The sequence below is a fragment of the Rugamonas violacea genome, from assembly GCF_016461825.1.
Taxonomy (GTDB): domain Bacteria; phylum Pseudomonadota; class Gammaproteobacteria; order Burkholderiales; family Burkholderiaceae_D; genus Rugamonas.
The window spans coordinates 77,151-132,291 of record NZ_JAEMNU010000022.1 but is presented as its reverse complement, the minus strand read 5'-3'; the positions used below and the strand labels follow the sequence as shown (position 1 = coordinate 132,291).

The 55,141-nt window shown below is 67.8% G+C and carries 53 protein-coding genes and 1 tRNA gene (1 of these 54 running past the window's edge); 20 read left to right on the top strand and 34 right to left on the bottom strand.

Annotation, left to right across the window (positions count from 1 at the left end; genetic code table 11):
* Positions 1-1,725: the 5' portion of a potassium transporter Kup gene (locus tag H7U20_RS04285; RefSeq protein WP_199518366.1), read on the bottom strand. 156 nt of this gene lie to the left of the window's left edge; 1,725 of the gene's 1,881 nt are visible here — the first part of the coding sequence; it begins with the start codon at positions 1,723-1,725; its stop codon lies off the left edge, out of view.
* Positions 1,726-1,947: 222 nt separating this feature from the next.
* Here H7U20_RS04285 and rarD point away from each other — a divergent pair, with 222 nt between their 5' ends.
* Positions 1,948-2,835: an EamA family transporter RarD gene (gene rarD / locus H7U20_RS04280; RefSeq protein ID WP_199518365.1), complete on the top strand. Its 888-nt coding sequence runs from the start codon at positions 1,948-1,950 to the stop codon at positions 2,833-2,835.
* A 152-nt stretch (positions 2,836-2,987) separates the two neighbouring features.
* Positions 2,988-4,655, top strand: a complete 1,668-nt coding sequence (gene ettA / locus H7U20_RS04275; protein WP_199518364.1) for an energy-dependent translational throttle protein EttA — start codon at positions 2,988-2,990, stop codon at positions 4,653-4,655.
* A 185-nt stretch (positions 4,656-4,840) separates the two neighbouring features.
* Here ettA and H7U20_RS04270 read toward each other — a convergent pair whose 3' ends face one another.
* On the bottom strand, positions 4,841-5,401 hold the full coding sequence (locus tag H7U20_RS04270) for an outer membrane beta-barrel protein (protein WP_199518363.1): 561 nt from the start codon (positions 5,399-5,401) through the stop codon (positions 4,841-4,843).
* A 215-nt stretch (positions 5,402-5,616) separates the two neighbouring features.
* Positions 5,617-6,213: an alpha-ketoglutarate-dependent dioxygenase AlkB family protein gene (locus H7U20_RS04265; protein WP_199518362.1), complete on the bottom strand. Its 597-nt coding sequence runs from the start codon at positions 6,211-6,213 to the stop codon at positions 5,617-5,619.
* Between the two features lie 54 nt (positions 6,214-6,267).
* Here H7U20_RS04265 and H7U20_RS04260 point away from each other — a divergent pair, with 54 nt between their 5' ends.
* On the top strand, positions 6,268-6,855 hold the full coding sequence (locus tag H7U20_RS04260; RefSeq protein WP_199518361.1) for a putative pterin-binding protein: 588 nt from the start codon (positions 6,268-6,270) through the stop codon (positions 6,853-6,855).
* A gap of 25 nt (positions 6,856-6,880) precedes the next feature.
* Here the strand turns inward: H7U20_RS04260 and H7U20_RS04255 are convergent, their stop codons facing one another.
* From H7U20_RS04255 to H7U20_RS04230, 6 genes are all read right to left on the bottom strand, one after another.
* Entirely contained in the window at positions 6,881-7,243 is a 363-nt protein-coding gene (locus tag H7U20_RS04255; RefSeq protein ID WP_199518360.1) for a hypothetical protein, read from the bottom strand.
* Between the two features lie 266 nt (positions 7,244-7,509).
* Positions 7,510-8,334 (bottom strand): Rossmann-like and DUF2520 domain-containing protein, encoded by an 825-nt coding sequence (locus tag H7U20_RS04250; protein WP_199518359.1) that lies wholly within the window; start codon positions 8,332-8,334, stop codon positions 7,510-7,512.
* Positions 8,334-8,921, bottom strand: coding sequence for a DUF924 family protein (locus H7U20_RS04245; RefSeq protein WP_370593072.1), 588 nt, complete (start codon positions 8,919-8,921; stop codon positions 8,334-8,336). Before H7U20_RS04245 ends, H7U20_RS04250 begins: the two co-directional genes overlap by 1 nt.
* Positions 8,922-8,949: 28 nt before the next feature.
* Entirely contained in the window at positions 8,950-9,696 is a 747-nt protein-coding gene (locus tag H7U20_RS04240; RefSeq protein ID WP_199518358.1) for an MgtC/SapB family protein, read from the bottom strand.
* A 68-nt stretch (positions 9,697-9,764) separates the two neighbouring features.
* Entirely contained in the window at positions 9,765-10,025 is a 261-nt protein-coding gene (locus tag H7U20_RS04235; protein WP_199518357.1) for a hypothetical protein, read from the bottom strand.
* Positions 10,022-11,848, bottom strand: coding sequence for an aminopeptidase P family protein (locus tag H7U20_RS04230; protein WP_199518356.1), 1,827 nt, complete (start codon positions 11,846-11,848; stop codon positions 10,022-10,024). Before H7U20_RS04230 ends, H7U20_RS04235 begins: the two co-directional genes overlap by 4 nt.
* 198 nt (positions 11,849-12,046) lie before the next feature.
* Between H7U20_RS04230 and H7U20_RS04225 the strand changes: the two genes are divergently transcribed.
* Together H7U20_RS04225 and H7U20_RS04220 are read left to right on the top strand one after the other, a co-directional pair.
* Positions 12,047-12,334 carry a BrnT family toxin gene (locus H7U20_RS04225; RefSeq protein ID WP_199518355.1) on the top strand — a complete coding sequence of 96 codons (288 nt, stop codon included), beginning with the start codon at positions 12,047-12,049 and terminating at the stop codon, positions 12,332-12,334.
* Positions 12,306-12,575: a hypothetical protein gene (locus tag H7U20_RS04220; RefSeq protein WP_199518354.1), complete on the top strand. Its 270-nt coding sequence runs from the start codon at positions 12,306-12,308 to the stop codon at positions 12,573-12,575. The genes H7U20_RS04225 and H7U20_RS04220 overlap by 29 nt, the downstream gene beginning before the upstream one ends.
* Before the next feature lie 9 nt (positions 12,576-12,584).
* Here H7U20_RS04220 and H7U20_RS04215 read toward each other — a convergent pair whose 3' ends face one another.
* Complete coding sequence (locus tag H7U20_RS04215) at positions 12,585-13,271, bottom strand: Crp/Fnr family transcriptional regulator (RefSeq protein WP_199518353.1); 687 nt, start codon at positions 13,269-13,271, stop codon at positions 12,585-12,587.
* Between the two features lie 142 nt (positions 13,272-13,413).
* Here H7U20_RS04215 and H7U20_RS04210 point away from each other — a divergent pair, with 142 nt between their 5' ends.
* The 8 genes from H7U20_RS04210 (at position 13,414) to H7U20_RS04175 (ending at position 22,670) form a co-directional block, all read left to right on the top strand.
* The gene (locus tag H7U20_RS04210; protein ID WP_199518478.1) at positions 13,414-15,360 is read left to right on the top strand and encodes an AMP-binding protein; all 1,947 of its coding nucleotides are present in this window, start codon (positions 13,414-13,416) and stop codon (positions 15,358-15,360) included.
* Between the two features lie 14 nt (positions 15,361-15,374).
* Positions 15,375-16,190, top strand: a complete 816-nt coding sequence (locus tag H7U20_RS04205) for an ABC transporter ATP-binding protein (RefSeq protein ID WP_233410490.1) — start codon at positions 15,375-15,377, stop codon at positions 16,188-16,190.
* 16 nt (positions 16,191-16,206) lie between these two features.
* The gene (locus H7U20_RS04200; protein WP_199518477.1) at positions 16,207-17,103 is read left to right on the top strand and encodes a branched-chain amino acid ABC transporter permease; all 897 of its coding nucleotides are present in this window, start codon (positions 16,207-16,209) and stop codon (positions 17,101-17,103) included.
* 71 nt (positions 17,104-17,174) lie between these two features.
* Complete coding sequence (locus H7U20_RS04195; RefSeq protein ID WP_199518351.1) at positions 17,175-18,233, top strand: branched-chain amino acid ABC transporter permease; 1,059 nt, start codon at positions 17,175-17,177, stop codon at positions 18,231-18,233.
* A gap of 49 nt (positions 18,234-18,282) precedes the next feature.
* Positions 18,283-19,605 (top strand): ABC transporter substrate-binding protein, encoded by a 1,323-nt coding sequence (locus H7U20_RS04190; protein WP_199518350.1) that lies wholly within the window; start codon positions 18,283-18,285, stop codon positions 19,603-19,605.
* Positions 19,606-19,785: 180 nt separating this feature from the next.
* Positions 19,786-20,640: an ABC transporter ATP-binding protein gene (locus H7U20_RS04185; protein WP_199518349.1), complete on the top strand. Its 855-nt coding sequence runs from the start codon at positions 19,786-19,788 to the stop codon at positions 20,638-20,640.
* A 66-nt stretch (positions 20,641-20,706) separates the two neighbouring features.
* Positions 20,707-21,969 carry a phenylacetate--CoA ligase family protein gene (locus H7U20_RS04180; protein WP_199518348.1) on the top strand — a complete coding sequence of 421 codons (1,263 nt, stop codon included), beginning with the start codon at positions 20,707-20,709 and terminating at the stop codon, positions 21,967-21,969.
* 131 nt (positions 21,970-22,100) lie between these two features.
* Complete coding sequence (locus H7U20_RS04175; RefSeq protein ID WP_199518347.1) at positions 22,101-22,670, top strand: hypoxanthine-guanine phosphoribosyltransferase; 570 nt, start codon at positions 22,101-22,103, stop codon at positions 22,668-22,670.
* Positions 22,671-22,682: 12 nt separating this feature from the next.
* Here H7U20_RS04175 and H7U20_RS04170 read toward each other — a convergent pair whose 3' ends face one another.
* The 7 genes from H7U20_RS04170 to H7U20_RS04140 form a co-directional block, all read right to left on the bottom strand.
* On the bottom strand, positions 22,683-23,162 hold the full coding sequence (locus tag H7U20_RS04170; protein WP_199518346.1) for a hypothetical protein: 480 nt from the start codon (positions 23,160-23,162) through the stop codon (positions 22,683-22,685).
* Positions 23,155-23,556, bottom strand: coding sequence for a hypothetical protein (locus H7U20_RS04165; protein ID WP_199518345.1), 402 nt, complete (start codon positions 23,554-23,556; stop codon positions 23,155-23,157). The genes H7U20_RS04170 and H7U20_RS04165 overlap by 8 nt, the downstream gene beginning before the upstream one ends.
* 230 nt (positions 23,557-23,786) lie before the next feature.
* Positions 23,787-24,740, bottom strand: a complete 954-nt coding sequence (locus H7U20_RS04160; RefSeq protein ID WP_199518344.1) for an NAD(P)H-dependent flavin oxidoreductase — start codon at positions 24,738-24,740, stop codon at positions 23,787-23,789.
* A 116-nt stretch (positions 24,741-24,856) separates the two neighbouring features.
* Positions 24,857-25,768, bottom strand: a complete 912-nt coding sequence (locus H7U20_RS04155; RefSeq protein ID WP_199518343.1) for an MBL fold metallo-hydrolase — start codon at positions 25,766-25,768, stop codon at positions 24,857-24,859.
* Positions 25,765-26,262, bottom strand: coding sequence for a hypothetical protein (locus H7U20_RS04150; RefSeq protein ID WP_199518342.1), 498 nt, complete (start codon positions 26,260-26,262; stop codon positions 25,765-25,767). The genes H7U20_RS04155 and H7U20_RS04150 overlap by 4 nt, the downstream gene beginning before the upstream one ends.
* Positions 26,263-26,328: 66 nt before the next feature.
* Positions 26,329-26,583, bottom strand: coding sequence for a DUF1289 domain-containing protein (locus H7U20_RS04145; RefSeq protein WP_199518341.1), 255 nt, complete (start codon positions 26,581-26,583; stop codon positions 26,329-26,331).
* A 75-nt stretch (positions 26,584-26,658) separates the two neighbouring features.
* Positions 26,659-27,030, bottom strand: coding sequence for a VOC family protein (locus H7U20_RS04140; RefSeq protein WP_199518340.1), 372 nt, complete (start codon positions 27,028-27,030; stop codon positions 26,659-26,661).
* A 166-nt stretch (positions 27,031-27,196) separates the two neighbouring features.
* Between H7U20_RS04140 and H7U20_RS04135 the strand changes: the two genes are divergently transcribed.
* A complete protein-coding gene (locus H7U20_RS04135; RefSeq protein ID WP_093385706.1) occupies positions 27,197-27,610 on the top strand; it encodes a CopG family transcriptional regulator in 414 nt (137 codons plus the stop codon).
* Positions 27,611-27,669: 59 nt separating this feature from the next.
* Complete coding sequence (locus tag H7U20_RS04130) at positions 27,670-29,139, top strand: extracellular catalytic domain type 1 short-chain-length polyhydroxyalkanoate depolymerase (protein ID WP_233410488.1); 1,470 nt, start codon at positions 27,670-27,672, stop codon at positions 29,137-29,139.
* Positions 29,140-29,259: 120 nt separating this feature from the next.
* On the opposite strand, the gene H7U20_RS04125 is transcribed toward H7U20_RS04130, so the two are convergent.
* From H7U20_RS04125 to H7U20_RS04095, 6 genes are all read right to left on the bottom strand, one after another.
* On the bottom strand, positions 29,260-29,544 hold the full coding sequence (locus H7U20_RS04125; RefSeq protein WP_199518339.1) for a SemiSWEET transporter: 285 nt from the start codon (positions 29,542-29,544) through the stop codon (positions 29,260-29,262).
* Complete coding sequence (locus tag H7U20_RS04120; protein ID WP_199518338.1) at positions 29,534-30,697, bottom strand: response regulator; 1,164 nt, start codon at positions 30,695-30,697, stop codon at positions 29,534-29,536. Before H7U20_RS04120 ends, H7U20_RS04125 begins: the two co-directional genes overlap by 11 nt.
* Before the next feature lie 7 nt (positions 30,698-30,704).
* A complete protein-coding gene (locus H7U20_RS04115) occupies positions 30,705-33,779 on the bottom strand; it encodes a response regulator (RefSeq protein WP_199518337.1) in 3,075 nt (1,024 codons plus the stop codon).
* Positions 33,780-33,936: 157 nt separating this feature from the next.
* The gene (locus H7U20_RS04105) at positions 33,937-34,179 is read right to left on the bottom strand and encodes a cysteine-rich CWC family protein (RefSeq protein WP_199518336.1); all 243 of its coding nucleotides are present in this window, start codon (positions 34,177-34,179) and stop codon (positions 33,937-33,939) included.
* Complete coding sequence (locus H7U20_RS04100) at positions 34,176-34,442, bottom strand: zf-HC2 domain-containing protein (protein ID WP_199518335.1); 267 nt, start codon at positions 34,440-34,442, stop codon at positions 34,176-34,178. The genes H7U20_RS04105 and H7U20_RS04100 overlap by 4 nt, the downstream gene beginning before the upstream one ends.
* Positions 34,443-34,464: 22 nt before the next feature.
* Complete coding sequence (locus tag H7U20_RS04095) at positions 34,465-35,052, bottom strand: sigma-70 family RNA polymerase sigma factor (protein ID WP_199518334.1); 588 nt, start codon at positions 35,050-35,052, stop codon at positions 34,465-34,467.
* Between the two features lie 143 nt (positions 35,053-35,195).
* Between H7U20_RS04095 and argB the strand changes: the two genes are divergently transcribed.
* Both argB and H7U20_RS04085 read left to right on the top strand, forming a co-directional pair.
* Positions 35,196-36,089, top strand: a complete 894-nt coding sequence (argB, locus tag H7U20_RS04090) for an acetylglutamate kinase (protein ID WP_093385720.1) — start codon at positions 35,196-35,198, stop codon at positions 36,087-36,089.
* A 52-nt stretch (positions 36,090-36,141) separates the two neighbouring features.
* Positions 36,142-36,216 (top strand) — tRNA-Thr (locus tag H7U20_RS04085).
* A gap of 31 nt (positions 36,217-36,247) precedes the next feature.
* Here H7U20_RS04085 and H7U20_RS04080 read toward each other — a convergent pair.
* Entirely contained in the window at positions 36,248-37,174 is a 927-nt protein-coding gene (locus H7U20_RS04080) for a TraB/GumN family protein (RefSeq protein WP_199518333.1), read from the bottom strand.
* Between the two features lie 39 nt (positions 37,175-37,213).
* On the opposite strand from H7U20_RS04080, the gene H7U20_RS04075 reads away from it, so the two are divergent.
* The 3 genes from H7U20_RS04075 (at position 37,214) to pabB (ending at position 40,525) form a co-directional block, all read left to right on the top strand.
* Positions 37,214-37,933 carry a pyrimidine 5'-nucleotidase gene (locus H7U20_RS04075; protein ID WP_370593078.1) on the top strand — a complete coding sequence of 240 codons (720 nt, stop codon included), beginning with the start codon at positions 37,214-37,216 and terminating at the stop codon, positions 37,931-37,933.
* Between the two features lie 48 nt (positions 37,934-37,981).
* Entirely contained in the window at positions 37,982-38,557 is a 576-nt protein-coding gene (gene slmA, locus H7U20_RS04070) for a nucleoid occlusion factor SlmA (RefSeq protein ID WP_199518331.1), read from the top strand.
* Positions 38,558-38,635: 78 nt separating this feature from the next.
* Positions 38,636-40,525 (top strand): aminodeoxychorismate synthase component I, encoded by a 1,890-nt coding sequence (gene pabB, locus H7U20_RS04065; RefSeq protein WP_199518330.1) that lies wholly within the window; start codon positions 38,636-38,638, stop codon positions 40,523-40,525.
* Between the two features lie 94 nt (positions 40,526-40,619).
* Here pabB and H7U20_RS04060 read toward each other — a convergent pair whose 3' ends face one another.
* The 10 genes from H7U20_RS04060 to H7U20_RS04015 all read right to left on the bottom strand — a co-directional run bounded on the left by H7U20_RS04060 (position 40,620) and on the right by H7U20_RS04015 (position 55,039).
* Positions 40,620-41,234 (bottom strand): glutathione S-transferase family protein, encoded by a 615-nt coding sequence (locus H7U20_RS04060; protein WP_199518329.1) that lies wholly within the window; start codon positions 41,232-41,234, stop codon positions 40,620-40,622.
* Between the two features lie 166 nt (positions 41,235-41,400).
* The gene (locus tag H7U20_RS04055; RefSeq protein WP_199518328.1) at positions 41,401-41,760 is read right to left on the bottom strand and encodes a DUF1428 domain-containing protein; all 360 of its coding nucleotides are present in this window, start codon (positions 41,758-41,760) and stop codon (positions 41,401-41,403) included.
* Between the two features lie 97 nt (positions 41,761-41,857).
* The gene (locus tag H7U20_RS04050) at positions 41,858-43,702 is read right to left on the bottom strand and encodes a ShlB/FhaC/HecB family hemolysin secretion/activation protein (RefSeq protein ID WP_199518327.1); all 1,845 of its coding nucleotides are present in this window, start codon (positions 43,700-43,702) and stop codon (positions 41,858-41,860) included.
* Positions 43,702-52,038, bottom strand: a complete 8,337-nt coding sequence (locus H7U20_RS04045; protein WP_233410487.1) for a YDG domain-containing protein — start codon at positions 52,036-52,038, stop codon at positions 43,702-43,704. Before H7U20_RS04045 ends, H7U20_RS04050 begins: the two co-directional genes overlap by 1 nt.
* A 65-nt stretch (positions 52,039-52,103) precedes the next feature.
* A complete protein-coding gene (locus H7U20_RS04040; RefSeq protein WP_199518325.1) occupies positions 52,104-52,628 on the bottom strand; it encodes a DUF6916 family protein in 525 nt (174 codons plus the stop codon).
* 19 nt (positions 52,629-52,647) lie between these two features.
* A complete protein-coding gene (locus H7U20_RS04035) occupies positions 52,648-53,133 on the bottom strand; it encodes a GNAT family N-acetyltransferase (protein ID WP_199518324.1) in 486 nt (161 codons plus the stop codon).
* A 2-nt stretch (positions 53,134-53,135) separates the two neighbouring features.
* Positions 53,136-53,660 (bottom strand): phage tail protein, encoded by a 525-nt coding sequence (locus H7U20_RS04030; protein WP_199518323.1) that lies wholly within the window; start codon positions 53,658-53,660, stop codon positions 53,136-53,138.
* Positions 53,661-53,684: 24 nt separating this feature from the next.
* Positions 53,685-54,191: a phage tail protein gene (locus H7U20_RS04025; RefSeq protein ID WP_233410486.1), complete on the bottom strand. Its 507-nt coding sequence runs from the start codon at positions 54,189-54,191 to the stop codon at positions 53,685-53,687.
* Positions 54,192-54,204: 13 nt separating this feature from the next.
* Positions 54,205-54,714, bottom strand: coding sequence for a phage tail protein (locus H7U20_RS04020; protein ID WP_199518322.1), 510 nt, complete (start codon positions 54,712-54,714; stop codon positions 54,205-54,207).
* Between the two features lie 37 nt (positions 54,715-54,751).
* Positions 54,752-55,039, bottom strand: coding sequence for a DUF6916 family protein (locus tag H7U20_RS04015; RefSeq protein ID WP_199518321.1), 288 nt, complete (start codon positions 55,037-55,039; stop codon positions 54,752-54,754).
* Positions 55,040-55,141: the final 102 nt, after the last annotated feature.

The following is a 55,141-nucleotide window of genomic DNA, read 5'->3' as shown; positions in this document are numbered from 1 at the left end:
GATGAAGAAGGAGGTCTCCATCATCTCGAACGGCAGCTCGTGCTGGGCGCACAGGGCCAGCACCTTGGGGATGTCCGGCTCGTCCTTGAAGCCGTAGTGCACGTTCAGCTGGTAGCAGTTGTGACCCAGCCCGGTGATGCGCACCTGCTCGTTGTCGGCCACGTAGGGCTCCTCCAGGATGTGCACGGTGAAGAACACCACGCGCTCGTGCAGCACCTTGTTGTGCGACAGGTTGTGCAGCAGGGCGTGCGGCACGCCGTCGCTCTCGCCGCGCAGGAAGATGGCGGTGCCGGGCACCCGCGTCGGCGGCGCCACGAACAGCGACTGCAGGAAGTCCTCCAGCGGAATGGCGTGCTTCTGCAGGTTCTCGAACACCAGCGCGCGGCCGCGCTTCCAGGTCATCATCACGGTGAACAGCACGCCGCCCAGCAGGATCGGGAACCAGCCGCCGTGGAAGAACTTCAGCGTGCTGGCCGAGAACAGCAGGATGTCGATGATGATGAAGAAGCCGGTGGCGCCGAAGCACAGCCACAGCGGCAGGTTCCAGCGGTAGCGGATGACGAAGAAGGTCAGCACCGTGGTGGCCAGCATGGTGGCGGTGACGGCGATGCCGTAGGCGCCGGCCAGCTTGTCCGACGAGCCGAAGCCGACCACGGCGATCAGCACGACGATCAGCTGCAGCCAGTTGACGGCCGGGATGTAGATCTGGCCGATCTCGCTCTCCGAGGTGTGCAGCACGCGCATGCGCGGCAACAGGCCCAGGGCGATGGCCTGCTTGGTCATCGAGAAGGTGCCGGAGATGGTGGCCTGCGAGGCGATCACCGCCGCCATGGTCGACAGCACCACCAGCGGGTAGACGCTCCAGCTGCCAAGCTGCTGGAAGAAGGGGTTGGAGATGGCCTCCGGGTGGGTCAGCAGCAGCGCGCCCTGGCCCAGGTAGTTCAACGCCAGCGCCGGGAAGGTGATCAGGAACCAGGCGGCGCGGATCGGCTTCTTGCCGAAGTGGCCCATGTCGGCGTACAGCGCCTCGGCGCCGGTGAAGGCCAGCACCACCGCGCCGAGCGCGATGAAGGCGATGAAGCGGTTCTCCAGCATGAAGCGGAAGGCGTGCAGCGGGTTGAGCGCGGCCAGCACCTGCGGCGCCTCGGCGATGTTGATCAGGCCCATGACGGCCAGCGCGGCGAACCAGACCAGCATGATCGGGCCGAACCAGCGGCCGATGCCGGCCGTGCCGTGGCGCTGCACGGCGTACAGCGAGACCAGCACGACGATGGTCAGCGGCACCACGTATTGCGCCAGGCCGGGCGCGGCCACTTCCAGCCCCTCGATCGCGCCGAGCACCGAAATGGCCGGGGTGATCACGCTGTCGCCGTAGAACATGGTGGCGCCGAACACGCCCAGCATCATCAGCGGAAAGTGCCAGCGCGAGATCTTGTTGACCGAGTTCAGCGCCAGCGCCATCAGCGCCATGATGCCGCCCTCGCCACGGTTGTCGGCGCGCAGCACCAGGCTGACGTATTTGAGCGAGACGATCATCGTCAGGCCCCAGAAGATCAGCGAGATGATGCCCAGCAGGTTGGGCGTGTTCAGCACCAGGCCGTGCTCGGGGTCGAAGATGGTCTTGAGGGTGTACAGCGGGCTGGTGCCGATGTCGCCGTAGACGATGCCCACGGCGGCCAGGGTCAGCGCGGCAAGCTTGCTTTTGGAGGAGTGTTGCGCGGTCAAGATTGCACCTGTTGTTGTTTTGGTGCGTTGCACAATAGGATAAGTATTTGCAAATAGCAAGAATATTTTGACATGCGTTTCGGCCTCGTCTGTATCACATGCGACAGTGTAACCCGCTCCGGCGGCCCGGCCTATTTGAAAAATGGCCAAGGCGGCACGCCCTGCGTCGGCGTGGCAATTCGGCGATAATGACCGGCCCTGCCGCCGCCCGCCCCGCCCCCTATGAACACCGGTATCCTCTACGCCACCCTGGCCTTCCTCTGCTGGGGCCTGTTCCCGCTGTATTTCCACGCCATCGGCGAGGTGCCGCCGCTGGAGATCCTGGCGCACCGCATGCTCTGGTCGCTGTTGTTCCTCGGCATAGTGCTGAGCGTGCGCGGCCAATGGAAATGGCTGCTGAAGCTGCGCGGCCAGCCGCGCGTGGTGGCCAGCTTCGTCGCCAGCGCCGTGCTGCTCACCGCCAACTGGTTCGTCTACATCTGGGCCGTCAACAACGGCCACGTCATCGACGCCAGCCTGGGCTACTTCATCAATCCGCTGGTCAACGTGCTGCTCGGCCTGCTGGTGCTCAAGGAAAAGCTGCGCCGGCCGCAGTGGCTGGCCATCGGCCTGGCCGCCTGCGGCGTCGCCTGGCTGACCTGGCAGGCCGGCCAGCTGCCCTGGATCGCCCTGGCGCTGGGCCTGAGCTTCGGCGGCTACGGCCTGCTGCGCAAGATGGCGGCGCTGGCCGCGCTCGAGGGCCTGTCCTTCGAGACCATGATCCTGTTCCCGGCGGCGCTGGCCTATGTGGTCTGGCTCAGCCTGCACGGCCAGAACACCTTCGTCAACAGCCCGCACGACGCCACCCGCTGGCTGCTGGCGGCGGCCGGGCCGATCACCGCCATTCCGCTGCTGCTGTTCGCCGCCGGCGCGCGGCGCATCCCGATGTCGGTGCTGGGCATGCTGCAATACATGTCGCCGACCATGCAGATGCTGCTCGGCGTCTGCTTCTTCCACGAGGCCTTCACGGCGCAGCGGCTGGCCGGTTTCGTCGTCATCTGGGGCGCGCTGGGCCTGTATGTGGCCGAGGGCCTGTGGGCCGGCCGGCGGCGCGCCGGCCAAGGCCGCTGAGCCGGCCCGCCGGCGCGCCTGCGGCGGCGTGATACGGCTTGGCGGACGCTGCCGCGCCAGCTGAATTTAGTGTCCGGCGGGGACGATTTATCGTATCCTGTCGTCCTCTTCGGCATTTCCGCCCATTTTCTTTATTTTCACCGAGATTCTCAATGGCAAATTACGTCTACACCATGAACCGCGTGGGCAAAATCGTTCCGCCCAAGCGCCAGATCCTCAAGGATATTTCGCTGTCCTTCTTCCCGGGCGCGAAAATCGGCGTGCTGGGCCTGAACGGCTCCGGCAAGTCGACCCTGCTCAAAATCATGGCCGGCATCGACACCGACATCCAGGGCGAGGCCGTGCCGATGCCCGGCCTGAACATCGGCTACCTGCCGCAGGAACCGGTGCTCGATCCCGAGCAGACCGTGCGCCAGGTGGTCGAGTCCGGCCTGGGCGAAGTGTTCGAGGCGCAAGCCAAGCTGGAGGCCGTCTACGCCGCCTACGCCGAGGAGGACGCCGACTTCGACGCCCTGGCCAACGAACAGGCGCGGCTGGAGGCGATCATCTCGACCTCCGACGGCGGCAACCTGAACCTGCAACTGGAAATGGCCGCCGACGCGCTGCGCCTGCCGCCCTGGGACGCCAAGATCGGCGTGCTGTCGGGCGGCGAGAAGCGCCGCGTCGCGCTGTGCCGCCTGCTGCTGTCGAAGCCCGACATGCTGCTGCTCGACGAGCCGACCAACCACTTGGACGCCGAATCGGTCGACTGGCTGGAGCAGTTCCTGCTGCGCTTCCCCGGCACCGTGGTCGGCATCACCCACGATCGCTACTTCCTCGACAACGCCGCCGAATGGATTCTTGAGCTGGACCGTGGCCACGGCATCCCGTGGAAGGGCAACTACTCGTCCTGGCTGGAACAGAAGGGCAACCGCCTGAAGCAGGAAGAGGCCACCGAGTCGTCGCGCCAGAAGACCATCGCCAAGGAATTGGAATGGGTGCGGCAGAATCCGAAGGGGCGCCAGGCCAAGTCGAAGGCCCGCCTGGCCCGCTTCAACGAGCTGTCCGAGCACGAATACCAGAAGCGCAACGAGACGCAGGAGATCTTCATCCCCGTCGCCGAGCGCCTGGGCAACGAGGTGATCGAGTTCAAGAACGTCAGCAAGGCCTTCGGCGACCGCCTGCTGATCGACAACCTGTCCTTCACCGTGCCGGCCGGCGCCATCGTCGGCATCATCGGCCCGAACGGCGCCGGCAAGTCGACCCTGTTCAAGATGATCACCGGCAAGGAACAGCCGGACAGCGGCGAAGTGGCGATCGGCCAGACCGCGCGCGTCTCCATCGTCGACCAGAACCGCGATTCCCTGAGCGACGGCAAGACCGTCTTCGAGGACGTCTGCGGCGGCGCCGACATGCTGTCGGTCGGCCGCTTCGAGATGCCGTCGCGCGCCTACCTGGGCCGCTTCAACTTCAAGGGCGGCGACCAGCAAAAAATCGTCGGCAACCTGTCCGGCGGCGAACGCGGCCGTCTGCACCTGGCCAAGACCCTGCTGATGGGCGGCAACGTCCTGCTGCTCGATGAACCGTCCAACGATCTGGACGTGGAAACCCTGCGCGCGCTGGAAGACGCCCTGCTCGAATTCGCCGGCAGCGTGATGGTGATCTCGCACGATCGTTGGTTCCTCGACCGTATCGCCACCCACATCCTGGCCTTCGAAGGCGACTCGCAAGTGTCCTTCTTCGACGGCAACTATCAGGAATACGAAGCCGACAAGAAGAAACGTTTGGGTGAGGAAGGCGCCAAGCCGAAACGCATCCGCTACAAACCACTGACGGTGTAAGTCTTTTTACAGCGGCACAACAAAAACGGCACGGTCATCAAGACCGTGCCGTTTTTGTTTGTCGGGGGAGGCGGACACAAGGACATTAGCGGCACCCGGCCGCCGCTGTCGCATCCGGCCTCGAACGGACAAGCCGGGGGGCGCCGCAAGACGCCCCCCGGCCCGGGAAGGAAGGACGCTAACTGTTAGAAGTTGTAGCGCAGACCGCCGGTGATGGCGCCGCTCTTACGGCCCAGGTCGCTTTCGTTCTTGCCGTAGTGTTCATATTCCAGCGACAGCGAAACGTTCTTGTTGATCGCGTATTCGCCGCCGACGGAAGCGTACAAGCCGGTCTTGTCGCCTTTGTTGCCGTTGATTTTATCGCTGTTGCGCGCCACGCCCAGCTTGCCGAAGACGGCGAACTGTTCATTGATCGGCTGGCTGTACTTACCGGCCAGATACAGCGAGTTGGATTTGCTCTCGATCTTGCCGCTCACGCCGTTCTGCGTGTAGTTGTAGGTATTTTTACCGAAATCGGCATAACCACCCTCAACGGCCCAGTTCTTGTCCAGGTTGTAGCCGGCGAACAGCTTGCCCGACACCTTGCTGCCGCTGCGGTCGTCGCTGCTGGTGCTGTTGGGAATGTCGAACTTGTAACGGCTGCCGACCAGGCCGGCGCCGACGTAAGCGGTGCCGGCGTCGGCGGCTTGGGCAACACCTGTCAGGGCGGTCGCGCTTGCAATCAATGCGAACAGAATTTTTTTCATAATATGGATCTTTCAGCAAAATAGTTTATGGACTTGCTTGGGATCGCAGTTCTTTGAATTGCGATGTGTCAAAGATAGCATCCAAGACAAGTCCCATGCGTGCCCAAGTCGTAAGAAGTGTGACGAGATGTAAGTTGGAATTTCACAGTGTCAAAGCGACAATACCATTGTGAATATCTGCATACTGAAGAGTAATAAGGCGGAGTTAGCCCGTCTTAATAGATGTTGCGGAAAGTTAGATTGATACGCGGCCCGCAGGGCCGGCTTTGCTTGTTGATGCCATGGCGCCAGTGCTGCTGCAAGGTTCCCGCCATCAATAACAGGCTGCCCTCGCCCAGCGCCAGCTTGACGGTCAGCGGCAGCCGCTTGTGCTTGAGGATGAAGCTGCGCGGCGCGCCGAAACTGAGCGAGGCGATGGCCGGCTCGGCCCCCAGCTCGGGCTCGTCGTCACTGTGGAAACCCATGCTGTCGCGCTCGTTGCGGTAATAGTTCAGCAGCACGCTGTTGAAGCGCCGCCCGCTGGCCAGCTCGACCGCTTGCTTGAGCTCCAACTGCAGCGCGGTGAACGGCAGCGGCGCCAGCGTCATGCCGGAATAGCGATAGGCCGCCTCGCCGTGCCAGGCCGTCAGGCGCGGCTGGGCGTGGCGCTTGCCCCAGACGGTGATATGTTCGGCGCGCCAGTCCGTCTCGTCGCGCAGCCTGGCCATCACCTCGTCGGCCGTCAGGCGCAGCGGCAAATGCTGCAAAAACGATAATTCACCATCGGCGATGGGAATCGGGCACAGCGTCGTGTCGGCGGAGAACAGGTCCATGCGCGTTATCATAGCGGCAGCGCGCCCGCGCCACCACCACAGGGGAGAGCCACGATGCAAAAACGCCAGTTTCTCGGCCGACTGGGCTTGGCCGGCCTGAGCGGCGCCGCCCTGCCGGCCAGCGCCCTGGCCGCCGCCAAGCCGGCCGGTCCCGCCTTGCTGACGCTGACCGGCGCCATCGGCAAGCCCAACCGGGGCCGCTTCGACCCGCTGCGCGACCAGATGATGCACAAGCAAAAGCTCAGCTTCGAGCGCGCCCACGCCTTCGACTTCGCCACCCTCGCCGCCTTGCCGGCGCTGACCATCGCGCCGACGCTGGAATACGACGGCAAGGTGCACACCTTGCGCGGTCCGCGGCTGCTGGACGTGCTGCAGGCGGCCGGCGTCGCCCCGCGTGACGGCGGCAGGCTGGTGTTGCGGGCGGTGGATGGGTATGCGGTGACGCTGAGCCAGGCGCAAGCGCGGGCTCAGGGTTTCATCGTCGCCACCCATCTGGACGGCCAGACGATGGCGCTGGGCGGACTCGGACCGCTGTGGGCGATCTACGACGCCGACCGGGTGGCGGAAATGGCGGCCAAGGCGCTGCCGGAGCGTTTCGGCTCCTGCCCCTGGGCGCTATACCACATCGACGTGCTGGACTGAGGCGCGCGCGGCGGCGCGCCCGCCGTCAGGCGTAGGCTTCCGCCAGCGACATCACGCGCGGCGCGATCTCGATGCCGATGCCGCTGAACAGGCTGGTGATGGCGGCCATATTGGCTTCGCGTTCATCGTCCTTCCAACCCTTGAACAGGTCGGTGCCGTCCTTCTGGAAATGCAGGTCGAGCACCTTGCCGCGATCCTTGTGGGTGTAGCCGGAGCTGTAGGTGCCCTGGAAGCCCAGCGCGGCCAGCGCGGCCAGCACCTCGGCCGGCGGATTGTCCGGGTCGGTGGCCAAAAAGACGCCGTAGGTCTTGCCGGGCGGCTTGGCCGCGATGTCGACCTCGTAGATGCCGGGTGCTTTGGTGACGGTGGTACTTTTCAGAAATAACATGCTCTTACCCCTATGCAAATGGCCCGGGCCGGGCCCGTTGTCGTATTGACCTGTTTTTCTGATTTCTAGATTCTTGTAGAAAACATTCCAAGAATCAAGCTTATTGCTAATCCTCTTGTTTGTCGACTAATCCCGCCAATTATTTGTGAAACCGTAGCATTAATACGGCAGGCGCAATTAGCAAGCTTCTCTTTAAAATATAGTTTCGGAATGTTAATTTGCAAGAAAATCGACGCGACCGGCCGGAGCGCGGCCGGCAGCCCCGTTCAACCGGTCTTTTTGCGCCGCGCCAAGGCCGCGGTCGGCGCCACCAGATCCTGGTACAACTGGCCGGTGGCGGCGTCCCAGGCCGTCACGGCGCGCTGCTGGCGCGCCACCGTGGCCAGGTCGCCACGGGCGATCGGCCCGCTCAGCGCCGCCGCCGCACCGAGCCGGAACACATTCTCCATCGACTCGCCGGCCAGCGGCCGCGCCAACTCGCGCGCCACCGCCTCCGGGATGCCGGCCGCCTGGTAGGCGCGCAGCGCGGCGTCGAGCACGGTGACCAGATAGTTGCTCGCGAACACGGCGGCGGCGTGGTAGACGGTCTTGGCCGCCGCGTCGATGCGCACCGGCCGCGCGCCGATCGCCAACAGCGCCGGCTCCAGCACGGCCAGCGCCGCCTCGTCGCCCTCGACGCCGCAAAAGGTGCCGGCGAAAGAGCCCGCCACGGCGGCCGGATCGGCGAAGCTGCGGATCGGATGCACGCTGGCCAGCAGCGCGCCGGCGTCGCGCGCCGCCGCCAGTTGGTCCGAGGCCAGCGCGCCGCTGCAGTGGAACAGCACCACGCCGCGCAGCGGCACGGCCGCCGCCAGCGCCGCGCAGGCCGGCCCGATCTGGTCGTCGCCGACCGCCAGCATCAACACCTCGGCCGGACGCAGCTGGTCGGCGCGCGCCACGGCCCGGCCGGCGCCGATGAAGGCCGCCGCCCGCTGCGCCGAGGGCAGCGAGCGGGTCAGCACGTCCTGCACGGCGAAGGCGCCGGCGGCGGCGAACAGGCGCCCCAGCACGCCGCCGACGTGGCCGCCGCCGACCAGGTTCAGGCGCCGCATCAGAAGCCCGCGCCCGGTTGCTGCAGAAAGGCCAGCTCCAGCATCGTCGAGACGCGGCCGAGCACGGCGTTGCGGTGCGGGAAACGGCCGAAGCGCTTGATGACGTCGCGGTGGCGGTGGGCGAAGTCGAGCATGCCGTCGAACTCGGGCGCCGCCTGCGCCAGCCGGGTGAACAGGCCGACCGACTGCACCTGCATCTCGTCGTCCTCGGCGTGCTCGAACGGCAGGTAGATGAAGGCGCGCTGCTGCGGCGGCAGCGCCAGGTCCTCGTCGGCGTCGACCATGTCCTGCGCCGCGCGCAGCGCCAGCGCGTCGCCGGCGAAGGCGCGCGCCGCGCCGCGATACACGTTGCGGGTGAACTGGTCGAGCAGCAGGATGCGCGCCAGCGCCGCCTGCGGCCCCTCGGCGTCCCACTCGCGCAGGCCGCCGGCCAGCGCCTGCTCGATCAGCGCGCCGAAGCGGTCGCCGATCTCGGCGTCGAAGCGCGCGTCCTTCTGGAACCATTCGCGCCGCGCCGCGCCGTGGCCCGGGCTGCCCAGCGGTGGAAACCAGAATTCGAAGACCGCCCTTGCCTGTGGATTCATCATGCCCCGCCCCCTTGAAGTCATGGCCGCCCTAGTTGCGGGCGTGCGACAGCTGGAAGCTGTCGATACCGTCGAACACCGCCAGTTCGGCGGCCACCGCCGCCAGCGAGGAGCCGCTGCGCTTGCTCAGCGCGATGGCGACGAAGCGCCACTCCTGGCGGCCGCCGTCGCTGCCGATCATCAGCGAGCCGCCGGCGATCTCGTAGCCGCGCGCCAGCGCCATGGCGCGCAGCGCCGGCTCCTGCGGCATGTAGTTCTGCCTGAAGCGCATGGTGATGGCCACCGCGTGGCGCGACGGCAGCCAGGCCTCCAGCTTGGACAGGAAGATCATCGACATCGCGCACAGCAGCGCCAGGCCCATCGCCGACAGGTAGAAGCCGACGCCGCACATCACGCCGATCACCGACGAGGCCCAGATCGAGGCGGCGGTGGTCAGGCCGCTGATGTTGAAACCCTCGCGCATGATGACGCCGGCGCCGAGGAAGCCGATGCCGGTGACGATGCCCTGGATGATGCGGGTCGGGTCGGTGCCGGTGGTGATGGCGGTGACGTGGCCGCCGAACCAGAAGCCGGGATAGCCGCCGATCACCGTCAACGCCGCCGAGGCCATGCACACCAGGCCGTAGGTGCGCATGCCGGCGGCGCGGCCGTGGTAGGAGCGCTCGTAGCCGACCAGCAGGCCGAGCAGCAGCGCGCCGATCAGGTTGAGCAGGATGACGCCGTTGGTGGCCAGCTCGCCGGTGGACCAGTACGCGGTAAGGAATTCGATGGTTGGCATTGCGGCCCTGTTGTCAAAGTTGGCGCCGGCTCGGCGCACGCTGCGGGCCAGGCCCGCGCCGCCGTAGCCTAGTCCGGGGCTTTCTTGTTCAACTGCTTTTCAAACGCGACATCGAGCTTGCTGACCCGCCGTGGCGTCTGCGGGCCGTGGCCGTTGACGAAGGCGACGAAGTCGTCCAGCTCCAGCGGCGCGCACAGCGGCGGGCCGCCCGGCGCCTCGGTCAGGAAGAACAGGCCGCCGCCGGTGCGCGACATCGAATATTTGGCATTGCCGCTGCGGACCTTGAGACGGTCGACGGCGGAAGTGGCCCGGGTTGAACGTCCGCTCATACGGCCTCCGTGCGTTGTTCCAGCCAGGCCAACGCGGCGCCCGACAGGTGTGGCCGCAAGCGCTCGCGCACCCGGGCATGGTAATCGTTGAGCCAGGCCCGCTCGTCGCCGCGCAGCAGCGCCAGGTCGAGGCAACGGCTGTCGATGGGGCACAAGGTCAGCGTTTCGAAGCGCAAGAAGGGGCCGAAATCGTCGCCCCACATGCTGGCCTCGGCGGCCACGTTGAGCACCAGGTTCTCGATACGGATGCCCCACTGGCCGGGCCGGTAGATGCCCGGTTCGATGGAGGTGATCATGCCCTCCTCCATCGCCGTCTGCGGCTCCGCCATGGCCGACGGCGAGATCGACTGCGGCCCCTCGTGCACGTTGAGGAAGTAGCCGACGCCGTGGCCGGTGCCGTGGCCGAAGTCGATGCCCTCGGCCCACAGCGGGGCGCGGGCGATGGCGTCGAGCATGGGCGACTTGACGCCGCGCGGGAAGTGCGCCGACGACAGCGCGATCACCCCCTTCAGCACCAGCGTGAAATCGCGCCGCTGCGGCGCCGTGATGGCGCCGACCGGCACCACGCGGGTGACGTCGGTGGTGCCGCCCAGGTATTGGCCGCCGGAGTCGATCAGCAGCAGGCCGTCGCCTTCGATGACGGCGTGCGCCGCCTCGCTGGCGCGGTAGTGCATGACGGCGCCGTTGGCGCGGAAGCCGGCGATGGTGCCGAAGCTGGGGCTGACGAAGCCGGGCCGGCGCGCCCGCGCCGCCGTCAACTCGCGGTCGATGGCCAGCTCGGTCAGCGGCGCGCGCCGCGCATCGGCCAGGGTCTGCTCCAGCCAGCTGAAGAATTCGCACAGCGCGGCGCCGTCCTGCTCCATCGTGGCGCGCACGTGCGCGGCTTCCTGCGCGCTCTTGCGCGACTTGGCGAAGGTGGTCGGGTTGATCGCCTCGACCACCGTGACGGCGGCCGGGACGCACTGGCGCGTGCCGTGGGTCAGGCGGCGCGGGTCGAGCAGCAGGACGGTATCGGCCGGCAGCGCGGCCAGCGCGGCGGCCAGGCCGGCGTAGGGCGCCAGGTCGACGCCGTCCTGTTCCAGCACGGCGCGCAGGGCCGGCGCGATCTTGTCCTCGCCGACGAACAGCGTGGCGCGCTGCGGGCCGATCAGCGCGTGGGCCAGGAAAACCGGATTGAAGTTGACGTCGGCGCCGCGCAGATTGAACAACCAGGCGATGTCGTCCAGGGTCGAGATCAGGTGGCGGCCGGCGCCCAGCGCGGCCATGGCGGCGCGCAGCTCGGTCAGCTTGTCGGCGCGACTCTGCACCGCGTGCGGCGGCAGGTGCTCATAGACCGGCGCGGCCGGCAGCGCCGGACGCTCGTCCCACACCTCGTCGAGCAAATCGAGATCGCTGCGCAACGTGACGCCGGCGGCATCCAATGCCTGCGCCAGCAAGCGCGCCGTGGCCAGGCCCAGCACGGCGCCGTCCACCGCCACCGTCTGCCCGCTGCGCATGCGCGCGGCCAGCCAGCCGATGTACTCGACGCTGGCGCCCGACGGCAGCTTCATCAACTGCACGCCGCTGCCGGCCAGCTCCGTCTCGGCCTGGGTCCAGTAGCGCGCATCGGTCCAGACGCCGGCGAAATCGGCCGTGACGATCAAGGTGCCGACCGAGCCGGTGAAGCCGCTCAACCATTGCCTGCCCTGCCAGCGCGCCGGCAGATATTCCGACAGGTGCGGATCGGCCGACGGCACCATCAACGCGTCGATCTGGTGACGGCCCATGGCCTGGCGCAGCTGCGCGAGGCGCCCGGCGACATCGGTTCTAGCTGGTGTGTGCATGAAGACTGTTCAAATCGTTTATACGGCTCTGCCGGCGGCGGCAGAATGAGACCTATGATACCGCGATTGGGGCCATGGCAGAAGGCGCTTCGCTGCGGAAACGCCCCACCTTCGCCAACACCTGCGCGAACCGACCGCAACCATACAAATAGCCGTACATTTTTATGGCTATTTTTCAGCTTCGTGCTAGCCTGACCTATGACACCGAAGTTCGAATGGGACTACAGCAAGAATGTCATCAACTGCCTGAAGCATGGCGTTTCGTTTGCTTCGGCTCAACTGGCATTTGTAGATCCCAACCGAGTTATCGCCGAGGACACGGCGCATAGCCAGTCCGAGGAACGCTATTTTTGCTTTGGCATGGTCAACGAAGAAGTCCTGTCGGTACGATTCACCTATCGGAACAGCACAATTCGAATTTTCGGCGCTGGCTATTGGAGAAAGGGGAAAGTGATCTATGAACGCGCGAATCAAGTACACCGATGAACCGATAGAGGCCAGGGTGATCGCCGATTTTCTACCGCCTCCCGACCAGCTCATCTTTCGCGAAGAAACGGTCAAGATCACGCTCACCTTGAGTAAAAAGAGCGTGGACTTCTTCAAGTTGGAAGCAACAAAGAACCACAGCCAGTACCAGCGCATGATACGCGCGCTGATCGACCAATACGTGGCGCATTACGACATGCCAACATCCTCGACTCCCAAACGCGCGCTCCCGAAACGCTAGCGGCTCACCTCAAGCCTCGTAGCGCCGCAAGCCGTCCAGATCGAGGATGCGGATGCCGCCGTAGTCGAGCCGCAGCAGGCCGTGCTTCTCCAGCACCTGCAAGGCCTGGTTGGCGCGCTGGCGCGAGGCGCCCGACAGCAGGCCCAGCTCCTCCTGCGAGATCTGCACCAGCTTCTCCAGCCCCGGATACAGATGCGAGTTGAACATCGACGCCAGGCAGCGCGCCACCCGCGTGTTGATGTCGAGCAGGCGCTCGTTCTCCACCATGCCGATGAACTGGCCGAGCCGCTCGTTGAGCTGCATCAGCAAAAACCGCGTGAACGGCAGGCTCGTTTCCAACAACCAATTGAAGGTGCCGACCGGCATGCGCGCGATGCGGCTGTCGCGCAGCGCCATCGCGTCGTACTTGAGCTTCTCGCCCTTCAGCAGGGTGCCCTCGCCGAACCAGCCGCCGGGCGGCACGCCGGTGAAGGTCACGCTCTTGCCCGAGGGCGAGAAGTTGTTCATCTTGACCATGCCGCTGACGATGCCGATCCAGTTTTCCGCGTTGTCGCCCTTGCGGCAAACGTAGCCGCCCTTGGGCACGAAAATCTCGTAGATGTCCGCCTCGACACGCTGCATCTGCTCCGGCGTCAGGGTCGGCGCCCAGACCGCCGCGCGCAGCGCTTCTTTCAACTGGACTGGATCACTGCTCATTGTTGCTACGCACCATGGAAAGTTCGGCAATTGTCCCCGAAATGACAACGCGCCCGGAAAGGTCAGGCTACTATCATCACACAAAACGCTTGCTGAATCAGAAATCAATAATATCGCTCTCACAGAAGAGCAACAGGAGACACTGGTGCAGACAAACTTGGACACCTTTCCCCGCCGGCTATTGGAGCACGGCCGGCTAAGGCCGCAGCATCCCGCCTTCCGCGAAAAACACCTGGGCATCTGGCAGACCTGGAACTGGGGCCAGGTCAACGCCGAGGTGCGCGCCATGGCCTGCGGCCTGGCCGCGCTCGGCTTCACACGCGGCATGAACCTGGCCATCGTCGGCGACAACCGGCCGCGCCTGTACTGGGCCATGCTGGCGGCGCAAAGCCTGGGCGGCGTGCCCGTGCCGCTGTACCAGGACGCGCCGGCGGCCGACATGGCCTATGTGCTGGAGAACGCCGACATCCACTTCGCCATCGTCGAGGACCAGGAACAGGTCGACAAGCTGGTCGAAGTGCAGGCGCTGTACCCGAACGTCCGCCACGTCGCCTACGACGACGAGCGCGGCATGCGCCACTACCGCCAGGCCGGCCTGATCTCCTGCGACAAGCTGGCCGAGATGGGCCGCGTCCACGACATGGCCCATCCCGGCTTCTTCGACGCCGCCGTCGCCGCCGGCAGCGGCGCCGACCACGCCATCATCCTCTACACCTCCGGCACCACCGGCAAGCCGAAGGGCGTGTGCCAGAGCCACGCCGCGCTGATCGCCGCCGGCGGCGGCGGGGTCGGCTTCGACCGGCTCAGCGCCGACGAGGACATCCTCTCCTACCTGCCGATGGCCTGGGTCGGCGACTGCCTGTTCTCGCTGGCGCAGGCGATGGTGGCCGGCTTCACCGTCAACTGCCCGGAGTCGGGCGACACCGTGCTGACCGACCTGCGCGAGATCGGCCCGACCTACTATTTCGCCCCGCCGCGCGTGTTCGAAAACATGCTGACCACGGTGATGATCCGCATGGAGGACGCCAGCGCCGTCAAGCGCCGCCTGTTCGCCTACTTCATGAAGGTGGCCAAGCGCAGCGGCTCGGCCATCCTCGACGGCAAGCCGGTGGCGGCCGGCGAGCGGCTGTTGTACGCGCTCGGCGCGCTGCTGGTGTACGGCCCGCTGAAGAACGTGCTGGGCCTGTCGCGGGTGCGCGTGGCCTACACCGCCGGCGCCGCCATCGGCCCCGACCTGTTCCGCTTCTACCGCTCGATCGGCGTCAACCTGAAACAGTTGTACGGCTCGACCGAAACCTGCGCCTACGTCTGCCTGCAGCCGGACGGTAACATCAAGTTCGACAGCGTCGGCATGCCGGCGCCCGGCGTCGAGGTCAAGCTGGCCGCCAACGGCGAGGTGCTGGTCAAGTCGCCCGCCACCATGGCCGGCTACTACAAGCGGCCCGACGCCACCGCCGAGGTGATCGACGCCGACGGCTACTTCCACACCGGCGACGCCGGCCTGTTCGACGCCGAAGGCCACCTGAAGATCATCGACCGCGCGGCCGATGTCGGCCACCTGACCGGCGGCGCCATCTTCGCCCCCAACTACATCGAGAACAAGCTCAAGTTCTTCCCCTTCATCAAGGAGGCGGTCGCCTTCGGCCACGGCCGCGAGCAGGTCTGCGCCTTCATCAACATCGACATCGAGGCGGTTGGCAACTGGGCCGAGCGGCGCGGCATCGCCTACTCCGGCTACACCGAGCTGGCGGCGCACGCCCAGGTCTACGGCCTGGTGCGGGACTGCATCGAGCAGGTCAACGCCGACCTGGCCGGCGAGGCGCTGATGGACGAGACGCAGATCCACCGCTTCCTGGTGCTGCACAAGGAGCTCGACCCGGACGACGACGAGCTGACCCGCACCCGCAAGGTGCGCCGCAAGTTCATCGCCGAAAAATACGCGGTGCTGATCGCCGCCCTGTACGAGGGCAAGGCCAGCCAGTTCATCACGACCCAGGTCAAGTTCGAGGACGGCCGCAGCGGCGTGGTCTCGGCCGACCTGAAGATCACCGAGTGCAAGACCTTCCCCGCCGTGCAAGCAGCGGCATGAGCACGGAGCAGAACATGCAAATGAACGAACCCGAGGCGCACTTCGGCCCGCGCCGCAAGACCGGCAAGGTGATCCTCGACCTGAAGAACATCTCGCTGTCGTTCGGCGGCGTGAAGGCGCTGACCGACATCTCCTTCGACGTCAAGCAGCACGAGATCCGCGCCATCATCGGCCCCAACGGCGCCGGCAAAAGCTCGATGCTCAACGTGATCAACGGCGTCTACCGCCCGCAGCAGGGCGAGATCATCCACCACGGCCAGCACCGCAAGGGCATGGACTGCTACGCGGCGGCCAAGTCCGGCATCGCCCGCACCTTCCAAAACATCGCCCTGTTCAAGGGCATGACGGTGTTGGACAACATCATGACCGGGCGCAACCTGAAGATGAAGTCGAACTTCCTCATGCAGGCGCTGTACTGGGGACCGGCGCGGCGCGAAGAAATCGAACACCGCGTCAAGGCCGAGGAGATCATCGACTTCCTCGAAATCCAGGCGATCCGCAAGACGCCGGTGGGACGCCTGCCCTACGGCCTGCAGAAGCGCGTCGAACTGGGCCGGGCGCTGGCGGCCGAGCCGGAGATCCTGCTGCTGGACGAACCAATGGCCGGCATGAACGTCGAAGAGAAGCAGGACATGTGCCGCTTCATCCTCGACGTCAACGACCAGTTCGGCACCACCATCGTGCTGATCGAGCACGACATGGGCGTGGTGATGGACATCTCCGACCGCGTCGTGGTGCTCGACTACGGCAAGAAGATCGGCGACGGCACGCCCGACGAGGTGCGCTGCAACCAGGACGTCATCAACGCCTACCTCGGCCTGGCACATTAAGGACACACGGATGAACATCAATTTTTTCTTCGAAGTGCTGATCGGCGGCCTGCTGTCGGGCGTGATGTACGCGCTGGTGGCGATCGGCTTCGTGCTGATCTACAAGGCCTCCGGCGTCTTCAACTTCGCCCAGGGCGCGATGGTCTTCTTCGCCGCGCTGACCTGCGTCGGCATCATCGACAAGTTCGGCGTCTCGATCTGGCTGGCCATTCCGCTGACCATGGTGGTGATGGCCCTGCTCGGCGTCGCCATCGAGCGGGTGGTGCTGCGCCCGCTGGTCAACCAGCCGGAGATCACCCTGTTCATGGCCACCATCGGCCTGGCCTTCTTCATCGAGGGCCTGGCCCAGTTGATGTGGGGCTCGCAGGTGCACAAGCTGGACCTGCCGATCGAGGACGTGCCGCTGCAGTACCTGCTCGACCACTTCAACATCATCGTCTCGCAGTTCGACGTGGTGGCGGCCGGCATTTGCGGCGTGCTGGTGACCGCGCTGGCCCTGCTGTTCTCCAAGACCAAGGTCGGCCGCGCCCTGCGCGCCGTGGCCGACGACCACCAGGCCGCGCTGGCCGTGGGCATTCCGCTGCAGCGCATCTGGGCGGTGCTGTGGGCGGTGGCCGGCATGGTCGCGCTGGTGGCCGGCCTGCTGTGGGGCGCCCGCAACGGCGTGCAGTTCGCGCTCACCTTCATCGCCCTGAAGGCCTTGCCGGTGCTGATACTGGGCGGCTTCACCTCGGTCCCCGGCGCCATCGTCGGCGGCCTGATCATCGGCGCCTCGGAGAAGCTGGCCGAGGTTTATCTGGGGCCGATGGTCGGCGGCGGCCTGGAGGGCTGGTTCCCCTACGTGCTGGCCCTGCTGTTCCTGCTGGTGCGGCCCGAGGGCCTGTTCGGCGAAAAGATCATCCGCCGCATTTGAGCGGCACACGAAATGCAGCATACGATTTATAAGATTTATATCGTTTTCGCGCCAATTTAGAGGAAATCCCGATGTTCTATCGTGAAGCAGGACAATTCAAGACCAGCTACCAGGCCGACAACCAGATCTTCCCGATCCGCCAGGACCGCTACGCCATGGCCGCGCTGCTGCTGCTGGCCTTTGTCGTCGTGCCGTGGTTCGCCTCGCCGTACGCGCTGTCGGCGATCCTGATCCCCTTCCTGATCTTCGCGCTGGCCGCGCTGGGCCTGAACATTTTGACCGGTTACGCCGGCCAGCTCTCGCTCGGCACCGCCGCCTTCATGGCGGTGGGCGCTTTCGGCGCCTACAACTTCATGGCGCGCCTGCCCGGCCTGCCCATCCTGCTGGCCTTCGTGCTGGGCGGCCTGTCGGCGGCGGCGGTCGGCATCGCCTTCGGCCTGCCCTCGCTGCGCATCCGCGGCTTCTACCTGGCCGCCTCGACGCTGGCGACCCAGTTCTTCGTCGTCTGGTGCCTGACCAAGATCCCCTACCTGACCAACTACAGCAGCTCCGGCGTCATCACCGCGCAAAAGATCAGCATCCTCGGCTACCAGTTCGACACGCCGGGCAGCAAATACCTGCTGGTGCTGGGCGTGGTGGCCTTGATGGCGCTGCTGGCCAAGAACATGATCCGCTCCAACGTCGGCCGTTCCTGGATGGCGGTGCGCGACATGGACGTGGCGGCCGAGGTGATCGGCTTCCGCCTGATGCGCACCAAGCTGCTGGCCTTCGCCGTCAGCTCCTTCTACTGCGGCGTGGCCGGCGCGCTGTACGCCTTCGCCTACCTCGGCACCGTCGAGCCGGAGGCCTACAACCTCGACCTGTCGTTCCGCATCCTGTTCATGATCATCATCGGCGGCGTCGGCTCGGTGCTCGGCTCCTTCCTCGGCGCCGCCTTCATCGTGCTGCTGCCGGTGCTGCTCAACGTGCTGGCGCACGGCCTGGCGCTGCCGACCAGCGTGGCTTCCAATTTGGAACTGATGGTGTTCGGCGCATTAATTATCTTTTTCTTAATCGTCGAGCCACACGGCCTGGCGCGTTTATGGCAAATTGGCAAAGAGAAGTTGCGTCTGTGGCCCTTCCCGCACTGAACCCGACCCTGGCCCATCCGATATTCAACCCCTTGAGGAGACAGCACATATGAAACGCATCAAGACTCTCGCACTCGGCGCCGCATTGGCCGCCGCCGCCGTCGGCGGCATCGCCCCTGCCTGGGCCCAGCCGGTGACGGAACAGTTCATCGCCCTGCCGTCCTACCGCGTCGGCCCGTATGCGGCCGGTGGTTCCGGCTTCTACGGCGGCATCATCGATTACTTCAACCTGGTCAACCTGAACGGCGGCGTCAACGGCGTCAAGATCAGCTGGGAGGAATGCGAGACCGAATACAACCCGTCGCGCGGCATCGAATGCTACGAACGCCTGAAAACCAAGAACGGCGGCGCCACCCTGGTCGAACCGCTGTCGACCGGCGTCGCCTACGGTGTGCTCGACCGCGTCGCGCAGGACAAGATCCCGATGACCACCATCGGCTACGGCCGCTCCGACGCCGCCAACGGCAAGGTCTTCCCCTACATCTTCCCGCTCATCACCAGCTACTGGAACCAGGCCGCCGGCATGATCAAGTACCTGGGCGACAAGAACGGCGGCATGGACAAGCTGAAGGGCAAGAAGATCGTCCACCTGTACCACGACTCGGCCTTCGGCAAGGAACCCTTGCCGGTGCTGGAGGCGTTGGCCAAGCAGCACGGCTTCGAGCTGATCAAGATCGCCGTGGCGCCGCCCGGCAGCGAGCAGCAGTCGCAGTGGTTGCAGATCCGCCAGGCCAATCCCGACCACGTCATCCTGTGGGGCTGGGGCGTGATGAATTCGGTCGCCATCAAGACCGCGCAGCGCAACGGCTTCCCGCGCGAGAAAATGCTCGGCGTCTGGTGGGCCGGCTCGGAGGAAGACACCATCCCGTCCGGCGAAGCGGCCAAGGGCTACTCGGCGATGACCTTCAACACCCCCGGCAACTACCCGTTGATGGACGAGATCCACAAGAAGCTGTACGACGCCGGCAAGGGCAACCTGGCCGACCGCAGCCGCATCGGTTCGGTCTACCACATGCGCGGCGTCAGCGCCGCCCTGCTGTGGGTCGAGGCGATCCGCACCGCGCAGGAGAAGTTCGGCAAGGGCAAGCCGATCACCGGCGAGCAGATGCGCTGGGGCCTGGAGCACCTCAACGTCGACGAGACGCGGCAGAAGGCCATCGGCGCGCTGGGCATGCTGCCGCCGGTGAAAACCAGCTGCGACGACCATGAAGGTTCCGGCGCGGTCAAGGTGCAGCAGTGGGACGGCAAGAAGTGGAACGCCATCACGCCAAACTGGATCGTCGGCGACAAGGCGCTGACCCGCAAGCTGCTCGAGGAGTCGTCGGCCGCCTACGCCGCCGACAAGAAGATCACGCCCGCCTGCGCCAAGTAAGCGCACGGGGCGGGGGGCGGAGTTAAGGCGCCAGCGGCTACACACCACCCAAAGGCGGAGAGCCGGGGTCAGACCCAGCGGGTCCGACCCCAGATTTGCGCCGCTGGGGTTTCTTAGCAAACCGCCCCCGCCCACCATGAACCAGCTTTTTAAACCTGACAGCATCCGCGAAGAACAGACATGACTACTGCCACCGCCAGCGCCCCAGCCGCCACCAGCGCCGCCCCGGCCAGCGCGCCCTACCTGTCGGTCAACAACGTCGAGGTGATCTACGACCACGTGATCCTGGTGCTCAAGGGCGTCTCGCTGCAAGTCCCGCAAGGGAAAATCGTCGCCCTGCTGGGCGCCAACGGCGCCGGCAAATCGACCACCTTGAAAACCATTTCGACCCTGCTGCGCGGCGAGCGCGGCGACGTCACCAAGGGCGAGGTCCAGTTCAAGGGCGAGCGGATCGACCAGCTGACGCCGAATGAACTGGTCAAACGCGGCCTGTCGCAAGTGATGGAGGGGCGCCACTGCTTCGGCCACCTGACCATCGAAGAAAACCTGCTGACCGGCGCCTACACGCGCGACCTGTCGCGCGCCCAGCTGAAGGAAGCGCTGGACAAGGTCTACCACTACTTCCCGCGCCTGAAGGAGCGCCGCGCCAGCCAGGCCGGCTACACCTCGGGCGGCGAACAGCAGATGTGCGCCATCGGCCGCGCGCTGATGGCCAAGCCGTCGATGATTTTGCTCGACGAGCCGTCGATGGGCATCGCGCCGCAAATCGTCGACGAGATCTTCGGCATCGTCAAAGACCTCAACAGCAAGGAGCAGGTGTCCTTCCTGCTGGCCGAGCAAAACACCAACGTCGCGCTGCGCTACGCCGACTTCGGCTACATCCTGGAAAACGGCCGCGTGGTGATGGAAGGCGCGGCCGCCGACCTGGCCAGCAACGAGGACGTCAAGGAGTTCTACCTGGGCGTCTCCGGCGCCGGCCGCAAAAGCTTCCGCGACATGAAGTTCTACCGCCGCCGCAAGCGCTGGCTGGCCTAGGCCGCGCCACCGCCGCCGACACCCGCCGCATCCCCCACCGCAACCTGATATGGAAAGACCGGAACAATGGCCGATACCCTCGACAGCCTGGAAACGCGCCCACCGGCCGAGCGCGAACGCGACCTGATGGCGCGCCTGCCCGGCCTGATCGCCCGCGCCCAGAGCGCGCCCGGCTGGGCGCGCATCCTCGCCGATGTCGACGCCGCCAGCGTCGACAGCCGCGCCGCGCTGGCGCGCCTGCCCGTCACGCGCAAGGCCGAACTGAAGAATCTGCAGCAGGCGCAGGCGCCGTTCGGCGGCCTGAACGCCACCCCGCAGGCCGAACTGGCCCGCGTCTACATGTCGCCCGGGCCGATCTTCGATCCGCAGGGCCAGGGCGCCGACTGGTGGCGCTTCGGCCGGCCGATGCATGCGGCCGGCGTGCGCGCCGGCGGGCTGGTGCAAAACTGCTTCTCCTACCACTTCACGCCGGCCGCCTTCATGGTCGAAGGCGGCGCCGCCCGCCTCGGCTGCGCCGTCATCCCGGCCGGCGCCGGCCAGACCGAGATGCAGGTGCAGGCCATGGCCGAGCTGCGGCCCGACACCTATGTCGGCACGCCGTCCTTCCTCAAGCTGATCATCGAAAAGGCGCGCGAAATGGGCGCCGATATCAGCAGCGTGCGGCAGGCGCTGATGGGCGCCGAGGCGCTGCCCGAATCGCTGCGCGCCTGGTTCGCCGAGCACGGCGTGCCGCGCGTGTTCCAGACCTACGCCTCGGCCGACATCGGCAGCATCGCCTACGAGACGGCGCGCGACGGCGTGCGCCAGCCCGGCATGGTGCTCGACGAGGACGTCATTTTGGAGATCGTCCGCCCCGGCAGCGGCGACCCGGTGGCCGAGGGCGAGGTCGGCGAGGTGTTGGTCACCTTGTTCAACCACGACTACCCGTTGATCCGCTTCGCCACCGGCGACCTATCGGCGATCTTGCCGGCGCCGGCCGATGGCGAGCGGCCCGGCGGCCATAGCAACACCCGCATCCGTGGCTGGCTGGGACGGGCCGACCAGACCACCAAGGTGCGCGCCATGTTCGTCCATGCCTCGCAGGTCAACGACATCGCCAAGCGCCACCGCGAGATCCTCAAGGCGCGCCTGGTGGTGACCGGCCGCATGGCCAACGACGCCATGACGCTGCACTGCGAGGTGGCCGATCCGCAGGCCGTCAACGACGCCACGGCCATCGTCGCCACCATCCGCGACCTGACCAAGCTGCGCGGCGAGGTGTGCTTCGTCGCCGCCGGCAGCCTGCCCAACGACGGCAAGGTGATCGACGACCAGCGCGACTACAAATAGGCGAAACGGTAAGGAAAAAACCAGCGATATAACCCTGGCCGCATGTGGAGTATCAGCGATGCCACAGCGGCCCGGCGGGATATGGCGGATAATACCGCCTTTCCCCACCCGCCCTATCGACGCCGAAGACCATGCAAGACTTCCACCACAACCGCGCCCGCGCCCTGCTGGAGAACGCGGAAGAACTGTTCAACAAAGAGACCGTCGACGCCGCCGTCACGCGCATGGCCGACACCCTCAACGAGCGCTTCAACCACGCCGACTGCGAAGAATTCCCGCTGGTGCTGGGTGTGATGGGCGGCGCCGTGGTCTTCACCGGCAACCTGCTGCCGCAGCTGAGCTTTCCGCTCGAATTCGACTACATCCACGTCAGCCGCTACGGCGACGACGACCAGGGCGGCGAAGTGGTGTGGAAGGTGGTGCCGCGTTCGAACGTGGCGGGCCGCACCGTCATCGTCCTGGACGACATCCTCGACGAGGGCGAGACGCTGGCCCACGTCAAGCAGCGCCTGCTCGACATGGGCGCCGCCGAGGTGATCCTGGCGGTGTTCGCCGACAAGGCGATCGGCAAGGCCAAGCCGGTCAAGGCCGACATCGTCGGCATCACCATCCCCAACCGCTTCGTGGTCGGCTTCGGCATGGACGCCTACGGCTACTGGCGCAACCTGCCGGGCCTGTGGGCGATCCAGACCGAGAAGTAGCTTGCGAAGAACTTAGGCGGTGGCGGCAGTGGCCGCCACCAGTCTGGCGTAGGCGATTTTCTTCTTCTTGCTGCCTCTGGCCCGGTGCATGTGTAGCGCGCGGATATTGCGGGCGGTGAAGCCGGCATCGGCTCGCGCTGCGGCCTCAGCCTCCAAGGCCGACACGAAGCTTGTCACCGGATAGCGGGCAAGAATAGCCGTGTACCAGTGCTGCAGCTCGCCCAGCCCGTTAACAGAAAAGCTCAGTTGAACCACCCGCCGCAGCAACTCCTTGTCGCGCAATCCCCTACGCACAACACGAAGCCCGAGGGTGCGCGCGCTGACCTTCGGATGCGTCAGCAGGGCATGAACGATGTGCCAGGTGCCCTCCCGATCCAAGGTCCGCAGCAAAGCGACAATGGCGTTCTCGAAGGTCGAATTCATCACGGCATCAGGCATACGCTCCAGTGCCTCAGAGCGTGAACCGAAAATTGTGCGGTTGTCATCAGTCATACTCGTATGCCTTAAACTTATCAACCGGCAATTTGATGGATTCCGCCCATTCCGGCTGAAGCGGTTCAGGGATATAGTGTCCAGAAGCGTTGTTCCAGAAATTCAACATCCCTTTCGTGGCTTTTCCAGCCCGAAATATTATTCGCCCCGCATACTCAACCGGATTGCCACGTGCGATATCGACGTGTACTTGGGCCGCATTGCCCGTTCCAACATAGACCGTCCCGTTCTGCACAATGTAGTTGAATGAGCCCTTGGGGGTTCGCGGTTCGCCTGAATCAAAGATCTTCCAGTGGCCACTGCCCATCAGTCTCAACTCGGCACGCCCCAAGTTGCCCGGATTGGGTAAATCGTGTTCCAGTGTATTAACGAATTTCCCGTCCGTCCCGCGCATTTGCGATCCGTCCGAATTCAGTATATATCGTTCGCAGGTAGTCACAATGTCACAGGCTCCCGCGCTGGCACAGTGCCGTCCTGACCTCACACAGAATATTCACGGTAGCGTTCCTTTGATGCCGCAGTGGCGACAATGCGAAAGGAAACTCTAGCGAGCGCTAGGCAATCACACCTTGCGACGGCTCAAGTCTAGCAAACCTGACGCCGCTTGTGGGCGGCCGAAAACCGCTACAGCCGCAGCCGCGCCCGCGCCGCCGCGTACTCGCGCTGCAGGCGCGCCACCATCTCGGCGGTGGTCGGCACGTCGTCCATCAGGCCGACGCCCTGGCCGGCGCCCCAGATGTCGCGCCAGGCCTTGGCGCTGCCGGAGCCGAAATTCATCGCGCTCTTGTCGGCCTGCGGCAGGGCGTCCGGGTCGAGGCCGGCGGCGACGATGGACTTCTTCAGATAGTTGCCGTGCACGCCGGTGAACAGATTGGTGTAGACGATGTCGGCGGCGGCCGACTCGACGATGGCGTCGCGGTAGCCGTCGTCGACGTTGGACTCGCGCGTGGCCAGCCAACGCGAACCGATGTAGGCGAAGTCGGCGCCCATCGCCTGCGCCGCCAGAATCGCGTCGCCGGTGGCGATCGAGCCGGACAAGGCGATCGGTCCCTGGAACATCTTGCGCACCTCGCCCACCAGGGCGAACGGCGACAGCGTGCCGGCGTGGCCGCCGGCGCCGCTGGCGACCAGAATCAAGCCGTCGACGCCGGCCTCCAGCGCCTTCTCGGCGTGGCGGATCGAGATCACGTCGTGCAGCACGATGCCGCCGTAGCCGTGGATGGCGTCGAGCATCTCCCGCGGCGGCGCGCGCAAGGAGGAGATGATGATGGGCACCTGGTGGGCGACGCAGACCGCGACGTCGTGCGCCAGGCGGTCGTTCGACTGGTGGACGATCTGGTTGACGGCGATCGGGCCGACGCGCCGCTCCGGGTGGGCCATCTGGTAGTCGCTCAACTCGGCCTGCAGCTCGCTCAGCCAGGTGTCGAGCATGGCGGCCGGCCGCGCGTTCAACGCCGGGAAGGAGCCGACGATGCCGGCCTTGCACTGCGCCGCGACCAGGGCCGGGCCGCTGGCGATGAACATCGGCGAAGCGATGACGGGGAGGCTGAGGTTCTGTAACGCTGCGGGCAGGGCCATGTGGAACTCGCTATCGAAGAATGGATCGGTGGGAAAACATGCTCAATCGGCCCATTATAGTTCGGAAAAGAACGCCCGTGCCGAAGCGCCGCGCGCCCCCGTCCGCCCTGTCCGCCTCACTCGTTGAGTAAGTACTCACCCTCGACGCGGGCGGCGACAGCGCGCACCAACTGGCTGGTGGCCCAGCGCGCCAGCTCCTCCGGCGACTGCCGTAAAAAGCGCTCGTTGGCCATGGCGAACACCGGCATCGACAGCAACAACTGCGGCAGCTCGGCCAGGGCGATGCGCTGGCGCTCCAGCAACAGGAACTTGAGCAGCACCTTGATGGCGTGCTGCGCATTGCGCTGCGGGTCGGCGGCCAGGTAGTCGACCCGCGAGCGGGCGCGGCCGATGGCGGCGGCGACGTCGGTGAAGGGCTTGCCGTGGCCGGGCACCACCAGGCGCACGTCGAGCGTGGCGATCAGGTCCAGCGTGGCGATCTCCTCGGCGAAGCCGGATTCGCCGGCCAGCTCGGGGAAGATGATGCCGAAGCCGTTCTCCCACAGCGCGTCGGCGGAGATCAACAGGCGCTCCTGCGGGCAGTAGAAGATCAGCGAATGCGGGTCGTGGCCGGGCGCGCCCAAGGCCTGCCACTCCATGCCGGCCAGGGTCAGCACGTCGCCCGGCGCGATGGTGGCGTCGAAGCCGAAGCGGTCGCACTGCTGGCCCGTGGCCTTGAAGCTGAGCGCCTCGGCATCCCAGTCGCGCACCTTGGCGGCCTCCGCCACCGGGATCGCGGTGTGGCAGCCGAAGTGCTGCTGCAGGATGGCGTTGCCGCCGCAGTGGTCGGAGTGCAGGTGGGTGTTGAGCAGGCGGTCGAGCGGCCGGCCGGCCAAGCCGTGGCGCACCAGCTCCAGCGTCTGCGCGGCGTGGATCTTGTAGCCGCTGTCGATCAGCGCGGTGTCGTCGCGGCCCAGCAGCAGCACGTTGTTGGACGACAGCCAGCCCCGCTCGAAGACGCGGATGGAGTCCGGCAGCAGGCCGCTCATCGCTTCATCTGGAACGCCAGCGAGATCTTGGCGAACTCCACCAACACCTCGCGCGAGCCGCCGTTGAAGGTCATGAAGGCATTCCCGGTGCGCACCACCATGCGCGGCGGGAACAGCCAGGACAAATACGGGATGCCGATCATCTTGGCGCCGCGCACGTCGCGCCATTCCACCTGCTTGTCGTACAACCAGGTCTGGCGGATGCCGGCCGCGTCGATGGTGACGCGGGCGCGCAGGAACCAGTAATAACTCACCAGCAGCATCAGCACGGCGCCCAGCAGCAGCGCCTTGACGCCCCAGCCGAACTGCGGCAACGGAAAGCGCCAGGCGACGCTGGCGCCATAGGCCAGCAGCACGGTGGTCATGCCGGTGGCGAACAGCTTGAAGCCGCCACCGTAGGCGGGGCCGTGGACCGTTTGCGCGGGCTGGTAGAACGAGGTCGGCGACAGCGCTGGCTTGACTGACTTGGCGGGCTTGGCGGACTTGACGGACATGGCGACCTTATTGGACTGGCGGTGAGGTGGATGGCGCGGCGGGCCGGCTGGCATCGCGGCGGCGGGCTAATCGAAATCGATCAGCTCTTCGCGCCGCTTGATCTCGGCCCAGACGGTGCGTTTAAAGTCGTCGCCGGCTTGCGCCCATTGGACGATTTCGTCGATGGTGCGCAGGCAGCCGACGCAAAAGCCGCTGTCCGGGTCCATCTTGCACAGGCTGACGCAGGGCGACGGCACCGGCGCGGCCGGCGCGCTGGAAGGCGCGGCGGCCGATGCGGTGGACGGCGCGGCGGCCGGGGCGGAGTTCAGTTCGGTGGACATCGCAGGCAGTGGTGATCGATCGTGCGCACATTATGCCGCGAAACGGGCGCCACGGTTGACCATCCCATGGCAATCTTAGCCCAGCCGCTCGATCAGCTCGATGCGGTTGCCGAAGGGGTCGGCGATGGTGGCGCGGCGGGCATCGGCCAGCGGCGCGTCGTAGTCGGCGGCGAAGCCGCGCGCCGCCAGTGCGGCCAGATAGCCGGCCAGGTCGTCGACCAGCAACGCCGGATGGGCCTTGCGCGCCGGGCGGAAGTCGGCCTCGCCGCCAAGATGCAACTGCTGGCCCGGGCCGCAGTCAAACCAGACGCCGCCGCGCACTGCCAGCGCGGGCGGCTTGGGAATTTCCGCCAGGCCCATGACGTGGCCGAAGAAAGTGCGCGCCTCGCCCTCGGCGCCGAGCGGCATGGCCAGTTGCACGTGGTCGATGCCAATTATTTTTGCCATGGTCTGCCCTCTGTAGAAGGCTACAACTTACCGCAAACGGCCGAATTTCGCTTGACCTATGCTGATTCAGGCCTATACTACCATCCATACAGATGGTCATTGGATGGTGTGACTGTTGTTTCAACCAGACGGCATGCGAATGCCGCAAGCAAGCGCACGGAGACATATGGCCAAGCAGGAACTCAAACTCAAGACCAGCGAATCGGAAAAAATCACCATCAACCTGGGACCGATCGACCTCGGCCAGATCGACCTGTTGGTGCAGGAGGGCTTCTATTCGAACCGCACCGACCTGATCCGCACGGCCATCCGCAACCAGCTCGGCATCCACGCCGACGTGGTACGTCAGACGGTGGCGCGCAAAAGCCTGGTGTTGGGCATGCAGCACTACTCGCGGGCCGACCTGGAGGCGATCCAGGCGGCCGGCCAACGTCTGCAGATCCAGGTGCTGGGCCTGGCCAGCATCGCCAGCGACGTCTCGGTCGAGCTGGCGCTGGCGACGATTGAATCGATTTTCGTGTTGGGCGCGCTGCATGCCAGCGCCGTCCTCAAAACCGCCCTGGCGGGGCGGATCCACTAAACCGCGACGACGCCCACCGGCGCTCCTCGCAATGACTCACCTGAGATTGAAGGATGCCCATGAAGCTGAACCACCCGATGTTTGCCCAAATCCGCGCGGCCACAATGCGCCTGATCGACAAGGGCCCGAGCGCCGCCACGGCGGCCATTCAACAAGCGCTGGCCGACGTGGGGCTGGGCAGCGCGCCCGCCGCCCGACAGGCGGCATCGGCGGCATCGGCGGCCCCCGCCGCCGCCGCCCCGACCATGCGCGACATCAATCCGCCGCCGGCCGGCGCGCCGCCGGCGCGGCAAAGCGACACCATCGACCTCGGCGACGGCGGCGCCAACCCGGGCAAGGCCGGCAACGGCGCCCGGCGCGAGGCGCCGCAGGCCAAGGCGGGCGGCGCGGCGCACGAGTCGAGCCAAGCCGGCGCCGCAGCGAACGGCAGCGGCAGCACCGGCCAGGACGCGGTGGCCCACGCCACCGCCGTGGCGCAGGACATGCTCAACCGCATGGGCATCCCGGTCGACATCCAGGCCAGCATCGACGCCGGCATGCAAGGCGGCATGCCAAACGGTCTGATGAATTTCGATATGAAGAACTTCGACATGAAGAACTTCGAGATGCCCAAGTTCGACCTGGGCGGCGACTTCTCCGGCCTCGACCTGCCCGGCCAGCTGCGGCCGAAAACGCCGCCGGCACCGCTGCCGCCGGGCGCGAAATTCCTCAGCGGCGCCTATAGCAACCAAGCCGGCAGCCGCAACTACAAGCTCTACATCCCCAGCAGCTACCACGGCCAAGCCATGCCGCTGCTGGTGATGCTGCACGGCTGCACCCAGGACCCGGACGATTTCGCCGCCGGCACGCAGATGAACCAGGTGGCCGAGGAAATGCAATGCCTGGTGGTGTATCCAGAACAGACCCGCAACGCCAACAGTTCGCGCTGCTGGAACTGGTTCAACGCCATCGACCAGCAACGCGGCCAGGGTGAACCGTCGCTGATCGCCGGCATCGCCCAGCAAGTGATCGAGGAATATCCGATCAACGAGCGGCAGGTGTATGTGGCCGGACTGTCGGCCGGCGGCGCGATGGCGGTGATCGTCGGCACGCTGTACCCGGAGCTGTTCGCGGCGGTCGGCGTGCATTCCGGCCTGCCCTTCGCCTCGGCGCAGGACCTGCCGTCGGCGTTGACGGCGATGAAAAGCGGCGCCAAGTCGCCGCACAAGGGCGACGGCTCGAAGCCGATCATCGTCTTCCACGGCGACCGCGACACCACCGTCAACCCGCGCAACGGCGAGCAGGTGATGGCGCAGGGCTTGGGCGGCGCGGCGGCAGCGCCGTCGGTGCAGTCGGGCAGCGTGCCGAACGGCCACCGCTACACGCAGACCACGCACAACCAGGCCGACGGCTCGCTGCTGGCCGAGCATTGGGTGGTGCACGGCGCCGGCCATGCCTGGTCGGGCGGCGACGCCAGCGGCAGCTACACCGACCACAAGGGACCGGACGCCAGCCGCGAGATGATGCGCTTCTTTAAAACGGTGAGCTGAGCGACGCCTGTCTGCCGAGGCGCCGGAGACGCCGGCAAAACCCGCAACGCAAAGCCGGGGTCGGACCCCGCGGGTCCGACCCCAGGTTCACGCCATTGGGTTTGGTCGGCGCCGCTGTGTTCAGACGCTGCGGTCGTCGGGCGCGACGCGCTCGAAGCGCCACTTCATCGCCAGCACGCACAGCGCCAGGATCAGCGTGATGGCATTGGCGATGATGATGGGCCAGGCCGAAATCATCAGGCCGTAGCACAGCCAGAGGAAAACGCCGAAGCTGAAGATCATGTACATGCCGTTGGAAACGCCGGCGGCGTAGCGCTGGCGCCACACCAGCCAGACCTGCGGAATGAAGGAGCAGGTGGTGCAGGCGGCGGCGAAAAAACCCAACAGGTCGACGTCAATTGCCATCGGCGGCCTTGGTGAACAGTTCGAGTTTTTCGCGTTTCTTATCCATGTCGTGGTCGGTGTCGGCGTAGCGGTGGGCGATGGCGATGAAGTCGGTTTGCAAGCTCATGAAGGCGTCCACCATGTCGGGATCGAAGTGCTGGCCGCGTCCGGCGCCGATGATGGCGACGGCGGCGTCGTGGCTCATGCCCTCCTTGTAGACGCGGCGGCTGATCAGCGCATCATACACGTCGGCCACCGCCATCAGCCGCGCCGAAATCGGAATGGCGTCGCCGGCCAGGCCCTCGGGATAGCCGCTGCCGTCCCACTTTTCCTGATGGCCGTAGGCGATCTCCTTGGCGTATTTGAGGAAGTCGACCTCGATGCCCAGCTCGCGCTCGGCGGCCAGGATGGCGTCGCGGCCCAAGGTGGTGTGGGTCTTCATGATCTCCATCTCGTGCGGCTCGAAGCGGCCCGGCTTGAGCAGGATGCGGTCGGGGATGCCGACCTTGCCGATGTCGTGCAGCGGCGCCGATTTGAACAGCAGCTCGATGGTCTTGTCGGTCAAAAAGGCGGCGAAGCGCGGATGCCCGCGCAGCTTCTCGGCCAGCGCCTTGACGTAATGCGCGGTGCGGCGGATGTGGTTGCCGGTCTCGCTGTCGCGCGTCTCGGCCAGCGAGGCCATGGTGTGGATGGTGACGTCCTGCAGCGCGACGATCTCGCGCGTGCGCAGTTCGATCTCGGTTTCCAGGAAGTGGTTCTGGTCGCGCAAAAAATCGTGCACCCGCTTCATCGACAACTGGGTCTTGATGCGCGCCAGGACGATCGGCGCGGAGATCGGCTTGGTGATGTAGTCGACCGCGCCCATGCCCAGGCCAAGCTGCTCGTCGGCCGTCTCGCTCATGGCGGTGACGAAGATAACCGGGATGTCGCGCGTGCCCGGATTGGCCTTGAGCTGCTGGCACACCTCGTAGCCGCTCATGCCCGGCATCATGATGTCGAGCAGGATCAGGTCGGGCTTGCTGTCGCCGTTGGCGATCTTCAGCGCGCGCTCGCCGTTGACGGCGATCTTGGTGCGGTAGTCGTCCTCCAGCACGGCGCACAGCAGGTCGATATTGTCCGGCGTGTCGTCGACCACCAGAATGGTCGGTTTGGTGTGGAACGGTGGCATGCTCATCTCTCTCTCACAGGGTAATCCGCAACGCCGCCGCCGCTTCGCGCAGCTGGGCCAGCGCGGCCTCGAAATCGTACTGCTCCAGCTGGCGGCGCAGCTGGCGCGAGTGCTCGCCCTGGCCGGAGGCGGTCAGCAGCGGACAAATCAGGTCGAGCCGCTTGAGCGCGGCGCCGTCGTCCTGCGCCAGCAGGCGCGCCATCTCCTGCATGCCGCTGCTCAACGCGGCCAGGTCGGGCGGCGGCACGGCCGCCAGCGGCGCGGCCGGCTTGTCGTGCAGCGCCAGCGCGATGCCGGTGATCAGCTCACTGAGCTCGTGCGCCATGTCGGCCAGGGCCTGGTCGCGTCCCGCCACCGCGCCCTGCGCCAGCATCTGCTCGACCCGCGCGGCGCTGTCGGCCATGCCGGCGGCGCCGATGTTGCCGGCCAGGCCCTTGACGGTGTGGGCATGGCGTGTCGCCGCCGCCAGGTCGTTGGCCTCGATGGCGACGGCGATGCGGCGCATGGCGTCGATCTGCGTGTCGACGAAGCGCCCCAACAGCTTGCGCATCAATTTGACATTGCCGCCGACGCGCTGCAGCGCCGCCTCCATGCGCAGGCCGGGGATGGCCGGCAGCGCCGGCTCGGCGCCGGCCAGCGCGGCAGCCTCGGGCGCGTCCGCCCGCCCCTGCGCCCGGGCGTCCGCCAGCGCTTCGGCCGCCGCCGCCTGGCTCGGCTTGACCCAGCGCGCCAGGGTGGTGAACAACTGCGCCACGTCGATCGGCTTGGCGATGAAATCGTTCATGCCGGCCTCCAGGCACTTCTCCTTGTCGCCGACCATGGCGTTGGCGGTCATGGCGATCACCGGCAGCGCGGCGTGGCGCGGCTCGGCGCGCAGCGCGCGGGTGGCGTCGTAGCCGTCCATCACCGGCATCTGGCAGTCCATCAACACGCCGTCGTAGTCGGTGACGGCGAGTTTGGCCAGCGCCATGGCGCCGTTGCTGGCGATGTCGACGCGCACGCCGGCGTCGCCGAGGATCTGCTGCGCCACCTCCTGATTGACCTCGTTGTCCTCCACCAGCAGCAGATAGGCGCCGCGCACGGCGTGTTCGGCGGCCTGGTAGTCGACCAGGCGCTGGGTCTTGCGGCAGCGCCCCAGGTCGCTGCCGAAGACGGTGGAAATCGAATCGAGCAGGGTCGAGGCGCTGACCGGCTTGCTCAGCAGGCCGCCCAGCGCCAGCTCGCGCGCCTCGTCGAGCAGGGCGTCGCGGTTGTAGGCGGTGACCATGATGAAGGCCGGCGCGGTGGCGCCGGCGGCGGCCGCCTCGGCGCGGATCGCCGCGATCGCCGCGACGCCGTCCATGCCCGGCATCTGCCAGTCCATCAGCACAATGTTGAACGGCCGGCCGTCGGCGCGCGCCCTGGCCACCGCCTCGACGGCCAACGGGCCGCTGGCGGCGGCGGCGGCGTCGAAGCGCATCGAAGCCAGCATGGCCAGGAAGATCTCGCGCGCGCTGGCATTGTCGTCCACCGCCAGCACACGCAGGCCGGAGACGTCGGGCAGCGCCTGCGGCGGCGGCAGCGCGGCCAGGCCGAAGCGGGCGCTGAAGAAGAAGGTGCTGCCGACACCGGGCTCGCTGCGCACGCCGATCTCGCCGTCCATCAGCTCGACCAGGCGCTTGCTGATGGTCAGGCCCAGGCCGGTGCCGCCGTGGTGGCGGGTGGTCGAGGTGTCGGCCTGGCTGAAGGCCTGGAACAGGCGCGCCTGCTGCTGTTGGTTCAGGCCGACGCCGGTGTCGCGCACCTCGACGCGCAGGCGCACGGCGTCGGCCTGCGGCGCGCCGTCGGCCAGCTGGACGCTGACCACGATCTCGCCGCGCTCGGTGAACTTGATGGCGTTGTTGGTCAGGTTGATCATCACCTGGCCGAAGCGCAGCGGGTCGCCGAGCAGGGCCACCGGCACGTCGGCGCCGACGTCGAACAGCAGCTCCAGGCCCTTGTCCTGGGCGCGTATGACGGCCAGGTCGGCCACCTGGGCCATCACGTCCTCCAGATAGAAGTCGACCTGTTCGAAGGCCAGCTTGCCGGCCTCGATCTTGGAGAAGTCGAGGATGTCGTTGATGATGCCGAGCAGGTTGCGCGCCGCCGACTCGACCTTCTCCAGGTAGTTGCGCTGCTTGCCGGTCAGCTCGGTCTGCAGCGCCAGGTGGGTCATGCCGATGATGCCGTTCATCGGCGTGCGGATCTCGTGCGACATATTGGCCAGGAAGTCGGACTTCATCTTGGTGGCGTCCTCGGCCACCGTGACGGCGCGGCGCAGCTGCTGCTCGGCGGCCAGGCTGGCCGTCATGTTCTTCAAGGCCTGCAGCAGCTCGCCCGTCTCGTCCTTCGAGTTCACCTCGATGACCGAGCTGAGGTCGCCGTTGGCGACCCGCGTGGCGATCTTGATGGCCTCGTCGAGCGGCCGGGTAATCGAACGGGCCGAAATGGCGAAGCCGACCCCGGCCAGCAGCGCGGCGCCGCCCATCAGCGACATCAGCAGCAGCGAGAAGTTGATGTCGGCGCGGGCGCGGGCGGCGCTGGCCATCACCTGGCGCTGCTGCAGCGCGTCGAGCAGGTGGATCTGGTCGAGCAGGTGGTTCAGCGCCGGCAGCGCCAGCAGGTTCATTTTTTCCTCGGCGGCGTCGCGCTGCTCGGCCTCGATCAGGTCGGCGACGGCGATGAAGCTGTCGTAATAGGCGGCGCGGGCCAGCTTGAGCCGCTCGATCTGGCGGCGCGCCTCGGCCGTGGCGTCGAGCACGGCGAGCTTGTCGAGCTGGGCGTCGATGTCGCGCTTGATCTGGTCGATGCGGGCGTAGCTGTCGATGCGGCGGCGCTTGTCCTTCTGAATGATCAACGTGACGATGCGGGTGGCCGCCTCGCGCGATTGGGTGTCGATGATGTTGATGGCGGCGGCGGCGGCCCAGTCCTGATCCAGGATATGCTCGCTCTCGGCGCGGATGGCGTAGATGCGGCTGACGCCCACCAGGATCACGCCCAGCATCAGCGCGATCAGGATGGCGTAGCCGACACTGACCCGGGCGCGGATGCGGATATCGCTAAAACGCATGGTGCTTCCTTTTGCTTGGAGTTCGGTACGGCGGGCGCGTCAATCTGCAGTCTGAGCCAAAAAGGCGGCGCAGTCCATGGCGCCGTCGCGCCAAGGCGGCGGCGACGCCGGCCAACCCCCACGGCGCAGAGCCAGGGTCGGACCCGAGGGTCCGACCCTAGGTTTGCGGTGGGGGTTCCGCCGCGCTCCCCCGCGTCCTGGCCGGTTCGGCGCTGGCGGCGATATGGCGGCGCAGGCAGTCCGGGCACCAGCAACTGCTACCGGGCACCGCCGGCACCGGCAGCGACGCCGGCAGATAGGTGCACCAGCAGGGTTCGGCCAGTTTGGCCGGATCGGCGCCCGGCGCCGGGTCGGCCATGGCGCAGCTGAAGGTGGCGCCGCAGCGCGCGCAGAGGCTCATTTCGGCCCGCGCGGCTTGTGCGGCTTGTACTTGACCTCGGCCGCGCCGCCCTCGCCGCCCTCGCCGTCGAGCGGCGGGAAGCTGTGCATGGCGCGGCGCAGCAGCGACATTTGGCCGTTGAAGCGGGTGCAGGCGTCGCACACCACCAAGTGCAGGCGCATGCGGATGCGCTCGACCACGGACAGTTTGCGGTCCAGCCCTTCGGACACCAGGCGGTGCACTTCGCGGCAGGTGGGTTTAAGCCCGGTTTTGTGTGCTTGCATAGTCGCTTCGTCCAATCTCGGCTTAGCCGGCCTGGCGCTTGCCGAACCAGTTCAGGTCCAGGCATTCGCGCAAGCGCATGCGGGCCCGATACAACAGTACCCAGGCATTAGACGTGGTGATCGCCAATTCCTTACAAATTTCCTCGGTTTCCAGGTCGAGCCACTCGCGCATCATGAAAATGCGCGCCGTTTTGGCCGGCAGCTTGTCGAGGCAAACCTCGAGCACGGCGAAAAAGTCCTTTTGCTCGAGCGTGCGGTCGGGATCGCCCCAGGCCAGCGGCTGCTCGCGGGTGTGGCCGTCGGCGTGGAACAGGGCGTCGATGGCGTCGTCCTCGGACTGGTCGTCGGCCGTCTCGATCTGCCGCTCACGGGTGGTGGCGCGCAGGTTGTCGATGATCTTGAACTTGAGGATGCCGGTCACGTAGGTGCGCAGCGAGGACTGGCCGGCGAAGCGCTCGGGCTTCTCCAGCACGGCGATCAGGGCGTCCTGCACGGCGTCCTCGGCCAAGGCGGCGTTGCGCAATTGCAATTGTGCGAAGCGGACAAGCTGGGGCCGCATGGCCTCCAGTTGGCGGTGCAGAGCGTCGATGGCGGGGGTGGCGGCGGTCATATGCTGGGAGCCTAATTGATCGCTCGGGAAATTACAACAAGATGGCCCTATAATGCGTACTTGAGCACAGCTGCAGGCTGTAAAATCGCAGAAAATTCATTTTCGGACTCGCCATGACCCAACTGACTAACCTGAACCTAGGCATGACTGACGACCTGACAGCGGTGGCACCGCAGATCAAGGCGCAGATTCTGGCCGAGGCCCTGCCCTACATCCGCAATTTCCATGGCAAGACCATTGTCATCAAATACGGCGGCAACGCGATGACCGACGAGCGCCTGAAGCACGGCTTCGCGCGCGATGTCATTTTGCTCAAATTGGTGGGCATGAACCCGGTGGTGGTGCACGGCGGCGGTCCGCAAATCGACAACGCGCTGAAAAAAATCGGCAAGCAGGGCACCTTCGTGCAGGGCATGCGCATCACCGACGAGGAAACCATGGAAGTGGTCGAGTGGGTGCTGGGCGGCGAAGTGCAGCAGGACATCGTGATGTTGATTAACCACTACGGCGGCCAGGCCGTGGGCCTGACCGGCAAGGACGGCGGCCTGATCCGCGCCAAAAAGATGGCCATGCCGGACAAGGAAAACCCCGGCCAGTTCCTCGACATCGGCTTCGTCGGCGAGATCGACGCGATCAATCCGGCGGTGGTCAAGGCGCTGCAGGACGACGCCTTCATCCCGATCATTTCGCCGATCGGCTTCGGCCAGGACGGCCAGGCCTACAACATCAACGCCGACGTCGTCGCCGGCAAGATCGCCGAGATCCTCAAGGCCGAGAAGTTGATCATGATGACCAACATCGCCGGCGTGCAGGACAAGCAGGGCAACCTGGTGACCGACCTGTCGGCCCGCGAGATCGACGAGATGTTCGCCGACGGGACGATTTCGGGCGGCATGCTGCCTAAAATTTCATCGGCGCTGGACGCCGCCAAGTCGGGCGTGAACACGGTTCACATCATTGACGGGCGAATTGAGCACTCTTTATTGCTTGAGGTGTTGACCGAACAGGCTTTTGGCACTATGATCCGTTCGCACTGAAAAAACGGCGACGCGGTATTTGCCGGTTTTCGCAGCGCGTCGCCACAATAATGCCCTTTTAGCTCAGTGGTAGAGCACTCCCTTGGTAAGGGAGAGGCCACGTGTTCAATCCACGTAAAGGGCACCATTTCGCAGCACCCCTCCCGCAGCACCCTCCCCTAGTAGATTCGCTCCACCGCCATGCCGCGTTTGCGCAGCAGTTCCGGCACGCTGTTTTTCCCCACCAGATGCAAGATGCCGATCGCCGCCACGCTGTTGTTTTCGCGCGCCAGCAATGTGGCGATGGACTCGGCCAGCAGCGGATTGCGCTCGTCGAGCAGCACCTTCTGCACGAAGCGGCCGGAGAAGCTCCGGTCGGCCGCCGCCTTCTCGGCCAACGCCTCAAGCGCGGCGGCGTCGGCGTGGCGCCAGGCGTCGGCGATCTGGCGCGCCTGCACGGCCTGCTCCTGGTCCTCGATGGCGACGATGCCCTCCTCCAGGAAGCGCAGCTGCTCGGCGCCGCTCATGCGGTCGAACAGGGCCATCTGGCCGTTGACCGACTCCAGCTCGACGACGGCCTGGCCACGGCCGTGGGCCAGGCGCGACAGGTGGGCGTCGACCGCCAGGCCGGCGTCGTAGCCCTGGGCGGCGAATTCGCTGACCGTCAGCACGCTGGCCAGCAGCCAGGGCTTCATGCCGGCCACCGACTGCGGCGGAATGCCATAGTGGCGCAGCAGACGGGCCAGGCGCGGCCGCCAGGCCGGCGCCAGCCGGGCCGAGGCGCCGGCCCCCGGCGGCAGCATGCCGTGCCGCTGCAGCGCCTTGGCGACGGCCTGCTGGTCGCCCAGCGGATCGATCTCCAGCGCCAGCACGGGGGCCCGCTCCAGCGCCGCCGCCAGGCGCGCCTCGAGCGGATAAAAATCGGCGGCGCCGACATGGATCGTGCCAAACAGGTACAGTGTGCGTTCGCCCTGCGCCACCTTGAACAGCGCGCCCCGGTTGGGCTGCTGCTGCGCCGCCGGCCGGGCCGCCGGCTCGGCGCCCTGGGCCGCGCCGAGGGCGAGCCAGAGCAGGCCGAAGAACATCACTATAATCTTTGCGCGCATGGCTTCCTTTTGATGGCTAGAACTGAGAATTTCGTGAATATTAACTCTTCCTCCCCGGTCTGGCTGTTCGACCTCGACAATACCCTGCACAACGCCTCGCACGCCATCTTCCCGGCGCTGACGGCGAACATGAACCGCTACATCGCCGAGGTGCTGGGCGACGGCGTCACGCCGGCCGGCATGGACGCGGTCAACGCGGCGCGCACGCTGTACTGGCGGCGCTACGGCGCCACCATGCTGGGCCTGGTCAAGCACCACGGCGTCAGCGCCGAGCACTTCCTGCGCACCACCCACGAGATGGCCGACCTGGCCTCGATGGTGCGCGCCGAGCGCGGCCTGGGCAAGCTGCTGCGCAGCCTGCCCGGCCGCAAGATCCTGTTCACCAACGCGCCGCACCGCTACTCGGCCGCCGTGCTGCGCCACCTCGGGCTGCAGCGCCACTTCTCGCATCACATCGCGGTCGAGGCGATGAAGGTGCACCGCCGGATGCGGCCCAAGCCGTCCAAGCTGATGCTGCGCCAGCTGATGCGCCGCCAGGGCCTGACGGCGCGGCGCTGCATCCTGGTCGAGGACACGCTGGCCAACCTGCGCAGCGCCCACGCGCTGGGCATGCGCACCGCCTGGGTCACCCAGTACCTGCGGCGCGGCGACATCCACGGCCTGGCGCATCCGCTGAAGACGCTAAATCGCCCCGCTTACGTCGATGTCAAAGTAAAATCTGTCCGGCTGCTGCCCGCGCGCCTGCATCGTTTGCGCTGAACGCCGCAATTCAATTGTCTTTTTCACCATCGTCCCTATCGAGATCACATGGCAAGCACACCGCCGGGCCAGCGCCGGATTCAAATCCTCCAGGCGCTGGCGGAAATGCTGGAACAGCCCAAGGGCGACAAAATCACCACCGCCGCGCTGGCGCGCAAGCTGGAGTTTTCCGAGGCGGCGCTGTATCGCCACTTCGCCAGCAAGGCGCAGATGTTCGAGGGCCTGATCGAGTTCATCGAGTCGACCGTGTTCGGCCTGGTCAACCAGGTCAACGAGCGGCAGAGCGACGGCTTGGAGCAGGCGCGCGACATCGTCGGCATCCTGCTGCAGTTCGCCAGCAACAACCCGGGCATGACGCGGGTGCTGATCGGCGACGCGCTGGTCAACGAGGACGAGCGGCTGCAGCAGCGCATGAACCAGTTCCACGACCGCGTCGAGCTGGCGCTGAAACAGGCGCTGCGCATCGCCGTCACCGAGGGCCAGGCGCACGAGGCCGACGTGGCGGCGCGCGCCGCCGTGCTGGTCTGCTTCGTGCTGGGACGCTGGCACCGCTACGCCAAGAGCGGCTTCAAGAACAATCCGGCGCAGGACGCCGCGCTGCACATCGCACTGCTGCTGTCCTAACCAAGCTCGCCAACCTCGCCAACCTCGCCAACGCCGTATGAACCAGCCCTCCCCTGCGGCCGCGCGCCGCGTCCGCGCATGAACCCCGCCGCCTGCTTCGCCCTGCTCGACGACGCCAGCCCGGACGGCGCGGCGCACAGCCGTTCGCGCCTGTACACCGGCCACGCCGGCACACTGGCCTGCGCCGACATCGACGCCTGGCCGGCGCTGCTGGACGGGATGCAGCGGGCGCTGGCGCGCGGACTGCACGCCGTGGCGCTGTGCAGCTACGAGCTGGGCGGCGAGCTACTGCAACTGGCGGCGGCGGCCGCGCGGCGGCCGGCGCCAGGCGCGCCGCTGGCGCGGGTGCTGTTGTTCGAGCAGTGCCAGTCGCTGTCCCCGGCCGAAGTGGGCGACTGGCTGGCGGCGCGCAGCTTCCCGCTGGAGCAGGCGGCCGGCATCGCCGGCGTCGCCGCCAACGTCGACCAGGCGGCCTTCGCGGCGGCGCTGGCGCGCATCCACGGCTACATCGAGGCGGGCGACACCTACCAGGTCAACTACACCTACCGGCTGCGCTTCGACGCCTTCGGCTCGCTGTTCGCGCTGTACAGCCGGCTGCGCGCGCGCCAGCCGGTGCCCTACGGCGCGCTGGTCGCGCTGGACGACGGCAGCGCCGTGTTGTCGCTGTCGCCCGAGCTGTTCGTGCGCCACGCCGGCGGCACGCTGACGGCGCGGCCGATGAAGGGCACGGCGCCGGCCGCCGCGTCCAACCGGCCGGCGGAAAACGCCGCGCGCGCGGCGGCGCTGGCGGCCGACCCGAAGAACCGGGCGGAGAATTTGATGATCGTCGACCTGCTGCGCAACGACATCGGCCGCATCGCCGCCACCGGTTCGGTCGCGGTGCCGGCGCTGTTCGAGGTGCGCCGCTACAGCCGCGTGCTGCAGATGACCTCGACCGTGACGGCGCGGCTGCGGCCCGGCACCACGCTGGCCGAGATCTTCCAGGCGCTCTACCCCTGCGGCTCGATCACCGGCGCGCCGAAGCGGCGCACGATGGAGATCATCGCCGAGCTGGAACCGGCGCCGCGCGGCCTGTACACCGGCGCCATCGGCTGGTTCGAGCCGGCGCCGGCCGGCGCCGTCGGCGACTTCTGCCTGTCCGTGCCGATCCGCACGCTGGCCCTGCAAGCGCCGCGCAACGGCGTGCGCAGCGGCGAGATGGGGGTCGGCGCCGGCATCGTCTACGACAGCGACGCGGCGCAGGAATTCGCCGAATGCCAGCTCAAGGCGCGCTTCCTGACCGGCCTGTCGAACGACTTCGAATTGTTCGAGACGCTGTACGCCAGCGGCGAACAGGGCGCGCGCCACCAGGAGCGCCATCTGGCGCGGCTGGCCGCGTCGGCCGCCTACTTCGGCTTCGCCTGCGACCTGGCGGCGGCGCGCGCCTACTTGGCCGCCGCCTGCGCCGAACTGACGCCGGGCGTGCCGCACCGGGTGCGGCTGGCGCTGACGCAGTCGGGCGCCTTCGCCGTGCAACAGGCGCCGCTGGTGCCGCTGGTCGAACCGGTGCGGGCCTTGCTGGCGGCCGACGCCACCAGCTCCGGCGAGCTGTTCCTGCGTCACAAATCGAGCGAACGGGCGCGCTACGACGCGGCCTGGCGCGCCGCCGAGGCGCAGGGCGCCTTCGACAGCCTGTTCTTCAACGAGCGGGGGGAGTTGACCGAGGGTGGCCGCAGCAATGTGTTCGTCAAGCTGGACGGCCGCTGGTACACGCCGCCGCTGAGCTGCGGCGTACTGCCGGGCGTGATGCGCGGCGTGCTGCTGGACGATCCGGCCTGGGCGGCGCGGCAGCGGGTGATCAGCCGCGCCATGCTGCAAAGCGCCGAGGAGATCGTGCTGTGCAACGCCCTGCGCGGCGCCTTGCGCGCGACGCTGCAGGGCGAAGAAAACCCACCGGCGCAAATCTGGGGTCAGACCCCGCGGGTCTGACCCCGGCTCTTTGCCTTGGGGTGGTTTGCTTGCCGCCGGCGCCTTGACCTGGCGGCATTTTGTTCAGCTCCCGGCTGGCGTGCCGGGGGCCGGCCTACTCGCCGTGGCGCGCCTTGGCGCGCTGGTAGGCGGGCAGCGCTTCGATGCGCGCGACAAAGGCCGCCAGGTTCGGATAAACGGCGGCGCCGCCGCCGAACTTGACGCCCATCTGCACCACGAAGGACAGCTGGATGTCGGCGCCGCTCAGCTCCTCGCCGACGAAGAATTCGCGGCCGGCCAATTCACCCTCCAGATAGCCGAGGTGGTTTTTCATCTCGCTCTGGATGCGCGGCTGCAGCGGCGCGGCGGCCTCGCCCAGGCGGCCGGTGTACAGCGCCAGCATCAGCGGCAGCATGGCCGAACCCTCGGCGTAGTGCAGCAGCTGGATATAGCGGTTGTAGGCCGGCGTGTCGACGGCGGGGGCGAAACGGCCCTGGCCGTAGCGGCGCACCAGATACTCGATGACGGCGCCCGACTCGATCAACACCTGGCCGTCGTCGCACAGCACCGGCGCCTTGCCCAGCGGGTGGATGCGCGCCAGCTCGGGCGGCGCCAGGCGGGTGACCGGGTCGCGGTCGTAGGAAATCACCTCGTAGTCCAGGCCCAGCTCTTCAAGCAGCCAGGTGATGCGGCGCGAGCGCGATTCCTTCAGGTGGTGCAGTTGGATCATGGCGACTCTTTCGGGATGTGGGGAAAACACCATTCTGCCAGAGATGGCCGATTGCGGTCGGCGGCCGGCACCAGCCCCGCAACAGATCCGCAACAGGCCCGCAGTAGAGGCCCGCGGGCGACGGATCACTTGTTGGACGGCGGCCGCGGCGCCTTCGCCGGCGCGGTTACAGGTCGATCAACATCTCGAAGCCGCCGTAGATCATGCGCTTGGCGTCGAAGGGCATGGCGGCCGGGTCCATGAAGGCCTTGACGCGCGGGTCCTGCATGACCTTGTCGTTGATCTCGTCGCGCGCCGCGCGCGAGGCGTAGACGATCCAGGAAAACACCACCACCTCGCCCTCCTGCAAATCGACGCTGAGGGGAAAGGAAGTAACCTTGCCGGGCGGCACATCGTCGCCTATGCACTCGCGGAACTCCAGCGCGCCGTATTCCTTCCAGACGGCGCCGCAGGCGAGCGACATTTCCTTGTAAGCGGACAGATTCTTCTTCGGTAGCGGAACCACAAAACCATCGACATAGGCCATGACATCCTCCTCAGTTGACTCGACACTCCGGTGCATCACCGTGGCCGTCCAGAGTAGCCAACTACGGCGCAGCTGACAAGCGCCGCACGCCTGGCGGCTAGAAGTAGGTCGAGATCTGGAACCAGGCGCGGCTGCGCGCCGCGCTGCCGTCGGCGTCGTTGCCCTTGGCGTTGCGGGCCGGATTGCTGCCGACCTTGGCCGCCACCTGCAGCTGCACCGAGGTGCGCGCCAGCGGACGCCAGGTCCAGCCCAGGCCGACGCCCTTCAGGCTGTAGCTGTTGCCGGGGCCGTCGGGCGCCAGCGCGCCGGCGTACACGCTGTGGTTCAGCGTGACGTGGCCGTAGTCGAAGAAGGCGGCCAGCTCCGACTTCAGCGCCGGCAGCTCGTAGCGCCCCTCCAGCGTGGCCACGTAGCCGGCGTCGCCGCTGGCCTCGCCGGCCGGATAGGCGCGCACGCGGCCCGGGCCGCCGAGCGAGATCTTCTCGCCCGACTCCAGGTTGTGCGAGGCCAGCTGGCCGTTCAGGCTGACGATGGCGGTGGCGCCGGCGCCGACCCGCTGGTAGCGGCCGAATTGATAGTTGGTGTGCGTGAAGCGGCCCTGGGTGGCGGCGCTGGCCGCATCGGCCGCCAGCGCGGCGGCGTTGCCGGACAGGTCGACGCGGCCCGCCGTGAGGTCGACCGAGGCGATGCTGTAGCCGCCGCCGAACAATGTGTCCTGGCTGGTGTAGCTCACGCCGAGCGGCAGCGCCTGCACCTGCTTGTCGCTGGTGCGCGCGCCGTTGGCGTCGTTGGTGTAGCGCTTGTCGTCGTAGCCGAGGCGCAGCTGGATGTTGCTGTCGCCGCTGCGCAGCAGTGGATGGGTCAGCAGCACTTGCACCACGGCGGCGCCGCCGAAGCCGTTCAGCGAGGCGAATTCCGCGCCCAGGTGGTAGCGCAGGTGCGAATAGGCGCCGCCGACGCGGGTGCCGTGGTCGCCGACCGGCATCACATAGCCGAGGCGGGCGTAATTGAAGTCGGCGCCGGTGGTCGAGGCCAGCAGCGAGGCCTGGCCGCCCAGGCCGCCGATGTCGTTGAAATTCAAACCGCCCTGCAGGCGCACGCGCCCGGTGTAGCGGTTGGAGGAGTTGTCCAGGCCGAGGCTGCCGTTGAGCAGCGGGCCTTCCGTCAACGCCACGTCGAGCGCGGTCTCGCCACGCTGCGCGCCGGGACTCAGTTCCGTCCGCGCGCTGACGCCGGGGAAGTCGTCGGTCAGCAGCAGCGCGCGTTCCAGCGGCGCGTCGCGCAGCGCCTGGCCGAGCGGCGTCAGGGCGTCCAGGTAGCGGCGCGCCTGCGCCGGCTGCAAGCGCACAGTGGCGTCGGGCACCAGGCGGATCTCGCTGACGCGCCCTTCCAGCACCATGATGCGCACCTCGCCCTGGCCCAGCTCCTGCGCCGGCAGCACCGCCGTGGCCAGGAAGTAGCCCTGCTTGCGGTAGTAGGTACTGACGGCGTTGGCGGCCTGGCTCAATTCGTCGAAGCTCAATTCGCGGCCGGTATAGGGCTGCAACAGCTGCTGCAACGCCGCCTCCGGCAGCGCACTCACGCCTTGCAGCGTGAAGCGGCGCACCATCACGCGCTGGGCGCCGGCCAGCTGCACGCCCTGGTTCGGCCGACTGTCCGGCAGCACCGTGCCGCCGGCCTTGGGCGGCACGATCAGCGCCGGCGCGCGGTTGGTTTCCAGCAGGCGCCCGGCGTCCGGCACTTGCGGCGCCGGCGCGCCCTGCGCCTGGGCGTAGACCAGGGCGGGACTGCACAGGATGGCCAGCGCCAGCGCGCCGCGCCGCGCCGCCCGCATGGACGGGACGGCACCGACGTTGTCGGAATGGTTGGAACTGCCGGTACTGCTGAGTCGCTGGCGCACTGGTTTACCTTGCTGATGCAAATTGAATGGGGTCTGCTGCATTATTCTTCCGTGCGGATGCCGCCGTTAATCGCCAGTACCTGGGTGCCGCCCGGCAGGGTGGAGGTGGTGGTCTGCGCTGCCGGATTCGGCGCGCCATTGCGGCCGACAGCGCCGTCGTTGCTGTTCACGTTCGCGTTGCCGCCGGTGCTGGCGCCAAGGCTGTTATTGCCGCCCGCCGAGACGGCGCCGGCCAAGGTGGCCGGCGTGGGAGCCGGCGCGCTCGGCACGCTGAAGACGTTGAGGTCGGGCGAACCCGCCGGTGGCGTGGCGATCAGCACGGGACGAACGATGCTGGTGACGGCGGTGGCCAGTTGCTGCTCGGCCGGCGTCGGCGCCGGCGCGCCGGTAACGGTCAGTACGCCGTCCACCCAGTTGACCTTGTAGTTGGCCAGCTCCGGCCCGGCGACCTTGATGCCATACGCGCCGGCGGCCGATTGCGCCGTCGCGGCGGTGCTGACGGTGGCCCTCACCAGGCCATCGTTGTCGCCGCCCAGCAGGCCGCTGACGCTGTAGCCCAGCGCCGGATTGGCCGCGCCGGCGCTGCGCGCCGCGTCGTTGGCGCGCACGGTCAGCGCGGCCTGGTTGATGCTGGCGGTGGTGGTGGCGCTGGCGGCGCCCAGCTGGTAGTTGGAGGCGCGGCCGTTGGCGCCGTCGGTCAGCGTATAGCCGCTGACGGTCACCAGCTTGGCGCTGCCGGCGTTGCGGTTGTCGAAGCTGGCGCTGAGCGTGCCGCCGAAGCCCAGCGACTCGCCGGACACCAGGCCGCTCAAGCTGCCGTTGTTGCTCAGCGTGGCGGCGACGTTGCCGTCGTAGGTCTTGGCGGCGGCGACGATGCCGCCGACGCTGAGCGCCTTCGGCACGATCGCGCCGGCACCGCTGGCGCCGCTCGGCAGCAGGTAGTTCGACAGCAGCGTGGCGGCGCCCGCCGTCACGTCGGCCGCGCTCAGCGTGGCGCTGACGCTGCTGGCGCCGACCACGTTGGCGTTGTTGTAGACGCCGTTGGCGCGGGCCACGCTGGCGCTCTCGCCGGCGGCGAAGCCGGACAGTGCCAGCTTGCCGCCATCGATGACCGCCGCCGTCGTGCCGTCGTAGTTCTTGACCACCACGCCGTCGATGGCAGCGCTGAGCGTCTTCCGCTCGATGCTGGCGGTGGCGCTGGCGCTGGACGAGGCCAGCGTGTAGTTGCCGGCGTCGGCGCCGGCCAGCACCAGGCCGTTCACCGTCACCAGCTTGCCGCTGCCGGCGTTCTTGTCGGCGAAGCTGGCGCCGGCGCTGCCGACGCTCAGGCTATCGCCGGACAGGCGGTCGTCGCTCAGCGCGGCGGTGGTGGCGACGCTGCCGTCGTAGACCTTGTCGGCGGCGCTGGCGCTGACGTTGAGCGCACGCGCCGTGATGCTGCCGGTGCCGCTGGCGCCGCTGCTGGCCAGCCGGTAGTTGGCCGCGTCGGCGCCGCCCAGGGTCACGCCCTGCACCGTCAGCGCCTTGCCGTTGCCGACGTTCTTGTCGGCGAAGGAGGCGCCGCCGCCACTGACGACGATGCGGTCGCCGGCGAGGCGGTTGTCGCTCAGCGAGGCCGACGTGGCGGTGCCGCCGTCGTACACCTTGCTGGCGCCGGCGGCGCTGACCTGCAGCGTGCGCGGCGTGATGTTCGCGCTGACCGGGCCGCCGGCGAAGTTCAGCGTGTAGTTGCCGGCGTCGAGGCCGGCCAGCGTCACGCCGCCCATGGTGATGAGCTTGGCGCTACCGGCGTTCTTGTCGGCGAAGGCGGCGCCGGCGCTGAAGTTGAGCGCATCGCCGGCGACGCGGTCGTCGGCGTAGGTCAGAGCGGCCGTGGTCAGGCCGTCGTAGATCTTGTCGACGCCGGCGGCGGTGGCGTTGAGCGCGCGCGCCGTGATGGCGCCCCGGCCGGTGGCGACGGTCGAGCTCAGCACGTAGTTGCGGGCGTCGTTACCCGACAGCGCCAGGCCGCCGACGCTGAGCGCCTTGGCCGCGCCGACGTTCTTGTCGGCGTAGCTGGCGCTGCCGGCGGCGACGGTCAGGTCGTCGCCGCCGAGGCGGTCGTCGCCGAGCGTGGCGCTGGCGCCGGCCAGACCGTCGTAGACCTTGCTGGCGCCGCTCACCGTCACCGTCAGCGCTTTCGCCGTGATGCCGGCGTGCGCGGTGGCGACGGTCGAGGCCAGCGTGTAGTTGCGGGCGTCGCCGCCGGACAGCGTGATGCCGCTGACGGCGATGGTCTTGTTGGCACCGACATCCTTGTCGGCGTAGTCGGCGGCGGCGCTGGCCAACACCAGCGTGTCGCCGGCGATGGCGTCGCCGCTCAGGGTCACCACGGCGCCGGTCAGGCGGTCGTAGACCTTGCCGGCGCTGCTGGCGCCGACCGTCAACGCCCGCGGCGTGATCGACGCGGTGGTGCTGGCCGGCGTCGCCGCCATCTGGTAGTTGCCGGCGTCGGCGCCGCCCAACGTCACGCCGCCGAGCGTGACGGTCTTGCCGCTGCCGGCGTTCTTGTCGTCGAAGCTGCCGCTGGCCGACAGGCTCAGCGCGTCGCCGGCCAGGTGGTCGTCGCCGAAGCGGACCACGGCCGTGGTTTGGCCGTCGTAGACCTTGTCGTCGGCGCTGATGCTGGCCGTCAGCGTGCGCTTGGTGATGCTGCCGCTGCCGTTGGCGGTGGTCGAGGCCAGCACGTAGTTGCGCGCGTCGGCGCCGGACAAGCTCACGCCGCGCAACGTCAGCGCCTTGCCGGTGCCGACGTTCTTGTCGGCGAAACTGGTGGCGCCGCCCGCCGCGCTCAGCACCAGGTCGTCGCCGACGACGCGGTCGTCGACGATGCTGGCGCTGACCGTGGCCAGGCCGTCGTAGACCTTGCTCGCGGTGGCGCCGGCGGTCAAGGTGCGCGGCGTGATGTTGGCGCTGGTCGACGCGCTGGTCGAGGCCAGCGTGTAGTTGCCGGCGTCGGGGCCGGTCAGCGCGATGGCGCTGACGCTGACGGCCGTGCCGGTGGCGACGTTCTTGTCGGCGAAGAGCGCGCTTTCGGTGTAGCCCAGCACGTCGCCGGCGAGGCGGTTGTCGTTGTAGGTGACGGCGGCGCCGGTGCCGCCGTCGTAGACCTTGTTGACGCCGCTGGCGCTGGCGTTCAGCGTGCGCGGCGTGATGGCGGCGTGCGCCGTGGCCGCGCTCGAGGCCAGGGTGTAGTTGCCGGCGTCGTCGCCGGACAGGCTGATGCCGTGCACCGCGATGGCCTTGTTCAGGCCGGCGCTCTTGTCGGCGTAGGCGGCGCCGGCGTTGGCCAGCGCCAGCCGGTCGCCGCCGACGCGGTCGTCGCCCAGCACCACCACGGCGTCGCTCAGGCCGTCGTAGACCTTGCCGGCGCTGCTGGCGCTGGCGGTCAGCAGGCGCGGCGCGATACTGGCGCTGGTGCTGCCGCTGGTCGCGGCCAGCGTGTAGTTGCGGGCGTCGGCGCCGCCCAGCGTGATGCCGCTGACGCTGACCGGCTTGCCGCCGGCGGCGTTCTTGTCGGCGAAGCTGGCCTGGCTGGTGAAGCTCAGGCTGTCGTTGCCGAGGTGGTCGTCGCTGTAGCCCACGCTGGCGCCGATGCCGCCGTCGTAGATCTTGTTGATGCCGCTGACAGCGACGGTCAGCGTGCGCGGCGTGATGCTGGCCCGGCCGCTGACGCTGGTGTCGGCCAGCGTGTAGTTGTGGGCGTCGGCGCCGCCCAGCGTCAGGCCGCCGACCGTGACGGTCTTGCCGGCGCCGACGTCCTTGTCGGCGAAGGCGGCGGCGCCGCCGCTCAGCGTCACGCTGTCGCCGCTCAGCTGGTCGGCGCCCAGCGTGGCGCTGGCGGCGGTGCGGCCGTCGTAGATTTTGTCGCCGGCCGACAGGCTGGCCGTCAGCGTGCGCGGCGCGATGCCGGCCTGGGTGGTGGCCGTGGTTGCGCTCAAGGTGTAGTTGGCGGCGTCGGCGCCGCCCAGCACGATGCCGGCGACGCTGACGGTCTTGTTGACGCCCACGTCCTTGTCGGCATAGCTGCCGGCGGCGCTGCTCAGCGTCAGTCTGTCGTTGCCGACGTGGTCGTCGCTCAGCGTCACCACGGCGTCTTTCAGGCCGTCGTAGGTTTTGCCGGCGCTGGCGGCGGCCACCGTCAGCGCGCGCGGGGTGATGTCGGCGCTGGCGCGGGCGCCGCCGTTGCTCAGCGTATAGTTGCCGGCGTCGGGGCCGCTCAGCGCGATGCCGCTGACGTCGATGGCCTTGGCGACGCCGGCGTTCTTGTCGACGAAGCTGGCGCTGCCGCTCAGGGTCAGCGTATCGCCCGGCAGGCGGTTGTCGGCATAGTTCACGCCGGCGTTGCTCAGGCCGTCGTAGACCTTGGCGACGCCGGTGACGCTGGCCGTCAGCGCGCGCGGCGCCACCACCAGGTTGTTGCCGACGTAGTTCACCACATAGCCCAGCGAGTTGGCCAGCGTGCCGAGGTCGATGGCGTAGCTGCCGGCGTTCTTCGACAGACCGTTGACCGCCAACGCGCCGCTCAGGATGGCGGCGGTGTCGCCGTCGATCAGGCCGCCGACGTTGTAGCCCAGCGTCGGCGCCGTGCTGAGGCCGTCGTAGGTCTTGCCGGCGGCGGCGGCGTTGACGGTCAGCGTCGGCGTGGCCGAGTAGAGGAACCAGTTGCCGCTGGCCGCGTAGGCCGGCGTGCTGCCGGTGTAGGACTGGGCGTAGTGCTTGGCGTAGCCGGTGACGCGGCCGACCGTCTGGGCGGGGCTGCCGGTGTAGACCAGATAGCGTCCAGCGCCGGCGTTCAGGCCGTGCGTCGCCGCGTCCGAGGTATTGCCGTTTTTAAAATTGGCCGTGGCGACCACTTCGATCGTCGTGCCGCTGCCGCCGCCGCGCAGGACGCCGCTGGCGCCCAGCAGCACGTCGCCGCCGCCGCCGTTGGCGCCCAGGTTCTTGACCGACACGGTGGTGCCGCTGACGCTGCTGTTGATGCCGATGCTGCCGGTGCCGCTGTTGGTCTTGGCGGTGTCGTTGCCGATGGTGATGGCGACGTTGGCGGCCGTCACGTCGGCGCCCGCCGCCAGCGTGATGCCGGCGGCGCCGGCGTCGCGGTAGTTGTCGATGACGCCGTGGGCGAGGCTGTCGTTGGCGGTCAGGGTCAGCGAGCCGCCGGCCGCCAAGGTGACGGCCGAGTTCAGCGCGATGCTGCGGCCGGCCGACAGGCTCAGCGAGGCGCCGGCGCTGCCGGCGCCGGCGTCGAGCGGATTGCCGGCCAACAGGGTGATGTCGTTGCTCGCCTGCAGCGTGATCGAGGTGCCGGCCTTCAGCGCCGTGGCCAGCGCGGCGGCGTCGATCAGGGCGCTGCTGCCCAGCCCGCCGTAGGAATAGGGGATGTTGCCGACGGCCTGGCTGCCCATGTTGAAGATGCGCACATTGCCGCTGCCCGCGACGCTGCCGCTGCCGCCGTCGGCGTAAGGCGCGCCGACGGCCAGCCGGTCGCCGGCCGCGTTCAGCGCCAGCGCGTAGCCGAAGCTTTCCCAAGGAGAGAGGGTGAGATTGACGTCGTTGGCGCCGGTGTAACCGCCGCCCAGCGTGGCGCCCAGCCTCGGCGCGGCGAAGTCGGCGCCGAAATTGATGATGCGCACGCTGCCGCCGCCCAGCTCGGTGGCGCCATACGCGCCGTCGGACGCGGCGCCGACCGCCAGCACGCTGCCGCTGGCGTTCAGCGCCACCGAGGAGCCGAACATCGCGCCGTCCATCAGCGGCAAGTTCAAATTGTTGGCGCCGCTGTAGCCCAAGCCCAGGGTCGCGACCTTGGCGATGCCGGCGAAGGGATTGGTGTACAGGTAGACGGCGCCCTTGCCGTCGTCGACGCCGACCGCGCCGACGGCCAGCTTGTCGCCGGCCGCGTTGAGCGCCACCGCCGTGCCGTACTGCGCGTCGGCGGCCAAGCCCGTGTTGTAGATGGAGCTGCCGCTGTTGCTACTGCTGCTGAGCACCCGGCTGAAGACCGGCGCGGCGTTCGCGGCGGTGTACAGATACACCGCGCCGCTGTTGGCGTGGTTGTCGTAGCCTTGGTCGGCCAGGGCACCGACCGCCAGCTTGCTGCCGTCGGCGTTGAGCGCCACCGCCGAACCGAAAGCGGCGGCCCGGCTCTGGTTGCCGCTGCCGCCGTTGATGACGGCGTAGCCGACCGGCGTGGCGCCCAAGGTGAACAGTCTGACCTGGCCGAGGCCGCCGTTGGCGCCGAGCGCGCCCACCGCCAGCCGGCTGGCGTCGGCGTTCAGCGCCACGCTGCTGCCAAACTGGGCGTTCGGGTCGAGCGCGATGTTCAGATTGCCGGCGCCGCCGTAGCCCAGGCCCAGCGTGGAGCGCAGCACCACGTTGGCATAGTTGGCGCCGCTGAAGCCGTACAGGCGCACCGCGCCGGTGGCGCTGGCCGTGCCGGCGGCGCCGGCGTTGTAGGGCGCGCCCACGGCCAGCACGTCGCCGGCCGCGTTGAGGGCGACGCTGGCGCCATAACCCTCGCCGGCGCGCGGGTCGACCACGGCGCTGGCGCCGGTCACGTTGCCGTAGCCGTTGCCGAGGATGGCCTGGTAGGTCCAGCTGCTGGCGGTGTTGCCGATGGTGAGGTTTTTCGGGTCCAGCAGCAATTGGCCGCCACGGCCGGCGACGATCTGCTCCAGGTCGACGTAGCGCAAATCGTTTTTCGAGGAGATCTCCACCGTGCCGCCGGCGCCGCCGCCGCCGGCCTTGAGCGCGCCCAGCATGGTGGTCTGCTGCTGCGACCAGACCACGGCGGTGCCGCCCTGCGCGGCCGCGCCGCGCGCCGACACGTCGATCGTGCTGCCGCCGCCGATGAAGGTGGCGTTGGCGTTGGCGATGGCGGCGGTGGCGCCCCACCGCGTGACGAAGCGCGCCGCGTCGGGCGCGTCGGCGCGCGCGGCGCCGCCCTGGAAGGCGCCGCCGACGCGCACCAGGCCGCCCCGGGTCTGGCCCGAGGCGTCCAGCTGGGCGCCGAGCAGGCGCACGTCGGCGCCGGAGACATCGATGCGGCCGCCGGCGCCGGTCGCGCCCTGCGCGCTGTGGCGGCCCGACGACAACACGCCGGCGCCGGCCGCCAGCACGGTGCCGCCGCCGCCGGCGCTGCCGTTGACGCTGCTGCTGGCGTTGACGTTTTCCACCAGCATGGCGCCGGCCCGGTAGGCGATGGCGCCGCCGTCGCCGGCCAGTCCGGCGGCGCTGGCGCCGGCCGCCACCGACAGGTTGCCAGTGGCGTCGACCTGGATGGCGCCGCCGCGCGCGCCGTCGGCGTTGAGGCGGCCGTCGAGCGAGACGCTGGCGCCGCCGACGCCGATGCTGCCGCCGGCGCCGTGGGCGCTGGAGACGTCGAGCGCGCCGGCGTACACCTCGCCGTCGCCGACCAGGCGGATGCTGCCGCCGTCGGCCAGCAGGCCGCGCGCCTGCACCACGCCGCTGTTGTTGACGCTTGAGCGGGTCAGCGCGTCGGCGGCGGCCGCCGTCAGCACCACCTGGCCGCCGTCGGCGACGATCAGGCCGGCGTTGTCGGCCAGCGCCTTGAGGGCGCCGCGCGTGACGCGCACGCTGACCAGGCCGTCGCCGCGCAGGTCGACGCCGACCTGCTCGCCGGCCGCCAGCGCCACGCTGCCCTGCGGCGCGCTGATGCTGCCGCTGTTGGCCACCGAGGGGCCGATCAGCGCGACATAGCCGCCGGTGGCGGCGGCGATGCTGCCGGCGTTGCGCACCGCGCCGGCCGTGCCGGCGCCGCTGAATTCATATCTGCCGGCGAGGAAGGCGCTGTCGGCCAGGCCCAGCGAGGACGCCGCCAGGGCGCCGACGTTGACCTGCGCGCCGGCGCCGAACAGCACGCCCTGGGGATTGATCAGGAACACGCTGCCGTTCGACGACAGCTTGCCGTAGATTTGCGACGGGTCGCTGCCGATCACGCGGTTCAGCGCGACGGCCGAGGCGGACGGCTGGTCGAAGCGCACGGCGGCGTCGGCGCCGATGTCGAAGCGCTGCCAGTTGATGATGGCCTGGGCCGATTGCTGCGTCACCGTCATCTGCGCGCCGTGGCTGGCGATACTGGACTGGCCGGCCACCAGCTGGGCGCCGCCGGGCAGCGCGTTGGGCGGCGGTGGCGCCGCCGCGCCGGCCGCACCGCCCAGCCCGCCGGCGAGCATCGCCAGCCCCAGGCGGCGCGCCGCGCGCGCGCTGGAACCGCCCTTGCCGCGACCGCGCGCGCCCTCCGCCACGGCGACCCAACAGGCATGCACATGGCTCCAGACGAGACGATAGAAACGATTGGCTGAGGCATGTTTGTGCATAGTGGGTCCGGGCGGAGTGGGGGTAGCGGGTAAAAATCTAGTCGGGGAAAATCGGCGCGGCGGGCTTACAGCAGCAGACTGAAGTCGGCGCGATAGACGGTGGCGCCCGGACGCGGTTCGCCCGGCAGCAACAGCAGCGTGAAGCGGCCGATCTGCTGGTGGTCGAGGTCGTAGTTGCCCTGCGTCGCCTGGGCGCCACGGGGGCCGACGAAATACAGGGAGAACTGCTCGGTGCGCGGCACGGCGGCGCTGGCCGGCGGCGCGGTCCGCATGACCACGGCCGGCGCGGCGGCCGCACCCACCGGGGTCGCCGGAGTCGCCGGAGTCGCCGGGGCAGCGCCGACGCTCGGGGCGACGCCGCGCACCGCCTCCAAGGTCAGGCTGACGGCGCCAAATTCCGGGTGGTTGAGCCAGAACGGTTGGCCGACCAGGGCGCTCGCCGCCGCTTGGCTCCAGACGAAGCCGGCCGAGCCGGCGCCGCCGTCGGCATCGGCCGCGCCGGCGCGCGACGGCGCGGCCGCCAGTCCCAGTCCGGCCAGGGCCAGCGAGCTGCCGCCGATTTTTTTCAAAAGTTCACGCCGTTTCATCATGTTGGTTCTCCGTCCTACGTTATGGTTGCGGCGTCGGCGCGGCGCCGGCGCGCCACTCCATCAGCCGGTACAGACCGGCGCTACTGACTTCCTGGAAGCCCAGCCGCGCATACAAGCGCTGGGCCCGATTGTGGATCTCGACATGGATGCTGACCGGCAAGGCGGCACGCTCGCCCTCGGCCAGCAGTTGCCGCAACAAGGCCGTGGCGTGGCCGCGGCCGCGCCACGGCGGCAGGATGGCGATGTCGATCACATGGATGCGCTCGGGCCGGCGCGCCACGTACAGCCGCCCCGCCGGCACGCCGTCGATGTCGATGATGGCGAAATCGGCGTCGGCCTCGTGGCTACGGTAGTGCTGCTGCTGGGCGGCGAACTGCATGCGCACGAAGGCCTCGGCCTGCGCCTCGCTCCAGCCGGTCTGGGCGATCTCGTCGGCGCGCGTGCTGGCGTAGACGCGCAACAGGAAAGCCTGGTCCTGCTCGCCGACCGGACGCAAATGCAGCATGCTCAACTCCGCGGCGGGAAAGTGCCCTGCAAGCAGATGCAGAAATTCAGCGTCAGGTAGGGTTGCATATTGTTGTGTGGCATGGAACCGCCGGCCGGGTTCAGCGCGAGCGCCGGCGCGACCACGTCGGCACCGGTGGCGGCGCTGTAGATCTGCGCCGGAGCGGCATCGGCCAGCAGCACCGAATCGCCCGGCGCGGCGTAGGCGGCGGCGGCGCCGGCGTGCTGCAATTGGTGCGCGTGGGCCGGCATGTGGCTGGCGTCCAGCGTGACCGTCTCGCTGCCGCCGTTTTGGCCGGGGTAGTAGTCGGACAAGCCCGGCCCCTGGCCCCAGAACATTGGCGCGCGGCCGCGCAGGTCGGGCAGCCCGAAGGTGTTCTTGCCGTCGCCGCCGTAGTTCGTGCCCAGCAGCGCAAACAGCGCCGTGTTCTGGCGGAGGGAGAGCAGCGCGCCATCACATATCGCCCAACCTGTGGGGGCGAAATCGAAGGAAAAAATGCGAATTTCTGCGAGAAATGGATCGGACATGACTACTGCTTCCGTTCAATGAGGTTAAGACGACGAGGGAAACATGCCAAACAGCGAAATGATGAAGCTGACGCACAGATAAGGCGCCATATTGTCGTGCGGCTGGCTGCCGCCGGCGGAACTGATCGCCCCGCTGCGCATCGGCGCCGGGGCGGCGGGATGGGCGTAGACGGCACTGCCGCCGGTGTTGGCCAGCAGGCCGGTGGCGGCGCCGGCGCTCGGCGTGGCGCGCTCGCCCGAGGCCAGCAGCGCGTGCGTATGCGCCGGTATCTGCTGGGTGGTGAGTGTGACTTGCTCGCTGCCGAGGGATTCGCCCAGCTGCCTGCCGCTGCCCGCAGCGACAGGCAACCTGCCGCGCAGATCGGGCAGGGCGAAGGTGCTCTGGCCGTCGCCGCCGTAGGTGGTGCCGATCAGATTGAACAAGGCGTCGTTCTCCGAGATCGGCAGGATGGAGCCGTCGCAGAACATCCAGCCCGCCGGGGCGTAATTTCCTGCGAACATGCGAATTTCACCGATGTATGGTTGTGCCATGGCGACTCCTGGTCTAGTTTCTGGAAGGGAAGATGCCCTGCAGCGCGATGCAGAAATTCAGCACCAGGCTGGGCTGCATGTTCTGATGCGCCTGCGAGTCGCCGACCGGCGCCACGGCCTGGCTGTTGAGCGCGACCGTGTTGCTGGCGGCGGCGAACAGGTCGCGCCCGAGCCGGCCCTTCCTGCCGGGCAGCGCACCGCTTGGCGCGCCGCTGTTGGCCAGCGCCGAACTCATACTCAAACGGTGGTTGTGGCCCGGCAGCTCGCTGCTGCTCAGCGTATGCTCCGCCGCACCGCCCCTCTCCCCCTGTACATGGCCCAGCCCCATATGGATGGGTACGCGGCCGCGCAGATCGGGCAAGGCGAAGGTCACCCGGCCGTCGCCGCCGTACCTGGTGCCCATCAGTGAAAACAGCGCCTGATTCTGGTTGATCGGCATTATTTGACCTTCGCAGCGCGCCCAGCCTTTCGGCACGACGGTGCTAGACATGATGCGGATCTCGCCTAGGTATGGACTGCCCATGCTTGGCTCCTTGAAATTGTGGAATGGCGGCGGGCGCTCAATTGAACACCGCTTCGTAGTGGACGGCCGCGCCGACGCTGGCCAGCGGCACCAGGAAGATGTCCACGCTGCCGGCGGCGGAGCGCAGCGTGAAGATCTGCTGCGGCAACGGTGGTTGCGGGCCGCTGAACAGCAAGGAAAACGCCGCGCCGCCCGCCAGGCTGGCGGTTCGCGCTTCGACGGCGATCAGTTCCAGTTCGACGCCGTCATGGCCGGCCAACTGGAAACGCTGGTTCAGCAATGCCGCAAAATAGGTTTGGGTGAGGGCTGGGGGCGAAGAAGGCATGGCTTTTCTGATAATAGTTTCCGGCATTATATCTCACTTGCATCCGGGAAAATATAAACTATTCAAGACTATTGTTGTTTCCATACCGTCCGGCAGGGGACG

Coding starts and splice junctions, on each gene's coding strand:
- H7U20_RS04155 (WP_199518343.1), bottom strand. CDS start 25,768: ATGAGCGGCCTGCTGCCGGACTCCATCCGCGTCTTCGAGCGGGGCTGG.
- H7U20_RS04190 (WP_199518350.1), top strand. CDS start 18,283: ATGAAACGCATCAAGACTCTCGCACTCGGCGCCGCATTGGCCGCCGCC.
- H7U20_RS04250 (WP_199518359.1), bottom strand. CDS start 8,334: ATGCGGCGCCTGAACCTGGTCGGCGGCGGCCACGTCGGCGGCGTGCTG.
- H7U20_RS04125 (WP_199518339.1), bottom strand. CDS start 29,544: ATGGCAATTGACGTCGACCTGTTGGGTTTTTTCGCCGCCGCCTGCACC.
- H7U20_RS04025 (WP_233410486.1), bottom strand. CDS start 54,191: ATGGCACAACCATACATCGGTGAAATTCGCATGTTCGCAGGAAATTAC.
- H7U20_RS04095 (WP_199518334.1), bottom strand. CDS start 35,052: ATGACCGCCGCCACCCCCGCCATCGACGCTCTGCACCGCCAACTGGAG.
- H7U20_RS04030 (WP_199518323.1), bottom strand. CDS start 53,660: ATGTCCGATCCATTTCTCGCAGAAATTCGCATTTTTTCCTTCGATTTC.
- H7U20_RS04255 (WP_199518360.1), bottom strand. CDS start 7,243: ATGTTATTTCTGAAAAGTACCACCGTCACCAAAGCACCCGGCATCTAC.
- H7U20_RS04205 (WP_233410490.1), top strand. CDS start 15,375: ATGCAAATGAACGAACCCGAGGCGCACTTCGGCCCGCGCCGCAAGACC.
- H7U20_RS04120 (WP_199518338.1), bottom strand. CDS start 30,697: ATGAGCATGCCACCGTTCCACACCAAACCGACCATTCTGGTGGTCGAC.
- H7U20_RS04050 (WP_199518327.1), bottom strand. CDS start 43,702: ATGCAGCAGACCCCATTCAATTTGCATCAGCAAGGTAAACCAGTGCGC.
- ettA (WP_199518364.1), top strand. CDS start 2,988: ATGGCAAATTACGTCTACACCATGAACCGCGTGGGCAAAATCGTTCCG.
- H7U20_RS04160 (WP_199518344.1), bottom strand. CDS start 24,740: ATGGCCCTGCCCGCAGCGTTACAGAACCTCAGCCTCCCCGTCATCGCT.
- H7U20_RS04180 (WP_199518348.1), top strand. CDS start 20,707: ATGGCCGATACCCTCGACAGCCTGGAAACGCGCCCACCGGCCGAGCGC.
- H7U20_RS04240 (WP_199518358.1), bottom strand. CDS start 9,696: ATGCCAACCATCGAATTCCTTACCGCGTACTGGTCCACCGGCGAGCTG.
- H7U20_RS04130 (WP_233410488.1), top strand. CDS start 27,670: ATGAAGCTGAACCACCCGATGTTTGCCCAAATCCGCGCGGCCACAATG.
- H7U20_RS04020 (WP_199518322.1), bottom strand. CDS start 54,714: ATGGGCAGTCCATACCTAGGCGAGATCCGCATCATGTCTAGCACCGTC.
- argB (WP_093385720.1), top strand. CDS start 35,196: ATGACTGACGACCTGACAGCGGTGGCACCGCAGATCAAGGCGCAGATT.
- H7U20_RS04235 (WP_199518357.1), bottom strand. CDS start 10,025: ATGAGCGGACGTTCAACCCGGGCCACTTCCGCCGTCGACCGTCTCAAG.
- rarD (WP_199518365.1), top strand. CDS start 1,948: ATGAACACCGGTATCCTCTACGCCACCCTGGCCTTCCTCTGCTGGGGC.
- H7U20_RS04260 (WP_199518361.1), top strand. CDS start 6,268: ATGCAAAAACGCCAGTTTCTCGGCCGACTGGGCTTGGCCGGCCTGAGC.
- H7U20_RS04165 (WP_199518345.1), bottom strand. CDS start 23,556: ATGCGCGGGACGGACGGGAAATTCGTTAATACACTGGAACACGATTTA.
- H7U20_RS04055 (WP_199518328.1), bottom strand. CDS start 41,760: ATGGCCTATGTCGATGGTTTTGTGGTTCCGCTACCGAAGAAGAATCTG.
- H7U20_RS04015 (WP_199518321.1), bottom strand. CDS start 55,039: ATGCCTTCTTCGCCCCCAGCCCTCACCCAAACCTATTTTGCGGCATTG.
- H7U20_RS04215 (WP_199518353.1), bottom strand. CDS start 13,271: ATGAGCAGTGATCCAGTCCAGTTGAAAGAAGCGCTGCGCGCGGCGGTC.
- H7U20_RS04170 (WP_199518346.1), bottom strand. CDS start 23,162: ATGACTGATGACAACCGCACAATTTTCGGTTCACGCTCTGAGGCACTG.
- H7U20_RS04270 (WP_199518363.1), bottom strand. CDS start 5,401: ATGAAAAAAATTCTGTTCGCATTGATTGCAAGCGCGACCGCCCTGACA.
- H7U20_RS04150 (WP_199518342.1), bottom strand. CDS start 26,262: ATGTCCGTCAAGTCCGCCAAGCCCGCCAAGTCAGTCAAGCCAGCGCTG.
- slmA (WP_199518331.1), top strand. CDS start 37,982: ATGGCAAGCACACCGCCGGGCCAGCGCCGGATTCAAATCCTCCAGGCG.
- H7U20_RS04140 (WP_199518340.1), bottom strand. CDS start 27,030: ATGGCAAAAATAATTGGCATCGACCACGTGCAACTGGCCATGCCGCTC.
- H7U20_RS04175 (WP_199518347.1), top strand. CDS start 22,101: ATGCAAGACTTCCACCACAACCGCGCCCGCGCCCTGCTGGAGAACGCG.
- H7U20_RS04225 (WP_199518355.1), top strand. CDS start 12,047: ATGACACCGAAGTTCGAATGGGACTACAGCAAGAATGTCATCAACTGC.
- H7U20_RS04230 (WP_199518356.1), bottom strand. CDS start 11,848: ATGCACACACCAGCTAGAACCGATGTCGCCGGGCGCCTCGCGCAGCTG.
- H7U20_RS04080 (WP_199518333.1), bottom strand. CDS start 37,174: ATGCGCGCAAAGATTATAGTGATGTTCTTCGGCCTGCTCTGGCTCGCC.
- H7U20_RS04100 (WP_199518335.1), bottom strand. CDS start 34,442: ATGCAAGCACACAAAACCGGGCTTAAACCCACCTGCCGCGAAGTGCAC.
- H7U20_RS04045 (WP_233410487.1), bottom strand. CDS start 52,038: ATGCACAAACATGCCTCAGCCAATCGTTTCTATCGTCTCGTCTGGAGC.
- H7U20_RS04185 (WP_199518349.1), top strand. CDS start 19,786: ATGACTACTGCCACCGCCAGCGCCCCAGCCGCCACCAGCGCCGCCCCG.
- H7U20_RS04040 (WP_199518325.1), bottom strand. CDS start 52,628: ATGATGAAACGGCGTGAACTTTTGAAAAAAATCGGCGGCAGCTCGCTG.
- H7U20_RS04145 (WP_199518341.1), bottom strand. CDS start 26,583: ATGTCCACCGAACTGAACTCCGCCCCGGCCGCCGCGCCGTCCACCGCA.
- H7U20_RS04265 (WP_199518362.1), bottom strand. CDS start 6,213: ATGGACCTGTTCTCCGCCGACACGACGCTGTGCCCGATTCCCATCGCC.
- H7U20_RS04135 (WP_093385706.1), top strand. CDS start 27,197: ATGGCCAAGCAGGAACTCAAACTCAAGACCAGCGAATCGGAAAAAATC.
- H7U20_RS04105 (WP_199518336.1), bottom strand. CDS start 34,179: ATGAGCCTCTGCGCGCGCTGCGGCGCCACCTTCAGCTGCGCCATGGCC.
- H7U20_RS04060 (WP_199518329.1), bottom strand. CDS start 41,234: ATGATCCAACTGCACCACCTGAAGGAATCGCGCTCGCGCCGCATCACC.
- H7U20_RS04115 (WP_199518337.1), bottom strand. CDS start 33,779: ATGCGTTTTAGCGATATCCGCATCCGCGCCCGGGTCAGTGTCGGCTAC.
- H7U20_RS04220 (WP_199518354.1), top strand. CDS start 12,306: ATGAACGCGCGAATCAAGTACACCGATGAACCGATAGAGGCCAGGGTG.
- pabB (WP_199518330.1), top strand. CDS start 38,636: ATGAACCCCGCCGCCTGCTTCGCCCTGCTCGACGACGCCAGCCCGGAC.
- H7U20_RS04195 (WP_199518351.1), top strand. CDS start 17,175: ATGTTCTATCGTGAAGCAGGACAATTCAAGACCAGCTACCAGGCCGAC.
- H7U20_RS04245 (WP_370593072.1), bottom strand. CDS start 8,921: ATGATGAATCCACAGGCAAGGGCGGTCTTCGAATTCTGGTTTCCACCG.
- H7U20_RS04035 (WP_199518324.1), bottom strand. CDS start 53,133: ATGCTGCATTTGCGTCCGGTCGGCGAGCAGGACCAGGCTTTCCTGTTG.